This is a genomic window from Streptomyces sp. NPDC021562 (assembly GCF_040640875.1).
Classification (GTDB): domain Bacteria; phylum Actinomycetota; class Actinomycetes; order Streptomycetales; family Streptomycetaceae; genus Streptomyces.
This window is the reverse complement of record NZ_JBFACN010000024.1, coordinates 1-56,181: the sequence shown is the minus strand read 5'-3', so window position 1 is coordinate 56,181 and position 56,181 is coordinate 1. Positions and strand designations below refer to the sequence as shown.

Here is a 56,181-nt window from a genome sequence, read left to right as displayed (position 1 = left end):
GCGGCGGCGCCCTGCGGGCCGATGCGGTTGCAGCCGAGGTAGAGGGTGCGCAGGCCGTGGCCGTCGGTGAGCGCGTCGGCGACCGTGCGGGCTCCCTCGTTCCCGATGGCGTTGGTGCCGAGCAGGACGTGCGCGGCGTGCGGGGAGGCCGCGGCGACGGGCATCAGGCGGGCGGCGCCGATCGCGCCGAGGCCCTGCTTGCAGAGGTCGATCCGCCCGTCCGCGCGGACGGTGCCGAGCGGGAAGGTCTCGTCGGTCTCCAACGGCCGTGCGGAGCGCAGGCGGTCGAGCAGCGGTTCCAGAACGGCGGGGTCGCTGACCGGGATGTCCGGGTGCTCGATCGCGGGGCAGCGTACGGGTGTCGGCTGCGTCATCACCACTCCACCGGTCCGTCGCCGGGGTCCGGACCGCCGGGGGGCGGCATCGCCCTCCGCCCGCCCAGGACGAACCGACGCCAATCGACTTTCCTCCACGACTAGGGCGGCAAGACCGGTCGGATTCGAACCGACGTCCTCCAGCTCGATGCTTGGGCGCGACGACCTCTGCGCTACAGCCTTGCCGCGGTGATCATAGCGGATTTTCGGGCATGTGTTCGGCTTGACGGCGGATCAGGTCCGGGGCGCTCGGCCCTGGTCACTCCACCGGCCAGGTGTGCGCGGCCGCGTTCAGGTGCATGTAGTCCATGTAGGTGGTGGTCATCCGGCGCAGTGCCTCCTGCCGGTCATGGACGCCGGCCCGCTCCAGGTGGTGGACCGTCTCCGCCTGCCAGAGGGCGCCGTTGCGTCCGTCGACGCAGCGCCGTTCGATGATGCCCAGCATGGGTTCGCGCCAGGAGGCGTCCAGGCCGGCCAGTTCCAGCCCCCGGTGCGCCAGTGGCAGCAGGCGTCTGAGCACCAGCTCGGTGACGGGCACTTCGCCCGCCCCCGGCCAGTAGAGCCGCGCGTCGATGCCGTCGCGGGCGGCCGTGTGCAGGTTCTCCTCGGCGACCGCGAAGGACATCCGCGACCACACCGGGCGGTCCTCGTCCACGAGGGCCCGGGTCAGGCCGTAGTAGAGGGCCGCGTTGGCGAGGATGTCGGCCACGGTGGGGCCGGCGGGCAGGACGCGGTTCTCGATGCGCAGGTGCGGGCCGCTGTCGGTGACGGCGTAGACGGGGCGGTTCCAGCGGTAGATCGTGCCGTTGTGCAGGGTGAGTTCGCCCAGCTGCGGCACCCCGCCGGCGTCCAGGGTCCGCTGCGGGTCCTCGTCGTCGCACAGCGGCAGGAGCGCCGGGAAGTAGCGCACGTTCTCCTCGAACAGGTCGAAGACGCTGGTGACCCACCGTTCGCCGAACCACACGCGGGGCCGTACGCCCTGGGCCTTGATCTCCTCGGGGCGGGTGTCCGTGGCCTGTTCGAACAACGGGACACGGGTCTCGCGCCACAGTTCCCTCCCGAAGAGGTAGGGCGAGTTGGCGGCGAGGGCGACCTGCACGCCGGCGACGGCCTGGGCCGCGTTCCAGTAGTCCGCGAAGTCCCTGGGGGCCACCTGGAGGTGGAACTGGGTACTGGTGCAGGCGGCCTCGGGCGTGATCGCGTCGGCGTACATCGCGAGGCGCTCCACACCGTCCACCCTGATCCGCAGGTCCTCGCCGCGGGCCGCGAAGATCTGCTCGTTCAGCAGCCGGTAGCGCGGATCACCGGACAGGGACGTCTCGTCCACGTCCGACTCCCGCAGCGTCGGCAGGATCCCGATCATGATGAGGTGGGCGCCCACCGTCGCGGCGCGCCGCTCGGCGTGGTTGAGCGCGTCCCGGATCGTCTGCTCCCAGGCGCCGGGGCCACCGGAGGTCAGCAGCCGGGGCGGGATGTCGATCTCCAGGTTGAACCGGCCCAGCTCGCTCGACCAGGCCGGGTCGGCGATCGCGCTCAGCACCTCGGTGTTGCGCATCGCCGGCAGCCCGTCGTCGTCCACCAGGTTCAGCTCGATCTCCATGCCGACCTGGGGGCGCTCGCTCTCGAAGCCCGAGCCGCGCAGCATCTGCGCCAGTACGTCGAGGCAGCCGTGCATCTTCTCGCGGTACCGGCGCCGGTCCTCCCGCGTGAACACGCGGGCCGGCACATCACGTCCCATCGGGCCCTCCGCAGTCCCCTCGGCGGACGCTTCCCGTCCCAGCGTCGCACCTCACCGGCGTCCCGGACACTCGTCGGCGCCCCGCCCCGGACCCGCGCGCAGGGTCCGGGGCTACGGCCCCTCGGCCGCCACGCCCAGTTCGGTCGCCGCGCGGACGGCGAACCAGACCTCGGTGAAGGCGGCGGTGGTGGCCAGGTCCCGGCCGGTCACCTCGGCGAAGCGGCGCAGCCGGTAGGAGAGGGTGTTGGGGTGGATGTGCAGGGCCGCGGCGGCGTCCTCGGTGCGGCGGTCGCGTTCCATCCAGGTCCGGACGGAGACCAGCAGCTGCGACCCGTGCGCCGCGTCGTAGCGCAGGGCCTCGCCGAGGACCTGCTCGACCAGCGCGGCCAGCAGCCGGCGGTCCTCCGGGAGCCACCGCCCGGTGGCGTCCTCGCCGTAGTGGACGAGTGGCTTGCCCGCCTCCTCGGCGCGTCCGGCCGCCCACTCCGCCTCCTGCCTGGCGACCCGCAGCGGCTCCCCGACGGCGAAGGGCCTGCTGACTCCGCACACCACGCCGGGCAGCCCGGCCAGCGCCTCGGTGAAGCCGGGCTCGGCGAGGACCAGCCGGTCCTCGCCGCGGCGCAGGGTCAGGTGGGGATGGTCGGAGAGGGCGACGCCCACGTCCTCGTCCGAGGTGGCGGCACCCGGTGGCGCGGCCGGGGTGCGCCGGACCACCGCGAGGACGACCGGCCGGCGCGTGTCCAGCCCGTGGTGGGCCAGCCGGCGCTGGGCGCCGGCCGGGTCGAGGGTGTCCTGGAGCAGTTCGGCCAGGGTCTCCGCCCCCTCCCGGCGGAGCACCTCGCGTTCCTGGCGGACCATCGCGAGCCGCAGGGCGGCGACGGTGGCCAGGTGCTGGACGACGGCCAGTCCGGCGGGGCGGGCGCCGGCCTGTTCCAGGGCGACCAGGTAGCCGGCGGCTCCGCCGGGGCCGAGGACGGGCAGGACGAAGCCGCCGGGCACGGTCGGCGGGGCGTCCGGGTGCGCCGGGAGCACCGAGAGGTCCGCGGGCGCCGCGACCCCGGGCAGCAGGGGCCGTCCCTGGGTGGTGCACAGGAGGATCCGGTAGCCGCTGAGCTGTTCCAGACGGTCGAAGAGCGCGGGGGTGTCCAGGTTCTCCTCGGCCATCCAGCGCAGCGCGCCGAAGACCTGGAGCTGGGCGCCGAGCCGCTCGGCGGACTTCTCGCTGACGGCGGCGGCGACCTCCTGCGCGATCGTCACGAAGGGGACCGCGAGGGGCACCTCCAGGACCGGGAAACCGCGCTCCTCGGCCGCGGTGAGGAAGGCCTGCCGCAGCGGAGGGGTGCGCAGCTGGGTACTGAGCACCAGGGCCGCGACGCCCGCGTCGTCGAGCCGCTCCAGGTAGCGCCGCTGGGCCTCCCCCGCGCGGGGCACGGCGAGCCCGACGGTCATGATCACCTCCGAGCCGTGCAGCCAGGGCGTCGGGTCCTCCAGCTCGCTGACGTGCGCCCAGGAGACCGTACGGCCGAGGCCGCCGCCGCCCGCGAGCAGGCGCATCTGCAGCGCGGGGAAGGAGAGCAGGTCGCCGACGGTGAGGACGGAACGCGACGTGGCTTTGTGTTCGGGCACAAGCCCACCGTACTTCTTGGTGCCGTCAACGATTGACCCGGCGCTCGGGCCGTCCGCAGACTGGGGCATCCCCGGTTCCCGGAACCACTCATTCCGAACCGGGAGCCGCCCATCCGGCGGTGCTCACCCCACCCGACAGGAAGGTTCCCGATGACGACCCAGCCCCGTGGACCCGTGGACTCCTCCCGTGTCCCCCGTTACGCGGGACCGGCGACCTTCGCGCGGTTGCCGCGTCTCGACGAGGTGGAGCGGGCGGACGTCGCCGTCGTCGGAGTCCCCTTCGACACCGGCGTCTCCTACCGGCCTGGCGCCCGTTTCGCCCCGGCGGCGGTGCGCGAGGCGTCCCGGCTGCTGCGCCCGTACCACCCGGCGCTGGACGTGTCGCCGTTCGCGGCGGCGCAGGTCGCCGACGGCGGTGACATCCCGGTGAACCCGTTCGACATCAACGAGGCGATCGAGACCGTCCAGGCCGAGGCCGGCCGGCTCCAGGCCGACGGGACGCGGCTGGTCACCATCGGCGGCGACCACACGATCGCGCTGCCGCTGCTGCGCGCGGTCGCCGAGCGGCACGGTCCGGTCGCGGTGCTGCACTTCGACGCGCACCTCGACACCTGGGACACCTACTTCGGCGCCGAGTACACCCACGGCACCCCGTTCCGGCGCGCCGTCGAGGAGGGCATCGTCGACACCGAGGCGCTCAGCCACGTCGGCACCCGCGGCCCGCTGTACGGCAAGCGGGACCTGGAGGAGGACCGCCGTCTCGGCTTCGGCATCGTCACCTCCTCCGACGTGCTGCGCCGTGGTGTCGACGAGACCGTGGACGCGCTGCGGCAGCGCATCGGCGACCGGCCGCTGTACGTGTCCGTCGACATCGACGTCCTCGACCCGGCGCACGCCCCCGGCACCGGCACCCCGGAGGCCGGCGGCATGACCTCGCGCGAGCTGCTGGAGATCCTGCGCGGCCTGGCCGGGCTGAACCTGGTCGGCGGCGACGTCGTGGAGGTCGCCCCCGCCTACGACCACGCCGACATCACCTCCTTCGCGGCGTCCCACGTCGCCTACGACCTGATCAGCCTGATGACCCTGGACTCCGCCGGCCCCCGCGAGGAGCAGACATGACCACCAGCCCCCAGGCGGAGCAGCACGACGCTCCGGCGCTGACCGAGATCGAGACGTACGGGGTGGAGCGCATCCCGGACGCCGACCGCACCGCCCGGCCGCTGGACCTGTTCCGGGTCGCCTTCGGCGGTGCGAACACCTTCGCCACCTGCGTGCTGGGCGCCTTCCCGATCCTGTTCGGGCTGTCCTTCTGGCAGGGCCTGGCGGCCACCGGACTCGGGCTCGCCGTCGGCGCGCTGATCCTGGCGCCGCTGGCCGTGTTCGGACCGCTGAACGGCACCAACAACTCGGTGTCCTCCTCCGCCCACCTGGGTGTGCACGGCCGGGTCGTCGGCTCCTTCCTCTCCCTGCTGACCGCGGTCGCCTTCTTCTCCATCTCCGTGTGGTCCTCCGGCGACGCCCTGGTCGGCGGCGCGCACCGGATGTTCCACCTGCCGACCGGCGAGGGCGTCTACGCGCTCGCGTACGGACTGTTCGCCGCGCTGGTGCTGACGGTGTGCGTCTACGGCTTCCGGTTCATGCTCTTCGTGAACAAGATCGCGGTCGCCGCCGCCTCGCTGCTCTTCGTCCTCGGCCTGTTCGCGTTCGGGGGCGACTTCGACCCCGGCTACCAGGGCAGCTTCCACTCGCTGAGCACACCCGGCTTCTGGCCCGCGTTCATCGGCTCCGCGCTGATCGTGCTGTCCAACCCGGTCTCGTTCGGGGCCTTCCTCGGCGACTGGGCCCGCTACATCCCCGCCGACACCCCGCGCCGCCGGGTGATGGGCGCGGCCTTCCTCTCCCAGATCGCGACGATCCTGCCGTTCTTCTTCGGCCTGGCGACCGCCTCGATCATCGCCGCGAAGGCGGGGAACTTCCTCGACCCGAGCGCTCCGGACTACGTGGGCGGTCTGCTGGCCGTCTCGCCGTCCTGGTACTTCCTGCCGGTCTGCCTGCTCGCGCTGATCGGCGGCATGTCCACCGGCACCACCTCGCTCTACGGCACCGGCCTCGACTTCGCCAGCGTCTTCCCGAGGTTCAGCCGCGTGCAGGCCACCGTGTTCATCGGCGTCCTGTCGATCTCCTTCATCTTCGTCGGCCGTTTCGCCGCCAACCTGACCCAGTCCATCTCGACTTTCGCGACGCTGATCATCGTGTGCACCGCGCCGTGGATGGTCATCATGACCCTGGGCTTCCTGACCCGCCGTGGCTGGTACGACCCCGAGTCGCTGCAGGTCTTCAACCGCCGTCAGCGCGGCGGACGGTACTGGTTCTCGCACGGCTGGAACTGGCGCGGCATGGCCGCCTGGCTGGCCTCCGCCCTGCTCGCGGTCCAGTTCGTGAACCTGCCCGGTCAGTTCGTGGGCGCCCTGGGCGACCTCGCGGGCGGCGTGGACATCTCCCTGCCGGTCGGTCTCGGCCTGGCCGCGGTCAGCTACCTCGCGCTGCTGTGGCTCTTCCCCGAGCCCCGCGCCGTCTACGGTCCCGAGGGGCCGCGGCTGGTGCGTGCCGTCGACACCCCGGTGCCGCCGATCACCACCGCCGACGGCGCGCCCGTCGGCGAGCCCCAGCCGGCCGAGGTGTGAGCGGGGTGCGGCTGATCGACCTGTCCGTGCCCCTGCGCACCGGCATGCCGGTCTACCCGGGGGACCCGCAGGTGGACATCCGGCCCGCGCTCACCGCGGCCGAGGACCGCGTCAACGTCCTCCACCTGCGGCTGGGTTCGCAGTCCGGCACGCACGTGGACGCCCCCTCCCACATCGAGGACGGCCTGCCCGCGCTGGACCAGCTGCCCCTGGACCGTTTCGACGGTCCCGCCCATGTGGTCGACCTGCGGGGCCTGCCGCCCCGGGCGGCCGTCGGGGCGGACCTGCTCGCCGACGTGCCCGAGGACCGGATCGTGCTCCTCGCCACCTGCTGGTCCGCCCACTGGGGCACCGACGCCTACCACGACCACCCCTACCTGACCCGGGAGGCCGCCGAGTTGCTCGTCGCCCGCGGGGTGCGCACCGTCGGCATCGACGCGCTCAGCGTCGACCCCACGCCCGGCGAGACCCTGCCCGCCCACCGCGTCCTGTGCGGCGCGGGCGCCGTCATCGCCGAGAATTTCACCAACCTGACCGAGGTCCTCGACGCCCAGCGGGCCGGCCACGCCGTCCACGTCAGCCTCTTCCCCCTCCACCTGCCCGGCGCGGACGGCGCACCCGTCCGCGCCGTGGCCCGGATCCCGGAGCAGCAGCCATGAAGAACGACCACGACGCCGCCCTCGCCGCGGCCGACGCGCTGATCGCCGCCTTCGCCGAGGGCCGCACCGACGACTACTTCGACGCCTTCTCGGCCGACGCCAGCTTCGTCTTCCACACCACCGACCGGCGTCTGGACTCCACCGAGGAGTACCGCGTCCTGTGGCGCGAGTGGAGCGAGGAGGACGGCTTCCGCGTCCTCGCCTGCGACTCGAAGGACCGCCGGCTCCAGCTCTTCGGCGACACCGCCGTGTTCACCCACTCGGTGACCACCCGCGTCTCCACCCGGGCCGGGGAGGAGACGCTGCGGGAGCGCGAGACCATCGTCCTGCGCCGCACGCGGGACGGCGGCTGGCACGCCGTGCACGAGCACCTGTCCCCCGCCCCGGCCGCCTGACCGCCGGTGGTCCGGGGGGCACCCGGGGCACCGGCGGCCGCGTGCCCGGTCAGGACCTGAAGCGGTACGAGCCCGCGCGGGCCCGGTAGACCTTGTAGGCGGCGCCGCCCGAGGTGTCGTCGCGGACGAAGCCGGCCGCTGCGGGCGCGCTGACCGGACGGCCCCGGGTGGGCACCCAGATCTCGGCCTCCGTGTTGGGGGGGACGGTCACCGAGAGGTCGATCCCGCCGTCCGGGCGGCGCCGCCAGTCCGAGGCGACCCTGCCGCGCACGGTGTCGATCGCGGCGCTGACGTGGTCCAGGGTCGCCGGTGCCAGGTCGGTGTCGTCGGTGTTCTCCGGCACCCGGCTGTTGACCGCGGCCGCCGGGATGTACGGCCGTACGCGCAGCGTCTCGTAGGCGGTCGAGGTCGGTCTGATCCCGGCCAGGCTCTGGTAGAACCAGGTGGCCACGTTGGAGCGGTAGTGGTGGTCGACCGAGAGCCGGTCGGTCCACTGTTCCCACAGCGAGGTGGCGCCCTCGGCGATCTGGTGGACGTAGCCGGGGACGCCGGTCTGGGTGACGGCCCGCAACGCGACGTCCGTGTAGCCGTACTCGCTGAGGATGTTGAACTCGTAGCGCGAGCCGTACATGTCGTTCTGGATGTGGTGGTCCGCGGCCGTGATGCGGTCGGCGAGGAGCTGCGCGAGGGCCCGCCGGTTCTCCGCGAGCGTCTTCGTGCCGGCGAGGTGACGCGGGTCGTCGGCGGCCAGGTCGGAGCCGGGGACCAGGTCGAAGGCGAGGGCGAGGGTGTTCTCGCTGGAGACGCTGCCCTGGGTGAAGTGCCCCTGGGAGGCGTCCCAGTAGTGGGCGATGAACGCCTTGCGCAGGGTGCCCGCCAGCTTCGCGTAGTGCGCGGCGCGTCCGGTACGGCCGAGCCCGCGGCCGACCTCGTCCATGTAGTCGCAGAAGTGGATGTAGAAGGCGAGGCTGATGACGGCGTTGCTGCCGGGCGGCTCGGCTCCGGAGTAGGCGCCGAGCGACGCCTCGAAGACGTACTCGTTCTCGGCGGTGAACACCGTCTCGTAGGAGGTCAGCAGCGCGTCCTGGTGGTCGTACAGCTCGGCGAACAGGCTGCTGTTGCCGTAGTACCGGTACAGCTCCCGCGGGATGACGAAGTACGCCGAGTCCCAGGCGGGGACGGCCTTCCAGGTGGCGTTCCAGCCGGGGGTGCGGTCGTAGCCGTAGCCGCCCTTGGCGACGGGGACGAACATGGGCAGCTGGCCGGTGGAGATCTGGGCGTCGGGGAAGTGGCGCAGGTAGGTGGTGAGGACGCCGTTGACGTCCCAGGTCAGGGACTCCGACTCGGAGCTGGCCATGGCGTCGCCGGTCCAGCCGTTCTTCTCCCGGGACGGGGTGTCGGTGGGCTTCTGGACGAGGTTGTTCTGCTCGGCCCACTCCAGGTTGCGCTGGATGCGGTTGAGGAGCGCGTTGTCCGTGGCGAAGGTGCCGGTGCGGGCGAAGCCGGAGCGGGCGACGGCCACGGTCAGCAGGCCGGCGTCCCGCCTCAGGTCGGGAGCCCGGCCGAGCACAACCTCCAGGTTCTGCACCTCCAGGTGGCGGAAGCCGAAGTGGCTGAAGTTCTGCTCCCAGCTCTGGGTCCGGCCGCCGCCGACGGTGTAGTAGTGCGTCTGGAGGTCGGCGTCGTGCTGGAAGTTCTCCTCCTCCACGGAGAGCGGGGCGGCGGCCGTGCCGTCGCCGCTCGCGATCCGGTTGCCGCCCCGGATGCGCAGCGTGAGCCCGGCCCGGTCGGGACGGACGCCGGTGAGCCGCAGCCGGACGAAGCCGGTCATGATCTGGCCGTAGTCCAGCACCCAGACGCCGGATCCCGGTGCGGTCTCGGTGAGCGAGACCGGCCGCAGGATCCGGTCGACCAGCACCGGCTCCGCCTCGTGGGCGCGCACCGCGGCCGCCCTGAAGCCGTCGGGGACGGTGGTGGCGGGCAGCGCGCCGTGGTACTTCGGCGCGGGGCCCGAGCAGCTGCCCGGCGGGATCAGCGCGGTGGCCGGACGCCAGTCCCGGCCGGTGCGGTAGCCGGCCGAGCGCCACTCCCCCAGCGCCTCGGCGCGCCGGGCGTCGTACTTCTCCCCGGAGTAGACGGAGTCGAACGTCGTCGGGCCGTCCGCGGTGCGCCAGTCCTCGTCGGTGACGAGCGTGGTGGCCGAGCCGTCGGTGTAGGTGACGACGAGCTTCGCGCGCAGCCGGGGCGGCCCCGCGTAGGGGGCGAGCTGCCAGTACCACTCCTGAGGGGTCGTCACCCCGTACCAGCCCCGGCCCAGTTCGGCGGCCAGCACGTTCTCCCGGCCGGCCCGAAGCCGCGCGGTGACGTCGAAGGTGTCGTAGAGGACCGTACGGTCGTAGGTGCTCTGTTCGGTGAGCAGCCGCGGCACGTTCGTGCCGTCCCGGTCGGCCGGGCCGCCGTCCACGGTGAGCGGGTCGCCGTTGACGGTGAGGGCGACGGTGCCCGCGGCGCTCAGGTGCAGGCGGGCGGCGGCGATGCGGCGGCCGTGCGGCAGGGTGAAGGCGCGGCGCAGGACGGGGGCCGGGTTGGCGATGGGCAGGACGGCGTTCTTGCTGGGGATGTACGGGTTCTTGGGGGCGAAGGTCAGGCCGTCCAGGGTCCCGATGCCGGCCTCGAAGGGGTTGGCGCCGGTGGTGAGGTCGACGGCGAAGTCCGGGGCCCCGGTGCCGGTCACCTCGGCGCTGCGGACGGTGGCGGAGGTGCCGCCGGCGAAGCCGAAGCTGCCGTGGCGGCGGATCTGGTCGCCGGTGAGGGTACGGCTGTCGACCTGGACGCCGTTGACCGTGGTGGTGACGGTGAGACCGTGTGCCGTGACCGTCACGGTGTGGTCGCGGGCGGCCCAGGTGTCCTTGGTCAGTCCGGTCGTGGTGGGGAGGGTGACCGTGCCGACCTGGACGGTGCGGGTGCCCGCGGTGGTGGGGTTGGTCTCGCTCTGCGGGTCGTAGAAGTCGACGCCCCAGTGCGGCTCGGAGGTGCCGTCGTCGACCCAGGTGTTGCCCGCGTAGTGCCGGGTCGTCATGACCAGCTGCATGTCGTCGCCGCTTCGGCGCAGGGTCCAGACCAGTCCCTCGCCCCAGGTCTTGCCGATGGGCTCGGCGCGAAGGAGCAGGGCGAGTCCGCTCGCGGCGTCGGGGCCGCCGCGGAAGACGACGGTCGCCGTCAGGTCCTGCCAGTCGTGGTCCTGCGGTTGCCTGCCCCCGATCCAGCGGGCCCCCGCCCAGTCGCGTTCGCCGTTCAGCAGTCCCGTCTCCCAGCGCGCGGGCTCGCTCCAGGCGCCGGCCGTACCGCGCTCGTCCCAGGCGCGGACCCGCCAGAAGTACGTCTGCTCGGAGCGCAGGGGACCGCCGCGGTAGGCGACCTCGACGCTGTCGGAGCCGGGCACCTTCCCGCTGCGCCAGACGTCCGCACGGCCGGGCCCGGTGCCGACCTCGATCTCGTACGCCGTCTGCCGGGCCACCGGGGGGATCCAGCTGAAGGTCGGCGCCGACTCCGTGCCCAGCGGCTCGAACCGCGAGTTGACCTGGAGGGCCGCGGGTGCGGAGGCACGCCCGCCGTCCGCGGGTCCACCCGCCGCCAGGGCGTCCTGGCCGGCGGCGAGCGGGAGCGACGCCCCCGCCGCCGCTGCGGTCATGACGCCGAGCAGGTGCCGGCGGCTCAGCGCGGCTCTGCGGTGTCCGGCCTGCGTGTCTCTGCTGACCTCGTCCACGGCTCCGGGTCCTTTCGTCCTACGGGGGTCCCTCCCCAAGGGGGCGTTGAATCGTTTCAATTCCACCCAAGTGGTAAGCATACGAATCGGCCGCCCCGGAACACAACGCTTCGGCGCCACGAAGACGGACGACGGCCCGTCGGACGACGTCCACGACGTGCGGGACCGGCCCGGCGATCAGCGCGATAGCCTGGGGACCCGCGTCGTCGAGGAGGGTGAGCGCACGGTGGGCCAGGCAGGAGCACGGGGGCCGTACGCGAGGACGCCGGCCCGCAGGGCCGAGATCGTGCGCGCGGCACGCGACAGCTTCGCCGAACGCGGCTACGCCAACGCCTCCCTGCGCGACATCGCCGAGCGGGCGGGCATCACCCACGCCGGACTCCTGCACCACTTCCGCAACAAGGACGAACTCCTCGCGGAGGTGCTCGCCGACCGCGACCGCGAGGAGTGGCAGCAGGGCTTGGACACGGTCGACAGCCCGGACCGGCTCGGGCCCTACCTCGCCGAGCTCCTGGGCCGCCACCAGCGGGCTCCCGAGCTGATGCGGCTGTGGATCGAGCTCGCTGCGGCGGCCTCCCGGCCGGACCATCCGGCGCACGCGTACTTCGCCGACCGCTACGCCCGCAGCCGCGCCCAGTTCACCGACGGGTTCCCCGACGAGGCGGCCCGCAGCGGACTGCGCGAGGGGGTCTCCCCCGAAAGTGCCGCGATCCTCTTCCAGGCGGTGCTCAACGGGCTCCAGTTGCAGTGGCTCCTCGACCAGGACCTCGACATCGTCGGGCCGGTCACCGACTTCGTACGGCTGCTGTTCGGGCCGGGCGACGGAGGGTCCCGGGCGGACTGAGGCGATTACGATGTGTCACCGGTAATGCGCGATCGGGCACGAGCGCCTACCGTCGGAAGCAACGACCAGCAGGCCCCCGGGCCGCCGGGCGGTCGACGCGAGCTGGATCGATGCGGGCCGTTCGACGCGGAAGAGGCTCACGTAGAGCGCCGGGCCACTCAGGGAGACGCGCATGAGTCGCGCCAGACGCAGAACTCGTCACACCGTCCGCGGACGGGGCACCGCCACGCGCGAGGGCATCGTCCACGCCACCGCCGCCCGGCCGGCCTCCGCGACCGGGCCCTGCGGCGACAGCGACCAGACCGCGTCGCCGGCGACACCGGCCACGGCCTCCTCGGCCGAGCCGGTACCGGCTGGGTCCGGGCGTGCCGAGTCCTCTCCCGTCGGCGCCGCCGGGCTCGTCCCGGAGACGGAGACGGACAGGACGGGCAACCCTGCGCAGCCGGTGGCGACCGGCACGGTTCCGCCTGGCACGGGACGGCGTTGCTCACCCGAGCCGCGGCCGCGTAGCGTGCGGGCGCGCATATCCGCGGTCGGACGCCGGTCCGTCGCGCGGACGGGCGTCCTGGTCGTCGGTGGCCTCGGCGCGGCCACCGCCGTCACCTCGACCGCCGCCTGGGGCATGGCCACGCTCATCGCCCCCGGCGCCCTGCCGCGACCGGGCATCTGGCTGACCGTCTCGGCGACGGTCATCGTGCTCGAAGTCGTCCTGGGCTCCTGTCTGACGGCTCTGGTCGGCTGCCTGTACAACCTGACCGCCCCGTACGACGGCGGTGTCGAGATCTCTCTCACCGACGACCAGAGTCAGAACGGCTGAGGGCGTCGCGCAGGGCCCAGTACGCGGGTTTCGCCTCGTAGGAAGCGTCCCAGGGCAGGGCGTCGCCCGGACTCGGCGGATAGTGACGGATGTCGGCCGTCGAACCGTACCGGTCGGTGAAGCCCCAGGTGGAGAAGGAAGTGCAGTTGGGCTCCTCTCGGCAGACGGCGAGTTTCCCCGCGAACTGGCGGGCCTGGACGTCCTCCTCGCCCACGCCGACGAGAACGTCCATCTCCGAGACCCGGGCCTTCAGGCCGAGCCGGGCCAGCGCCCGTACCTTGCGGCGGAAGACCTCGGGGTCGGTGCGGTCGCCGGGGGCGTACTCGTGGTTCTGGAAACCGACACCGTCGATCGGAACTCCGCGTTCCATGAGCCGGATCAGCAGTGCGTGCAGCGCGTCCCAGCGTGGTCCGTCCTCCTCCACGCCGTACTCGTTGAGGTAGAGGACCGCGTGCGGGTCGGCCTCCCGGGCCGTGCGGAAGGCGATGTCGATGTAGCGCTCGCCCATCGCCTCGAACCAGAGGTGCGGCCGTAGACCGAGGTTGTCGTTGGTGTAGTCCTCGTCCTCGTCGGACATGGGCTCGTTCACCACGTCCCATTCCGCCACCCTGCCCCGGAAGTGGCCCGCGACGGCCCGGATGTGCTCCGTCATCACGCGTCGGCGGTCCGCGTGCGTCATCTCGGCGCGCATCCACGAGGGCAGCGCCTCGAACCAGACGAGTGTGTGCGCGTGCACCTGCATGTCGTTGGCCGCGGCGAAGTCGACCAGGCTGTCGCCCTCCTGGAAGGCGAACACCCCACGTCGCGGCTGGACGAACTGGGGCTTGAAGTCGTTCTCCGGCGTGAGCAGGGAGAACTCCTCGCCCGCCGTCTCGCGGTAGTCGCTGTCGGTCAGCAAGGGGCCCGCGGCCAGGGCGGTCCCGATGCGGATCGGGCGGTCGAGGTCCGCCGCCAGGTCCCGCAACGCGTCGGTGGACCGGGGCACTTCCAGGGCGGGGGCGTCCTGGACGGACATCCGGCCGCGGCCGAGTGGCATCGCGCGGAGTCCGCCGAGTGTCCACCCGTCTCCGTCGCCCTGGGCGTCCGCGCCGAACCAGATCCGGCCACGGCCGAAGACGTCCCGCCCCGGAACGGAGCCCACGGCCTTCCCGTCGGCCTCCAGCACCAGCCTGCTCCCCCGTACCTCCACGGCGAGGCGGACCTCGTCCCCGAAGTCCCGGCCGAAGGCACGGGTCACGGCGGGCCGGTCGGAGTCCCCGTCCCAGCGGTCGAACCGGATCCGGCCGCCGGCCACCCCGATCCGGGCACCGCGCCGTTCCTGACGCCACTCGTCGTACACGACGGGTGTCTCGCCGTAGAGATGCAGGTACGCGTCCGTGCCCGCCGGGCGGGTCAGGAGCGCCTCGATCCGGAGGTCGCCCCGGAACACGAGGTGGGGGCCGCGCAGGTTCACCGGCGGGTTCGGCTGGCCGCCGCTGCCGTCCTGGCGTGTGATGCGCCGGTCCAGGCGGGTGATGCGCACTCCCGCCCGTGTCGGTACCGCGCCCGCGAAGTGGGCCCAGTCCCGGCCTTCGAGCAGATCCGTCGCCGGTCCCCGGGCGGGCACGGAACCACCGGTGCAGGACGTCGAGGCCCCGGCGAGCAGGGCGCCCGCGGCGGCGAGGACGGCGCGCCTGTCCACCCGCACGGCCATCGCCACTCCTCCCTCACGGCCCGCTCCCCGGCAGCGGGCGCGGGCCTGGTGTTGCTACGGCTACGGCTACGGAGCTACGGCTTCGGGCGGGGTCCGACGAGGCCTTCGTAGAGGGCTCGGCGTTCCTTCGAACCGTCCTCGGTCTCGGCGAGGGCCTTGTCCCAGTCCTGTTTGACCTCGTCCAGGTAGGCACGCCAGTCGCCGCCGTGGGCGGCTCCCATCTCCCGCAGGTCGACGAAGCGTTCGTTCTTCCCGAGACCGCCGGATCCCACCTTGTCGCCCTTGTGTCCGTGCAGCACGGACTCCGGGTTCGAGGTGGCCTCGGTGGAACGGAAGTCGTGCTCGTACCCGACCGGGCTGTCGGCGTGCGGTTTGATGGTCTCGATGCCGATCTGGAGCGAGCCGTCCCGGTCCATGGTGGGGCGGTGGTAGACCAGCAGGACGTGTCCGTAGGAGCCGTTCGGCAGGACCATGTCGCCGTTCCAGTCCTTGGAGCCGAGGCCACCGCCGGAGAAGTCCTGCCCCCAGAGCCTGGGGCTGGCGGCGCCGACCGCGAGTTTGTTGGCGGCGGACGCCAGGATGCCGCCCTTCTCCTTGAACGTGCCCGGCTGGTCGCCCTTGTTGGCTCCGATGGAGGTGCGGTGGGTGGCGAAGTCGCGCTTCGAGACGTCCTCGGCGGTCTCGCCCTTGGTGGCGTCCTTGGTGACGCCCAGGAAGTGGGGGAGCCAGTAGGCCGGTTCGTCCTTGGAACTCAGCGCCGGGATACGGACGTTGACACGGCCTCCGTGCGCCAGCGCGCGGATGACGTCCTGCTCGTAGTTCACCTGGTGCTTGCCCTGCGCGGGGTCGTAGAGCTTCAGCCCGTTGCGCAGGATCAGGAGGATCTTCGTGAGCATCTCGCGGGCCCTGCCGTCCTTGCGGACGTAGTCGGGCGCCTTCTCCTTGCCGCCCTTGCCGACCGGGCTGCCCTCCTCCGGGATGGCGCCGCCGTGCCGGCGCTCGGGGGCCATGCCGGCCGGATACAGGGAGTCGACGGCGGTTTCCCGGATCTGCTGGTCGCGCTCGGCCTCCAGGAGCCTGCGTTCGTCGGCCGAGGTGCCCGGTGCCTGGGTCAGCATGAACCGGCCGAGCGTGTAGTCCGGGCTGATCGGCGGCGTGGCCGCCTCGCGGACGGCCGGGTGGTTCGCGCGGACGGCCAGGGTCGCGGTGAGGACGCGTTTGCCCGCGCTCAGTTGCAACCAGTCCTTGAAGCCCCCCTTGAGGTACGCCTCCGCCTCGGCGTAGGTGCCGATGCCCACGGACTTGAGCCACTTCGGGTTGACGTCGGAGAGCTGCCTGATGTCGTCCAGGTCCTGCTCGTTGAACGCCTCGCCGCGCAGCACGCGGCGGTCCAGGGTCTTGCGCAGCCGGGTGGGGCCCTCGACCAGCCACTGTTCGGGCCACCAGGTGCCCGGCGCGAAGACGTTCCGTTTCGACTTCGTCTGGACGGTGTGCAGTTCGATCGAACTGCTCAGCCTGGCGATGATCTCCTTGCCCGACTGGCCGGTGTCCGCGGCCTGTTCGGCTTCCTCGGTGGCGGTCTGTTCGTTCGCGGCCGGGGCTCCCGCGCGTTGGACGGTCGTCGCACCGGGCCGGGTGTGCTCGTGCTCGGCGACGCGCTGCAGGTGCTGTATCCAGGCGCCGCTCAGGTCGGCAGGCGGTGACGCCGCACGCGGGGTTTGCTGCCCTCGTGCACCAGGGTGGTGGTGATCCCGCGCGACCGAGCGCATGGACGGTCCTCCTCGCCGAGCTTCCCGTTGCCGAGCTCTCTGTTCTAGATCAGCGGGGCGGCACCACGGAAGGTACGCAGGGGCAGACCACGGTGCCTATCGGTCCTCCTCCGAGGGCGTCCGGCCTCTCGCCAACATCCTGACGACGGCCGTGTTTCCGGCCGTCCGCTGCAACGAGGCGAGACGCGCGGCGGCGGCGCTGTCGGGCGGGGCCGACACCACCCGGCTCCCGCGCCGCCGCGTCCCGGCTCCGGTTCCGGTTCCGGCAGGGTCGTCGGCCGCACCCGTCCCGGTGTTCACGTGCCGCCCCCGTTCCGTTCTCGTCCCACGGGGCGCCACTCGCACACCCTCCGCGGTTCTCCTGGGGTTCAACCTACCGAGGACGGGCGGTGCGTGAGAATGGGCGGATGGTCGCACAGTCGCCCCAGGGCCCCGTCGAAGTCCCGCCGGCCGTCACCGAACACGCCGCGGGGCGGCCGACACGGGCCGTGTGGCGGAACGAGCGCGGCGGGCTGACGTTCCAGATCGGCGTGGGCGACGGACGGGAGTTCGTGAAGTGGACGCCGGCCGGCAACGGCATCGACCTCGGGGCCGAGGTGGCGCGCCTGCGCTGGGCGGCGCGGTTCACCGTGGTGCCGTCCGTGCTCGACGCGGGCGCCGACGCCACCGGGTCCTGGATCGTCACCCGCGGCCTGCCCGGACGCTCGGCGGTGGACGACCGCTGGAAGCGCGACCCCGGTACGGCGGTCCGCGCGATCGGTGCCGGTCTGCGCGCGCTGCACGACGCGCTGCCCGTCGCGCACTGCCCGTTCACGTGGGCGGCGGAGACGCGCCTGGCGGCAGTACGGTCCCGCGCGGCGGCCGGCCTGCTCGATCCGGCGGACCGGCACCCCGATCTCCGGCACGTCGGCACCGTCGAGCGTGCGCTCGGGATGCTCGCCGACATTCCCCCGGTCGACCGGCTCGTGGTCTGCCACGGCGACGCCTGTGCTCCCAACACGCTGGTCGGCGACGACGGCCTGTGCACCGGCCACGTCGACCTCGGCACGCTCGGTACCGCCGACCGCTGGGCGGATCTCGCCGTCGCCACGTGGAGCACGCGGTGGAACTACGGTCCCGGCTGGGAGGAGCCGCTGCTCGAAGCCTACGGGGTCGAGGCGGACCGGGAACGGACCGCGTACTACCGGCTGTTGTGGGACCTGTCGGAGTGACCGCCGCTTCGTCGCGGGTCACCCGGGCACCCGGTCACAGCTTCCAGCCGCGCAGCCGGTCGGCGACGTCCTGGACGCCGATGCGGGTGTCGCGGACCTTGCGGACCAGGTCGGGCAGCGCGCCGTAGGGCGGATCTATGCCCTCGCCGGCCTGCGCCATGTACTGGGCCGCGATGAACGCGGCGTACAGGCTGTTGCGGTGCGGCAGCGGCTCCAGGCGGACGATCGTGTGCAGGAGCGCCGCGGCTCGCCACGCCGTGTCCGGGTCGGCCGCCGCCAGGGTGGGCAGCCGGGTCCTGTGCCGGGCGACGGCGGCCACCAGCGCCGAGTAGTCGGAGACGCTCAGGTCGTCGTGGCCGAGCGCGCTCTCCTGGACGTCCAGCAGCCAGGAGACGTCGATGTAGAGGGGAGGCATCAGGCGGCGGCAGCCCCGTCGCCGCGCTCGGCGGGTGGCACCTCGTCGGGGAAGGCCTCGTCGAACTCCCCGCGCAGCCGGTCGGCCCATTCGGTCGCCCCGGCGACGAACCGCTTGCGCTGCATCTCGCGGACTCCGAGGTCGTGGAGGTACTGCTTGAGGCTCTTGCCCTCCGCGGCGGCCGCGGCCCGGACACCCTCGAGTTCCTCGTCGGTGAAAGAGACGTTCAGGGAAGGCATGACAGCGATGGTACCTACTAGGTGCCTGACGGGAAAGCGCCCGCGGTGGCCCGGCCGTCAGTACCGGCGCGCTCGCAGGCGGCGCAGCATACGAGGGTCCTCGAAGCCGACCGCGCGGGCGGCGGCGTCGACGGTGGCGCCGTGGCTGATGAGGTGTTCGGCGCGTTCCAGGCGGAGGGTCTGCTGGTAGCGCAGCGGGGTGAGGCCGCCGGTGGCACGGGTGAAGAGACGGGTGAGGGTGCGTTCGCTCACGCCCACCGTCGCGGCCAGCGCGGACAGCGGCAGCGGCCGGTCGAAGCGGGCGTCGAGCAGGTCCTGGACGTGGTGCACGGTGTCGTCGAGGTGGGAACGGTACCTGAGCATGGCGCTGGCCTGTGGTTCATGGCCGTTGCGCCGCGCGTAGACGACCATGTCCCTGGCCACCTGCGCGGCGACGGCGGGGCCGTGCCGGGTGGCGACCAGGTGCAGGGCCAGGTCGATGCCGCTGGCGATGCCGGCCGAGGTGACCACCCGGTCGTCGGCGGTGTACAGCACGTCCCGCACGACCGTCGCCCTCGGGTAGCGGCGTGCCAGTTCGTCCTGCACGTCGTGGTGGGTGGTGCAGCGGCGACCGTCGAGCAGGCCGGCCCGGCCGAGCGCCTCGGCTCCCGCGCACACGCTGGCGACGGTCCCGCCGCCGGCGTGGTGGTCCCTGAGCGCCTTCAGGGAGTCCGCGCCGAGGTCGGGGCTGCCGGCCAGGGTGCGCCCCCGCCAGCCGGGCACCACGATCAGGTCGTCGGGGCCGAGGTCCGGCCAGTCGAGCCCGGCCACCAGGGGCAGCCCCTGGGCGCTGCGCACCTGCGGCTGTCCGGCGACGTAGCCGAGGGTGTAGGGCTGCCCGAAGTCGCAGGCCGTGGAGAAGACCTGCGCGGGGCCCGCCAGGTCCAGCAGATGGACCCCGGGCAGCAGGAGGAAGACGACGTGGCTCACGATCCGGTCATCATGCCCCGGGTTCGGCCGAGGACTCCAGTTGTCCGACGGTGGCGATGGTGGCGAAGCGTCCGGCGAGGGCGTACTCGGTGCGCCTGATGATCTCTTCGGCGCTCAGGGTACGGGGGTCCGCCAGCAGTTCGGCGACGCTCCGGTCGGCGGGGGCGTCGCGGTGGGCGATGGGGTTGGTCGCGGTGGCGTCGACGACGAAGGTGACGGAGTAGCCGAGGTCGCTCGCGACGCGGGTGGTGGTCTCGACGCACTGCTCGGTCCGGATGCCGCAGACCGTGAGGTCCCGGATGCCGCGCTCGGTGAGGAGCTGTTGCAGGTTGGTGGTGGTGAAGGCGTTGTGCGAGGTCTTGTGCAGGAGCGGTTCGGCGTCCAGGCGCCGCAACTCCTCCATCAGCCGGACGTGGCCGAGGGCGGGGTCGAAGACGTCGCCGCTGCCGGGCTCGGAGTGCAGCACCCACACCACCAGGTCGCCCGCCCGGCGGGCCAGCCGGACCAGTCGGTCGACCTGGTGGGCGATCTTCGGGTCGGAGATGGTCTCCCACAGCGGCCGGGCGCGGAAGGATTCCTGGACGTCGATGACGATCAAGGCTCGGGTCATGCCCCCAGCCTGACCGGTGGGGTCACCGGGGCGACAGGCCTCATCGGGTCCCGGTGCGGACCGATCCGGTCACGGGGGCGGCTCCCGGTGCAGCGGGCTGTCCGGTGGCCCTGGCCAGTTGGTGCAGGGTGAGGTCGAGTACGCGCAGCAGAGCCGCCGTCTGCCGGCCGTCACCGGTCCAGCTGTGCGTCTCCTCGGCCCGCTCGTACGCGGCCGGTTCCATTCCCACGGAGCGGGCGACCTTCGCCGCGGTGAGCCGACGCGCGAGACGGTGCTCTCTCAGGGTGCGCGGGTCCTGGATTTCCATCAGGTCCGTGGTCCGGCACCAGAGGACGTCCGCGAGGACGAACAACTCGTCCTCGGTGGGGCGGTACTCGCCGACCTCCCACGCGTGGATCACCGAGATGTCGACGGGAACCCCGCAGGCGTTCATCTGTTCCGTCACCTGCTGGGGCGACAACCCGAGGCTCTGTCTGGCCGACATGGCGACGACGGGTGAGAACGGCGGTCGGTGCACTGGCCGGCCCTTCCTGTTGCTGGTGGCGGGGACCGTGTCCGCTGGCACGATCCCGAGCAGAGTCTCGCCGCGGGCGGGCGCGGCCGCGACGGGATGACCGCACTCCTGCGCGCTCGTCCCTCACACCTGCCTTCGCGGCCGGTTCGAAGGCCCCTCTCCGCGGCCCCGGGGGACACGCGGCTGCAGTTCTCCGGGGCAGCGCGGAAGAACCCGCCGCTCTCCTCCACGCTGACGCCCCGACGCCCCGTCCTGCCGGGCACGGCTACCGGCGGGCGGGGCGCACCGCGGCCTCGGCCTCGGCCTCGGCAACGACCTCGGCAACGACCGGCTAAACCCCTTGATCAGCTGGTGAAGGTGAACCAGTTGATGTTGGTGAAGTCCGAACTGCTCCCCGCGAAGACCAGGTAGACGTCGTGGACGCCGGTGGCGGGGGCGACGATGTTCGCGGGGACCGTCTGCCAGTTCTGCCAGCCGCCGTTGTTGGCGAAGTCGATCTCGGCGATCTTCGTGCCACCGGTGCTGTCGAGGCGCACCTGTACGGCGCCGCTGACACCGGAGGCGGCGCCCGACGCCAGCCGGGCCTTGAACTGGTTCGGCGAGACCGAGCCGAAGTCGACGGAGGGGTACTTGAGCCAGTCGCCGTTCGAGAGGTAGCCCACGTCGCTGCCTCCGCCCGTGTCGGAGCAGCTCTCGGTCGAGGTTCCGCTCTGCGCCGAGTAGGACTCGGCCTGGATGGTGCTGTACGCGCTGACGGTGCCCGAGCCCGGGCTGCCCGGTCCGCCGCCCGCGCCGGCACCGGCGCCCAGGGTGACGGTCCACGAGGTGGGCGCGCCGTCCTGGAGGTGGCCGTCCACCGGGGCGGAGCCGGTGGGGCCGACGTCGTCGTAGGGGAAGGCGTAGCCGATGGTGGCGTACTGGTGGACGAGCCGCGCGTAGTGGTTGGTGATCGCGTCCTGGTAGTACTGGGCGGGAGCCACGCCGTCGGGCTGGTTGTTCCCGCCCGGGACCAGCAGGGAGCTGCGGTTGAGCGCGGCGGCCAGCCGGGCGGCGATCGCCCCGCGGGCGTCCGGCCCCGAGTTGTAGAGGGGACCGGAGGCGCAGCCGAAGATGTCGGCGGCGCTCGGCCTGGTGAACGGCACACCGTGGGTGTCGAGGCCGGCGAAGACGATGGCCCCGCCGGAGACGGTCCCGGTGTAGGAGCCGATCGCGCCCTGGCCGTTGACGGTCAGCGGGGTGGCCGCGTAGTGGCTCCAGACCCGGTTCAGGTAGTCGTCCCAGTAGCCGCCGAAGTCGACCGGTGAGTGCGCGGGTGACAGGACGCGCAGGACGGCGCCGGAGGAGTCGGTGACCACCAGTCGGTCCCAGGGCGCTCCGTCGGAGGCGTGCTGGGCGCGCAGGCCGGAGGCGATGGCGGCGAGGGCGCCCGAGGGCAGGGGGCTGACCGACTGGTTGCCGCCGCTGCCGGTGCTGGCCATCGAGACGGGCAGCGCGACCATGTCGACGTAGGAGATGTTGGCGTAGAGGTTGGCGCTGTTGAAGGTGAACTCGCAGAACGTCCAGTTGGTGGCCCAGTTGGGGTCGGAGCTGACCAGGGCGGGCTGCACCAGGCCGGGTACGGTCCCCGGGTTGACGAAGAACTGGAGTTTCTGCCCGACCGAGAACCACACCCGGCCGCCTATGACGTGGTCGGCCAGGTTGACGGTGGTGGCGGCCGAACCGGAGGCGCCCAGGGGGATGGAGTGGTCGGCGACGGGGGTCACCGTGGACGACGGGTTGGGCAGCCGGATCAGGGCGCCGTTCGCGGCGACGAAGACGGGCCAGCCGGTGCTGTCGGAGCCGGTGATGTAGGCGTAGACGGTGTCGTGACCGGAGTTGTTCGCCAGTTTCACGGGGAGTGGGACGCCCGCTGCCGCCGCGGTGGCGGCGCGGGACGAGAGCGGGGTGAGCACGGCCGCCGCGGCGGCGGTACCGGCGGCGGTCAGGAGGGTACGTCGGGAAACCACAGGTCCTCCCGCGGACATGGGGGGCCGTCAGGAACGTGACGGTTGGAGGGTGGTGCGCCGGGTGGGGTCCGGTGGGGGGACGTTATTGGACTGGACCAATGCGGTCAAGGGTTTCGGCGTCCCGCGGCGGCCGCGGCCCGGCGGATCGGCCGGGCGAGCCTCACCGGTAGCGGAGCAGCAGCATGGCGGCGTCGTCCTGGAGCGGGCCGTTCATGTGCTGGAGGAGGTCCTGGCGGAGGGTTTCCAGGGCGGCCTCGGGGTCCTGCTCCTTGAGCAGGTGGGCGCGTTCGGCCAGCGGGTAGAAGCGTCCGTCCCGGTCCCGCGCCTCGATGATGCCGTCGGTGTAGAGCAGCAGTTGGTCGCCCGGCAGGAAACTCGCCCGGTAGGGCTGTGGTCCTGCGACGCCGGGCGCGCCGAGACCCAGCGGCAGTGCGTGGGTCTCCGGTTCGGGCAGGTCGACCGTGCCGTCGTCGCGGACCAGCATCGGCGCGGGATGGCCGAAGTTGAGGAAGGTCACCTGGTGGGCGCTGACCTCGGCGAGCACGGCGGTGACGAACCGCTCGCCGTCCAGTTGCCGGTCGACGGAGCGGGCCAGCCTGCTGCCGACCTCCTCCAGATCCGCCTCGTCGAGCGCCGCCTCACGGAACGCGCCGAGGACCAGCGCCGCCGTCTCCACCGCCTCAAGCCCCTTGCCCTGGACGTCCCCGACGATCACCCGCACGCCCTGCGGCGCGGCGACGACCTCGTACAGGTCTCCGCCGATCCGGGCCTCGGCCACGGCGGACGTGTAGGAGACGGCCGCCCGCAGCCGCCCGGCGAGCTTGGGCACGGGCTTGAGCAGGACCCGCTGCGCGGCCTCCGCGATCGACCGGACGCTTTCGAGTTCGGCCTCCCGCTTGCGGCGCATGGACACGGCCACCAGTCCGGCGACGGTGACCCCCAGGACGGAGCCGACGGCCATGGCTCCGCGCCGCATGTCGGTCAGGTCGTCGACCCAGCCGAGTGCGACGCACAGCAGCAGGGAGAGTCCGCCGACGCACGCGGTGCGCTTCCAGCCGCCCACGAGGGGGGCGAAGGCGGGTCCCACCGAGACCAGCGGCAGGAAGCCCAGTGACGGGCCGGCCACCACGTCCGCCACGGCGACCGCGCCCATGACCGCGAACGGCAGCACGGACAACACCTGGGACCGACGGCTCTGTTGGCGGCTCTGTGCGGACACGTCTGCGAAACCCTCCCCCGGTGACCGGACCGGCACGGCGCATCATCGCAGACGTACCCGCCGTTCCCCGTGAATAGGCGAGGGACCGGCGGGCGGGCACCACCGCGGTACGAACCGGACGAGTGTGCGGCGCGCCGACCGCCCGGACCGTGCCGGGCCCGGGTCAGCGGCCCTCGCCCCGGGGCCGGCCTCGGGACGGGCGGGGTGCCCGCCGCGGGCGTCGCGCGGGCCGGGGCCCGTCGTCGGACGGCCCGGCGGCGAGCGACGAGAAACCGCCGGGGATCCCCGGCCGCGCGGCGGCGGGCGGCGGCTGCTGCTGCTCGGCGGGCCGCCCGGCGGCGGTACGGCTCGGCCGCTGGGCGCGGGCGAGGACGCTGATGTGCGGAAGGACCCGGGCGCACGCCTCGCAGATCTCCTCCAGCGTCCAGACCCGCCCGACGGCCGGATCGTGCTGGAGGACCAGCGCCACACCGCCCGCGCACTGCGTCCTGGTGTCCGGGTGGGCCTCGCACTGCTGTGCGCCGCAGTGGCAGCGGGCGTTGGGCCGGACGGTGGCCGCCCTCGCGTGCGCGGCGGCGTGCCCGGCGGCGAACGCGCGCAGCGCCGCGAGGTCCTTGGAACGCGGCGGCATCCGGCAGGCCGCGGTGCTGCAGGTCACGGTGGCCGTCCGGTCGGCGTGTCCGGTCAGGCGGACCGTCCAGACCCGCCCGGGGACGCGCTCCGTGGGTGATTCGCTGTACGCAGTCGTCACGTGCGTCCGTTCTGGTTGATCGACGAAGACCCTCCACTATGTGCTACCCGGCCGGGGGAAGGACAGCACGTTTCCGCGGCGATCCGTTCCACGGACGCTGCGCAGGCGCCCGCTCCCGCCCGGGCGCCGCGCCCGACGGGCCGCCCGCCGTTCCCCCTGAAGAGGGACGCGCCGAACGCGGGATCCGGCGCGTAGACGTCGTCGTCCACCGAACGGGCGGGGAGGCGTCGGCCCGCGCCTGCGCGGGCCGACGCGTACGACCGGTGGAGCCGGGCGGGCTCAGGGCACGAGCCGCCACTGTTCGATGTAGCCGACGTCGATCGCGGCCCGGTCCTGGACACGGAGCTTCCAGGTCCCGGACAGGGGTTGCGCGGAGGCGTCGACGGTGAAGGTCTGGTCGACGTCGTCGGCGGACCCGCCGCTCCGGTTGAGCAGGGAGTAGGCGGTTCCGTCGGGGCCGACGAGGTCGACGGTCAGGTCACCGCGGTAGGTGTGGACGATCTTGACGTAGACCTGGGTGGTGGCGGAGGCGTTGCCGGTGCGTCCGGTGACGGTGACCGGGGACTCCACCGCGGGGCCGTTGTCGGGAATGTCGACACGGGTGGCGTTGGCGTAGACGTAGGCGATCCGCCAGGAGAAGCGCCGGGTGGCCGAGGCGCCGGTGGCGTCGGTCACCGTGACGGTGACGTCGCTGGTCCCCAGGGTGGTGGGAGTGCCGGACATCAGGCCCGTGTCGCTGATCGTGATGCCGTCCGGCAGACCGGTCGCGCGGTAGGTCAGCCCGGCGCCGGAGTTGGTCGTGTAGGCGTCCGCCTGGAGGGACACCGTCTGCCCGATGCCGCTGATCTGGTCGGCGATCGGGGTCACGTTGACGCCGAGCGCGATCCGGTTGCCCACGTCGACCGCCGCCCACGCGTCGGCCACGGCGAGGTAGGAGGGGCTGTAGGCGCCGAACAGGTCGGCCGCCGCCTGGAGGGTGGCCGTACGGGCGCCCGCGTAGTCGGTGTTGGACGTCATGTAGGTGGTGAGGGCGCGGTACCAGACGCGCTGGGCGTTCTCGATGCCGATGCCGGTCACCGGCCGGCCGTCGTAGGTGGGGCTGTCGTACGCGACGCCGTTCACGGTCTTCGCGCCGCTGCCCTCGGAGAGCAGGTAGAAGAAGTGGTTGGCCGGGCCCGAGGAGTAGTGGACGTCGAGTCCGCCCAGGGACGGGCTCCAGTTGTCGCTGGACGCGCCGTCCTTGGAGGGCTTGTCCATGTAACGCAGCGGTGTGCCGTCGCCGTTGATGTCGATCTGCTCGCCGACCAGGTAGTCCGGGACGTCGGCGGGCAGGTTCTCGTAGAACTCGACCGCGGCGGCGAAGATGTCCGAGGTCGCCTCGTTCAGGCCGCCCGACTCCCCCGAGTAGGTGAGACCCGCGGTGGCGGCGGTGACGCCGTGGCTCATCTCGTGCGCGGCGACGTCGAGCGCGGTGAGCGGGTGGGTGTTGCCCGCGCCGTCCCCGTAGGTCATGCAGAAGCAGCTGTCCTGCCAGAAGGCGTTGACGTAGTTGTTGCCGTAGTGGGCGCGGCTGTAGGCGGCCACGCCGTCGTTGCGGATGCCGTTGCGGCCGAAGACGTTCTTGTAGAAGTCCCAGGTGGCCGCGGCGCCGAAGGCGACGTCGACGCCGGCGGTCTGCCGGTTGGCCGGGGTGCCGTCGCCCCAGACATCGTTGTCGTCGGTGAAGAGGGTGCCGGTGCCGGAGGTGCCCTGGTTCAGGTCGTAGGTGCGGTGGCCCGCCCGGTCGCCGTCGACCAGTTGGTAGGTGGAGCCGGACAGCGTGGTGCCGAGGGGCACGGTTCCGTTGAACTGGCCGGTGCCGGTGCCGGTTTCGACGCCCTGGTACTGGAAGAGCGGTGTGCCGGAGACCGCGTCGGTGATCACGTGGAGTTCGCTGGGCGTGCCGTCGTCCTGGAAGCCGCCGACCACGGACTCCCAGGCCAGGGCGGGCTTTCCGGAGGCCGCCCAGACCACGAGCCGGGGGCTGCCGTCGAGCGCCCGGTGCCCGGCGCCCGCCTTCGCGGCCGCGCCGAGTGCGCGGGCCCTCGCCGCGGCCGGGGATATCCGCGCCTTGGTGGACGGGACCGAGAGGGCCGCCCGCGAAGCCCGGGAGACGGTCAGGCGGCCGGCGCTGTCGTGGACCACCAGGTCGCCGCCGAGGACGGGCAGGCCGGCGTAGGTGCGTTCGTAACGGGTGTGGGTGGTGCCGTCGGCGTCCCGGGCGACGTCCTTGACGACGAGCCTCTCGTCGGCGCCCAGGCCGAGGGTCCTCGCGGTGTCCGGGGCGTCGGCCGCGGCGCTCCTGAGCAGGGCCGTGCGCCCGGCCGGGGAGAGTGGGGCGGGGGCCGCGCCGGCCCGGGGCGCGGCGTGGACGGCGGCGGGGCCGGGTTCGCCGGCCGCGGCCAGGGCGGTGCCGGTCTGGAGTCCGGCCGCGAGCAGGGTGGTTGCCGCGGTCAGCGCCAGGGTGGCGCGGTGTCTGGTCCGACGGTGGTGACGGTCCTGCCGGAACATGGCGTTCTCCTTCTGTGGGGTGGTCGGGCTCGGTGGAGCCCGGGAGAGCGGGGCGGCTGGGTCGAGCCGTCCGGCGGCGCGCGGGTGAAGGGAGGAACGGGTGGAGCCGGAAGAGGCACGGTGCGACGGGCTGCCGTCTGCGCTGCCGTGCGGTGAGGTGGGGGCAGGGTGTGGGTGTTTCGTGAGGCTTCCGTGGGTTCACGGTGAAGACTCGGAGAGCAGACTGACACCCGGCGTTCGATGTTGTCATGACCGCACCATGACAACGGCTGGAACTGGCGGTTGCGCGCCCGGTCTTCACCCTCCGCGTCGGCCGCCGGGCCGGCCCGCGTCCCGCGCGTGCCCGCTGCGCGACGGGCGTCACGGCGACGGCTGGAGTACGGCGGTTCCGTCCGGGCATCCGGTTGTTCGGGCTCGTCCGGCAGCCCGTGTCCTTCTGTCTTCCGGCCCCTGGGGGAATCGGCGTGATACTCGACGGCATACCGGCACCCCCGGCGCGCGCCGCCGCGCCCGACGTGGCGGCGCGCAAGCAGCGCCTGCGCCGCCGCCTGGAGCGGCTGATCGGTGTCGCCGCCACCGAGGGCAACGACCTGACGCCCCTGCGCAACGGCGACGAGATCTTCCCCGCGATGCTCGGCGCGATCCGCTCGGCCCGGCACACCATCGACCTGATGACGTTCGTGTACTGGCGCGGGCAGATCGCCCACGACTTCGCCGCCGCCCTCGCCGAGCGGGCCCGCGCCGGGGTGCGGGTACGGCTGCTGCTCGACGGTTTCGGCGCCAAGGAGATCGAACAGCGGTTGCTGGACCTCATGGGCGACGCGGGCGTGCAGGTGGCCTGGTTCCGCAAACCCGTGTGGCTGTCGCCCTTCAAACAGAACCACCGCTGCCACCGCAAGGCTCTCGTCGTCGACGAGGAGACCGCTTTCACCGGTGGCGTCGGCATCGCGGAGGAATGGTGCGGCGACGCCCGCAACCCCGCCGAGTGGCGCGACACCCACGTCCGGGTCCGCGGTCCGGCCGTGGACGGCATCGCGGCCGCGTTCGCACAGAACTGGGCGGAGTGCCATGACGACCTCTTCGACGAGCACGACCGCTTCACCGCGCACGCGGGAACCGGCTCGTCGGTCGTGCAGGTCGTCCGCGGTTCCGCGAGCATCGGCTGGCAGGACATGCAGACCCTCATCCGGGTCATGCTCACCTCGGCCGAGGAGCGCTTCCGGCTGGCCACCGCCTACTTCGCGCCCGATCCCTACTTCATCGGCCTGCTGTGCGAGACCGCCCGGCGCGGGGTGCGGGTGGAGATCCTGCTGCCCGGCCCCCACACCGACCAGCGCGCCTGCCAACTGGCGGGTCAGCACCACTACACACGTCTGCTGCGGGCCGGTGTCCACATCCGCCAGTACCAGCCGACCATGATGCACGCCAAGATCATCACCGTGGACTCGGTCGCCTCCCTCATCGGGTCGACCAACTTCAACCGCAGGTCCATGAACCACGACGAAGAGGTCATGCTCGCCGTCCTGGACGAGGAGTTCACCGCCGCGCTCGACCGCGACTACGAGGCGGACCTGAGACACAGTGTGGAGATCGACCTGACCCGATGGAGACGCCGGGCGCTGCTGCAACGCGCCAAAGAGGCCGCGGTCACCCCGGTCCGGCGGTTCCTGTGAGCGGCCCCGCCGCCCGCCGTATCCGCCACGCATCGGCTTGGCAGCGCAAACGACCAGGTGACACGATGGCCCCATGCCCGCGGCCCACGCCATGAACGTCCACGTCAGCCAGCACGACCAGGCTCTGCTCGTCGTCCTGCGCGGAGAGCTGGACCACGACGACACGGAAGCCGTCGAAGGCGCCTGGGAAGCCGCCGACCGCGCGGCACTGGCCACGACGGTGGTGGATCTCGCTCAGGTCACCTTCGCCGACAGCATGCTGCTCAACGCGCTCCTCGAAGGCCGGCGCCGACACCACACGGCCGGCCGCGTGTTCGTCCTGCGCGGCCCGCTCCCCCTGCCGGTGCGCCGGCTGCTGTCCATCAGCGGCACCCTCGGACACTTCACGGTCCTGGACCCGGACCCCTGAGCAGCAGCGGGACACCGGTCAACCCCATCAGCACGGCCACCGCGGGCCGACGAGAACAGCGCACCCCCACCCGCCGACAGGAAGTCGAACGCACCGCACGGGAACTCTATGGTCACCCCCCTTGGAAACCACGCCACGGACGAGCCTGTCCCGGCAGCGCCGTCACAGTACGGCGTCGCCTGGGGCAGCGAAGGCACCTCCATCGCTCACGCGCGGCACGCCGTGCGCACGCTGCTCGTCGGGGCAGGACACCCCGCGGACCGCCAACCGGCCCTGGACGCGCAGCTCGTGGTCAGCGAACTCGTCACCAACGCCCTTCGCCACGCGCCCGGACCCGGCCGGCTCCTGCTGGAACTGCTCCCGGAGCACGGCCTGCTGCGGATCACCGTCCACGACCGCTCACCGCGGCGACCACGCCCGCTCGACCCCGACCCGCACCGCGTCGGAGGACACGGCCTGCACCTGGTCACCCGGATCTGCGAGCGGTTCCAGACGGTGCTCCTCGACGACGGCAAGCAGGTCACGGCCGAACTGCGCCTGCACCGGGAGGAAACCTAGCCGCTCGCGCCCGCGGTGAGGTGGTCCAGGACGTTGGTCAGGCGCAGCACGCGCTCCAGGACCTCCGGCCGGTTGTCCAGGCGGAGCGTGGCGCCGACGGCGCTGCTGCGGCGGTGGACCATCAGCAGGGCGGCCAGGCCCGTGGGGTCGATCCAGGTCAGGCCGTGGAAGTCGACACGCACCTCATGGGGTGGCGCGCCGCCGGCCGTCAGGTGCTCGACGACTATGTCGATCAGGTCGTCGCCCGTGTCGTAGTCGAGTTCGCCGCAGACCCGCACGGACAGCGTGGCGGGTTCGCGGACGACGGTGACGGCGAACTCAGTGGGCCGGGAATCAGTCATGTGCGGGTGCCGAGGTCGGGGACAGAACGGTGGGGCGGCCGCGCAGCGCGGCGCCGCCCGCCTCGATGAGGCCGACGGCGCGGGGAAACTCGCGCAGTTGGCCGACGAGGACGTCGAGGGCCGCCAGCACGGAGCGGGCGGTCACGTGCCGGGCCTCCAGGATGCCGGCGGTCCAGGTGAGGAACGAGGTGAACAGCTCGGGGTCGTCGACGTAGAGGGCGGTGGCCAGGAAGTCGACGATGTGGGTGAGGTCCTCCGCGGTGCGCTCGCGCTGTACGTCGTCGTAGCCGCGCACGGCCGGGAAGCGGGTCTCCAGGCCGGTCAGGGTCTGCCTGACGAGCTCGGAGCGGGACCGGACGACCATCGTGTACTCCTGGTCGGCCAGGTGCGGCAGGTCGTCCGCCACCTGTCGGATCGCCGCCGGACGGGACCTGGGCAGGCCCGACGCGAGCACCTCGGCCGCCCCGCGCGCGTCGGCCGCCCACCGGTCGGCACCGAGCGCCCGCGCGTAGCGGCCGTCCGCGCCGAAGGCGAGGCCACCGACCAGGACGCGGACACCGAGGGCCTGGCAGGCGGTGACGGCGGCGTGCGCGGCCGGCAGGTGGGTGGGGATCGAGCCGGACAGCAGGACGGCGTCGGGGCCGGTGTGGTGCAGGTGGGCCACCAGGTGCGGCGTCGGGGTCTGGGCGCCCAGGTAGTCGACCCGCCAGCCGCGGAGGTGGAGCACCTCGGCGACGAGCCGGGCGGGGAAGGCGTGCCATTCACCGTCGATGCAGCTGACCGTCACCCGGCCCCGGTGCGGCAGTCGCCGCTCGCGGGCCGGCCGACGGTGCGCGAGGGAGGCGATCACCCGTTCGTTGATGGCGGTGGCGGCGTGTTCCTGGGCCACCGTGATGCGGTCGGCGGCCCACTCGGACCCGACTCTCGCCTGGACGGGCGCGATCACGTCGAGCAGCAGCGTCTCCTCGGCCACGCCGTCGGCCACCGCCGCGTGGACGATGTCGGCGGCCCCGTGCTCGTCGCCGTCGACCACCGCCTGCCACAGCCGGTCCGTCAGCTCGGCCGCCGCGGTGGGCTCTCTCACGTACTCCTCCTGCTGTACCGCCTGTCCGTCCGATTGTCCGTCCGCCCGTCGTCGGCCGCAGGCGGGCCGTCCCGGGGAACCCTGATGACGACGGCGGCCATGTCGTCGTGGCGGCCGGCGCCCAGCCACTGGGCGGCCAGCATCTGCACCCGTTCCACGACCGCTTCGGCCGGCAGTCCCGCGCATTCGGCCAGGGCCCGCCGCAGCCGGTGGTCACCGAAGAACTCGTCGCCGAGCGGGCCGCCGCGCGCCTCGGTGATGCCGTCGGTGTAGAGCAGACACGTCTCGCCGGGTTCCAGCACCGTCTGGACCGTGTCCGCCGTGACGGCCGGCAGCGCGCCGACCAGGGTGCCGTGCGTGGCCACTTCCTCCACCGTGCCGTCGGCCCGGACGATCAGCGGCGGCAGGTGCCCGGCGCTGGTCAGCCGGAGCCGGACCCGGTCGCCCTGGCGGCGGACCGAGGCGAGCACCAGCGTGGCGAAACGGGTGTGGTGGGAGGAGAGCAGGGCGCCGTTGAGCAGGTCGAGCACCCGCTGGTGGTCGTCGGTCAGCGGCAGCAGCGCGTGCAGCGTGTTGCGGATCTTGCCGGTGAGCACCGCCGCGTCCAGGCCCTTGCCCGCGACGTCCCCGAGGACGACGAGGGTGTCCTTGGAGGGGTCGGAGCCCGGGTGGACGTCGTAGAAGTCCCCGCCGACCCGCTCGTGGTCCTTGGCCGCGCGGTAGCCGCCGGCGTACTCGACGCCGTGCACGCTGCGGAGCGTCGGCGGCAGCAGCTCGCGCATCAAGGTGGCGGTCACCGCGGCCTGTTCGCCGTAGAGGCGGGCGGCGGACAGGGCCGCGCCGGCCCGGGCGGCGAAGAGGCGGGCGAAGACCTCCTCCCCCTCGGTGAAGGACTGCTCGGTGCTGGACCGCAGCAGGATCAGCGCCCCTGCGGGTACGCCGTGACCGGGGAGCGGGGTGACGATCACCGAGCCGAGCGGGCCGGGGAAGCCGTCCGGGGTGACCCAGTCGGGAATGTCGGCGGGGTCGATCCAGCGGGCCGACACGGGCGGGAAGCCCTGGAGGGCCTCGGCCAGGCCCGGCACCGCGGTCACGTCGACCTGCCGGGTGGCCCGGGTGACGGGACCGCCGCGGTTCGCGAACGTCAGCGCGTGGCGCCGTCCTTGGGGCGGCGCGACGACGACGGCGGCGTCGGCCAGATGCGCGGCGGCCAGGGACGCCGACGCGTCCATGCAGCGTGGCACGTTCAGCGTGGACAGCAGGGTGCTGGAGACCTCGGACAGGATCTCGGTCCGCGTCCTCGTGTCGGTCAGCGCGGCCTCGGCCACTCGCCGGTCCGTGTCGTCCACCAGCCACCACACGACGTCACCGCCGCCGGCCGCGGTCGGATGCCCCTCGAAGTGACGACCGTTGATACGTCCGTTCGGCAGGCCGGCGTCCGTACCGCTCCCCTCCGTCCCCGCGTCGCCCAGGCGTGCGTGGGCACCGGAGAGCCAGGCGGGAACCCGCTCGTCCAACCGGTCGCCCCCGGCCGCACCGGGCAGGAGTATCCGCGCGGCCTCGTTGCAGTCGACGAGAACGCCGTGCTGGTCGACGACCAGGACCGGGTAGGGAGCCTCGGTCCAGGTCGCACCGACCACGTGGCCGGCATCGGGCGGACGGGCGGAGGTGTGGGGGGAAGCAGACACAAGCGGAGGCGCGCGTCCTGCGCGCCTCACCACCTTCCTGCTCTCGATAAATAGATGTCTTACGACAACAGTCCCGCATCCACCCCCGCTATGGCAACCTGCCCGGGCGAGCTGCCCGAGGACAAAGAGGTGAGAGCATCCGTCCCATGGATGAAACCGACGGTCGCGCGGCCCGCTGGTGGGCGGCCCTGCGCCGTACACCGGTGGCGGTCTGGAACGACGACATCACGGACTGGGCAGCCGCGTTGACGTACTACGCGGTCCTCGCCCTGTTCCCGGTGCTGCTGGTGGTCCTGTCGATCGTGGGCCTGTCCATGCCGACGGCCCGGCCCGATGTCATCGACCGCATGTCGGAAGCCGTTCCGCTGGAGTCCCGTGCCCTGCTGCACAGCACCCTCGAGGAGATGGCCCGGCAGTCGTCGGCGGAATGGACGCTGGTCTTCGTCGGCGGGGCAGGTGCCCTCTGGTCGGGTTCCAGCTATCTGAGCGTCTTCCGCCGGGCGTTGCACGCCATGCACGGCGTCAGCGCGCACCGGCCGGTCTGGCGCACCGCTCCGCGCATCGTCATCACGGCGCTGGTCCTGATCACGCTGCTGGCCACGACCACCCTGGCGTTGTTCCTGACCGGCAGTCTGGCCCGGCGGCTCGGCCGGGTGCTGGATCTGGGCACCGGGCCGCAGGCCGTCTGGGACGCGCTGCGGTGGCCGGTGGTGGCCGTGGTGGCCGTCGCCCTGGTGCTCGTCCTCTACCGGTCGGGTCCGGCGTCCTCACGTCCGGTGCGGAAGATGGCGCCCGGCGGGGCGCTGGCGGTGGTGCTCGTACTGGCGGTCTCGTTCGGGTTCGCCGTCTACACCTCGCACGCCGGCACCTATCACCGCCTGTACGGTTCGCTGGCGGGCGTCGTGGTCTTCCTGGTGTGGCTGTGGCTGGCCAATCTGGCCCTGCTGTTCGGTGCGCAGTTCAACGCCGAGCTGTCGGCACGCTCGTGACCACGCCGGCCGCGGAGCACCCGCGGCCATGCCGGTTGTACTGCGCCTCTCCGGGTACAGCGATGGAATACGGGTGTCCCCGCAAACGCCTGGTCTCACTGAAAGCGATGTGTTCGTGACACTTCCCGGCGGAGCCGACGACCGCGCGGTGGGCTCGGTTGACGATCCGAGTGCGGACGCGCAGAAGATCTCCGATGCCGTCGAGCGCCTTGCGGACCTGTGGTCCATGGCCGCTCAGGAGTCGACGGTACGGTTCTCCCTCCATCAACTGCGGGCGCTGCAGACACTGGAGAGAGCGCCGGAGGTCAATGTCACCGGCCTGGCGGAGCGGATGGACATAGGGCTGCCCACCGCCAGCCGGCTGTGCGACCGGCTGGAGGCGGCGGGCATGCTGGAGCGTTCGCTGCATCCGCGCAACCGCCGCGAGGTGCGGTTGCGCCTCACCGGGCAGGGGCGCCGCGTCCTGGGCGAGGTGGCGTGCCGGCGCACCCAGGCCCTGGCCGGCGTGCTGGCCGCGATGGCACCCGCGGACCGTTCGGCGCTGATCCGCGGCATGAAAGGTTTCGCCTCGGCCCAGGGCGAGATGTCCGCGCGGCCTTCGCAGCGGCCCTAGGGACTGTCCTTCCTCGCGGGACCGGGTGTCACTCCGGTGGCCCGTTCGGGGGGGCGCACGGGACGGCACAGCAGGAGGCAGACGTCGTCGTCGCGTTCGGAGTCGTGCACCAGGGACTTGAGCAGCGACTCGGCGCACCCGTCGAGGTCCGCCAGGTCGGAGTCGCCCATCGCGGCCAGGGTCTGGCCGAGCAGTTCCACACCCGGGTCGATGCCCTGGGACCGCCGCTCCACCAGGCCGTCGGTGTACAGGACCAGGGTCGAGTCGGGCGGCAGTTCGACGGTGTGGTCCTCGTACTCGAACGGAAGCGGCACGCCGAGCATCACGCCCGGTCTGGTGTCCAGGACCCGTACGCTTCCGCCGGGCGCGCGCACCACGGCCGGCGGATGCCCGGCCGCCGCCCAGACGACCTGCGGGTCACCGGGCCGGAACCGGGCGATCACGGCGGTCGCGTACAGGTTCGGCTGCTGGTGGCAGAGCATGCGGTGCAGACGGGTGAGGATCCGGGCGGGGCTGTCGTCCTCGATCGCGTAGGCGCGCAGCGCGGTGCGCAGCTGCCCCATGATGACGGCGGCGCGCAGCCCGTGCCCGGTGACGTCCCCCACCACGGTCAGCAGGCTTCCGTCGGGCTGCGGGAAGGCGTCGTACCAGTCACCGCCGATGTTGAGACCTCGGGTGGCGGGAAGGTAGCGGGCCGCCAGATCCAGGCCCTCGGTGGCGGGCAGGTCGGTGAGCTGGGCCCGTTGGAGGGCTTCGGCGGTGTCCCGGTGCTGTTCGTAACGGCGTGCGTTGTCCAGGGCGATGGCGGTCCGGCGGGCCAGTTCGACCAGCATCACGCTGGTGTCCGCGTCGAAGCGGTCGCCTGGGGCGGTCAGGGTGAGCACGCCCGAGGTGTGGCGCACGGTGAGGGGGATGCACAGCAGCGGCCGGTCCGGGGAGAGCGCGGAGGGCGGCAGGTCGTCGACGCCCGGGAGCTCGCCGGGGCGGGGTCCGGCGTGCTGGGGACGGTCGCAGCGGGCGGCGGTGACCGCCGCCGCGGAGTGGGTGGCGGTCGGGGCGTCCGGCTCGTCGAAGAGCCATACGTCGACCTGACTCGCGTACTCGGGGACGAGCAGGTCGGGGAGGCAGCGCAGGATGGCCTCCTGGTCGAGGGAGGCGGTCACGGCGGCGCTGGCGTCGGCGAGGAAGTTCAGCAGGCGCCGAGCCTTCTCCGCCTCGCCGCGTGCGGCCCGTTCGGCTTCGAGCAGTTCCCGCTGGGTCCGCGCGGCGGCGTCGAGTTCGGCATGCAGGGCGAGCACACCCTGGTTGGTCTGGTGCAGTTCCTCGCGGTGCAGGCGCAACTGCTCCTCGGTCTCGTCCAGTTGCCGCAGGACGGCCGCGGTCCCCTCGTCGGCCGCCAGGACCGCCTCCGCGTGCGTGCCCTCGGGCGGCCCCTCGGGCTGGAGCGGGTCGCACGTCGGGGGGCCTGGGCAGGCCAGTGTCAGCTGCCAGGGCGTGCGGCCGGGCTCGGCGGAGACCGGTGCCACGACGGCGCGTACGAGGGTGGTCCCGTCGGCCGCCGACGGGTCGGCGGTGAGGGTGAGTTCGGCCCCGCCCCGGCCGAGGCTCTCGCGCACGCGGGTGGTGAGCGCGGTCAGGAAACGGGCCTGTTCGACCGCGGGCGCCCCGGCCGCGGCCGTGAGGCGCGCGGCGAGGACCCGGGCGCTCAGGGCATCGGCGGCCGAGGTGATTTTCCGGACGTACGGCTGGTTCACGGGCTCCCGGCCTGTCGGTCGGAGGTCAGGACGGCCACACAGGTGTCGTCGCGGCCCGGGCTGGCCGCGCTGCTGGCGTCCCGCAGGACGGTCGCGGCGACCACGGCCGGCTCGCGGGCGAGGAGGCCGGGGTCGTCGGGCGGCACCCACCGGCTGGGCAGCCCGTCGCTGTGCAGGACGAGCAGGCTGCCCGGCGTCCAGGGCAGCCGACGCTCGGGGACGGTCGCCGGGAACTGGGCGCCGACGATGCCCGGATGGGAGACGAGGTGCTGCCAGGAACCGGCGGTGCGCAGCCGGGCACCCACGTTGCCGACTCCGGCGAACGCGAACTCCCCGTCGGCGGTGTCCACCTGGGCCACGGCGACCGCGGCCCCGCGGGTGTCCCGGAGGGCCGGGTGCATGCGGCGCAGGATCTCGGCGGGCGGCAGGTGCGCGACCCGGTGCAGTTCCTCGACGGCGGCGCCGGAGGCGTGGGCGGCCTTGGCTCCGTGGCCGAGACCGTCGGCGAGCATGAAGGTGACCCGGGAGCCCGAGCGGGCACAGCTCCAGGCGTCCCCGGAGTGTTCGGCCTCCGCAAGGGGGATGTTGATCCCTCCGGTCCGGACGGCGGGCCGGTTCTCCTCCGGTCCGCCCCCCTGGTCGACCCGGGCCATGGCGACGGTGCCGCGCGGGGTGCTGTACAGGTCGAACGCGCTGGAGATGCGCCGGCAGGTGCCCAGGCCGGCGCCGAGGGACGCCTCGCTGGTGGTGTAGCCGTCCCGCATGGCCGCGCCGACGTCCCGGATGCCGGGGCCGTGGTCGAGGGTGACGAGCTGCACGGCCCGGCCGCGGCCGGCCGGTCCCGGGCGGTCGACGAGGTCGATCACCAGACGGCCGCCCCCGGCGTGCTTGAGCAGGTTGGTCGCCAGCTCGGTCGCCACCAGGGCCGCCACCGCGGTGCGGTGGGCGTCCAGGCGGGCATGGGCACTGGCGGTCTCGGCCGCCACCCGGGCGTCCCGTACCCGGGTGGAGTCGTGCACGGGGACGACCCAGACGCGCGTCATCCGGACCCCTGCCGGCCGGCGGGCACACCCGTGGCCCAGGCGACGAGGGTGACGACGGTGCCCTCACCGGGCTTGGTGTCGATGGTGAACTCGTCCACCAGGCGCCGGGATCCGCTGAGGCCCAGCCCGAGACCACCGCCGGTGGTGTAGCCGTCGGTCATCGCCAGCTCGACGTCGCGGATGCCGGGGCCCTCGTCCATGAAGGACAGTTTCAGACCACGCCGGGACCCGTTGGTCAGCGGGGTGATCGTCGCCTGCCCTCCCCCGCCGTGGATCAGGGTGTTGCGGGCCAGTTCACTGGCCGCGGTGACGATCTTCGTCTGCTGTACGAGCCCGAACCCCAGGCCGGCCGCGAACTGCCGCACCTGGTGACGCACCCATGCCAGGTCGGCGTCCGAGCCGATCGGCAGGCTCGTCGCCGTGGCGGAGTCGGAGGTCGGTGTCACGCCCACCCCGCACGGGTGCCCGGGGCGGCCGCGGAGGCGCCCTGCCGGAGCAGTTCGAGGGCGCGCTCGACGTCGAGCGCGGTCACCAGGCCGGGCAGTGTCAGACCCAGTTCGACCAGGGTGATCGCGACGGCGGGGCGCATCCCGCACACGACGGTACGGGCGGCCAGCAGGCGGGCGTTGGCGGCGATCTCGGCGATGACCCGGCCGAGGAACGAGTCGACGATCTCGACCCCGGAGACGTCGATGACCACACCGCTCGCCTCGCTGCCGGCGATGCGCTCGGTGATGTCCTGCTGGAGCTGTTCGGCCACGCTGTCGTGCAACTCCCCCTGGAGGGACACCAGCAGGATGTCGCCGAGTGCCAGCACGGGCACCAGGGCCGAGTGTCCGGGAAGGGTGCCGGTCATCGGGGGCTCGCACCGGCCGTGTGGGAGACCTCGATGCCCTGCCGGCCGAGCGCGTGGGCCAGGGCGTCGGCCAGGGAACTGCGGGTGAGCACCGAACTCAGGTCGATGCCGAGGTGCACGATGGTCTGCGCGATGGCCGGACGGATACCGGAGACGATGCACTCGGCCCCCATCAGGCGGGCCGCGGCGACCGTCTTCATGAGGTGCTGGGCCACCAGCGAGTCGACGGTGGGCACGCCCGTGATGTCGAGGATCGCGAACCGGGCCCGCTGCTCCACGATCGCGTTCAGCAGCGACTCCATGACCACCTGGCTGCGGGCGCTGTCCAGGGTGCCGATCAGGGGCACCGCGACGACACCCTCCCACAGGTTGATCACGGGGGTGGCCACTTCGAGCAGCTGCTGCCGCTGCCGGGCGATCAGCTCCTCACCGGCGTCGACCGTGGTCTCCATGATGACCAGGCTGAGCGTGCCCATCAGGACGGTCAGCGCGAGCCGGACCTCCTGCGCCTGGTCGCCGGGCAGGTCACACAGTGCGTCGCGGAGCATCTCGGCGGTCGTGACCCGCAGTCCGGCGGCCTCCTCCGCTATCTGGGCCGGGCTGAACCCGCTGCGGGCACGGGCGGCGGCCATCCGCCGGAGCTGCTCCCGCACGGAGTCGAAGCCCGGGGCCGCGATGCTGTCCAGCAGGCCGGCCGAGGCCACGTCCGCCAGCGCGTCCACGACGGCCTTGCAGGCCTCGACCGCCTCGTCGCGCGAGACGGTGAACACCGTCCTGAACAAGGGCGCGTCCGCCCATCGCTGGGCGATCTGCTCGCGATGGCCTTCCAGGAAGGCCGTCAGCTCCCGCGCCGCCGACTCGGCCGCTGGCTGTTCCGGCACCTGCATCGTCTCCCTCGACCTCATGTCGTTGCGCCAGGACCGGCGCAATCAATGTCGTTCATTGCCGCAGGACAAATATTCCACATGGCAAACACCTCCCCCGTACGGCCACAGCGGCTCAGCGCCCGTGCCAGTCCAGGCAGACCACCAGGGCGTCGTCCTGCGGGACGGACTGCCCGCGGTGCCCGGTCAGCTCCCGCAGGATGGCGCGCGGCACCTCCGCTGCCGGCAGCAGCCGTGTGGACATGATCGCCCTGGCCAGGGCGGCGTCGCCGTACGCCTCCCCCTGCGGCGAGGCCACCGAGTACACCCCGTCGCTGACGAAGACCAGCCGGTCGCCCGGTTCCGCCTGGAAGTCCTGGACCACGTAGTCGGTCTCCTCGAACATCCCCAGCGGAAGCTGCGCCTCGAAGGTGACCTGCTCGACCACTCCGTCGCGCAGCCGCAGCAGCCGCGGGGAACCCGCGTCCACCACCTTCGCCCGGCCCGTCGCCAGCTCGAAGTCGAACATCAGCACCGAGAGGTAGCAGCGCCCCTGGTAGTGGGCGTACACCGCCTGGTCGGCCAGCGCGGCCTGGTCGTCGATGGCGAGGCCGGCCCGCCTGGCGTTGCGGAGCGCGTTGATGGCGAGGTTCGTCAGCAGGGACGCTTCTATGCCCTCGCCCATGCCGTTGGTGACGTAGAGCATGAGGTGGTCCGCGGTGGCGGACCAGTCGAAGTTGTCACCGAAGATCGCGTAGGCGGGCTCCAGCTGCGCACCGAGTTCGTACTCGGGGCGCGCGCAGGAGCGGCCCGGCAGGAGCTGCCACTGCATCTCGGCGGCCAGGGTCAGCCGGTCCTTGCGCCGTGCGCGCAGGTACACGTCCGTGTCACGCTCGGCGACGACGATCTCATGGCCGAGCACCTCGGCGATGTCGGCCAGCTCACCCAGCAGGCCGGGCGCGTCCTCCCCGTCCGGCAGAGTGACGCACAACACGCCCAACCGGTCGCCACGCACGGTGACCGGCAGATGGACGCGTACGGCACCCCCGGGAGCGGGCTCCACGAGGGGTTCCTGGGCCCCGAAGGCACGGCCCACGGGGCCGCTGTGCACCGGCACCGGCTCCGCGGTGCTCGGCAGCGAGGACACCGGCTGCAGCACGGTCAGGCCGTAGTCGGCCAGCAGCAGCTCCACGGACGTCGCGGCGTACTCCTGTGCGAGCACTCTGCGCACGACGTCGAGCAGCTCATGTGGGGCCGCCGTGCGCAGAGCGCGTTCAGCGGTCACAAATCTCTTCACGATTGTAAATACACCCATCCTCCGTCGGACGCACACGAGCCTTGCACACGCGGCAGGGCTTTCCGTGCCGCGTCGTGCCGGGTCGTCCGAACCATCTGTTGCAGCAACCGGCACCTAGTACGCTGAAAGACGTCCCAGGTGCCTGCGAGAGTGTGACGGTGACTGTCTTCCGCCCCCGCCCCGAACCAGTCGAGGTAGCACGCGTGACCTTGACGGCGGTGGAGTTGCTGGAAGTCCTGTGGGGCCGGGCCTCGACCGCGCCGGCTTCGCCCTCCCAGATGCGCGTGCTGCTGATGCTGGAGCACCAGGACGGGATCAATCTGCGCACCCTCGCCGACTCGCTCGCCTCCACGCCCCCGTCCACCAGCCGGCTCTGCGACCGACTGGTGGCCGCCGGCTTCGTCGAGCGCGTGGTCAGCCCTGCGGACCGGCGCGAGGTACGACTCCATCTCAGTGACCGGGGCCGCGTCTTCCTCGACGACCTGCGTGCACGCCGGGAGCAGGAACTCCAGGCGGTGCTGGAGCTGATGCCCGCCGCGAAGCGGACCGCGCTACTGGAGGGGCTGGAGGCGTTCTGCGACACGGCGGCGCTGCAGATACACAGCGACGAGCCGCGTGCCGGGGGCCGGACGGCCTGAACGCCTTCCGAGGCCACCGATCGCGTCGACACGTCGGGGCTCGGGCGGCCAGCACACGGAGCGACCTCCGCCCACCAGAACATCGCAAGTTCCTTCCCGCGCAATGCGACTCGGTTACTTTGTTGCCTCACACCCATAGTTGTCAAATGGCAACAGTCGGGCCCGGGGCCTCCCTTGTCTGGTACCCCCGAATCACCGTCTCTGCCTGTGGCCAACGTCTCGGAGGGGGGAGCCGACCTGGGAAACGCACGAGGCCGGTGCCGCACGTCAGGCGGGCAGCAGGCCTTCGCTCAGGCGCGACACGTGCAGCTGGGAGACGCCGCGACGAGCACCTGTCAACACCGCGATCCCCGGAACATCCGCCTTCTGCCCGGCGGCCGGCACGGTCGTCGTTCCCCTCATGCGTCCCTCCCGGTCGTCCGGCCTCGTCGGCACCGGTTGCTGGTCCCGCTAGGAGGCGCTTACCCCCACCGCCCACGGCCATGCCCCGAACCGACGCGACGGACGGGCGCGGGAGCGGCCACACCGGGTGTTCTTGACATGCGCCGGGGCGGCCGAGTGTGGACTTCTGCCGCACCCGCTCGGCCGTCTGTCCTCTCCGCGCCGCTGACCCCTGCCCGGCCCGCGCCGCGGTCTCCCCGTCTTGCCGCGCGCCTGGCGCCGCGAAGGGCGGGCGAAGGCGGCGTCGCACGGCTGGTCGCCGCGCGAGGCCGTCATCGAGCTCGGCCCGCAGCGCGGCCGGCACCCTCACGGCACCGAACGTCCCTGTGTGGCATTGACGTTCGACAAGTCCGCTCCGTAGCATCTCGATCGGCATTGAGTGTCAGCGTCAAGCCCTGGCTCGCTGACCGGCAACCCTCCCGCGCGGTGGGGTGCTCCAGGTGAAAGCCCGGCGGGGTCACCGACGATCACCGCAAGCGCGTGGCCCCGGTGGCGGGGCCGGAGACGGGGAGGGACCGGTATGCACAGCGATCATGCGGCGGTCGCCTCCTGCGCCGGTGCCATGCCGTTCTCCCGGCTCTCCCGCCGACGCCACATCGACCTCAAGCGCTCGACCAGCTGCCTCTGTCGCACGACACGCTGTCGCTGACGAGCAGGCCCCCGGTCCGCTGACAAGCCGTCGCTGACCAGCCCCCCGACCGGCCACCGCGACGGCCGGGCCCCTCGCGCGGCATCCACAGGTCGGCACCCGGACCGCCGCCAGGCACCGGCCTCCCGGCTCCCGGCTCCCGCGTGGCAGTCCGCTGCCCGTTCTCCCGCCACCGCGCCCGGTGGCGTCCTCCCGACCACCGTCTGATCAGCGCTTTCCCCCGGCCGGCGCCGACCGGCCGGGGCGCACGTCCGTCCCCGCACGACGTGCCGCGCTCCCGACGCCAGGCACCCGGTGCCCGGTGACACGAGTAGGAGAAAACCCTCCGTGACCGCACTTCCGGTATTCAGATCATCCCGTTGGGCGCCGCTGGCCGCCCTGCTGACCACCAGCGTGCTGCTGACCGCCTGTGGTGCGGGCGACGGCGGTTCCGGCGGCGCGAGCAGCCGGCCGAAGTCCGGCGGCACCCTGACCTTCGCGGTGGGATCCGACTCCGGCTGCGTGGATCCGCAGCAGGTCGGCAGCAACGACACCATCTACTCGGTCCGTCAGATCGTGGACTCGCTGACCGACCAGGACCCGAGGACCGGCAAGATCGTGCCCTGGCTGGCCCGGAGCTGGGACATCAACTCCGACGCCACCCGGTTCACGTTCCGTCTGCGCCCGGGCGTCACCTTCAGCGACGGGTCGAAGCTGACGGCGCAGGTGGTCAAGGACAACTTCGACGCGGTGCCGAAGCTCGGCGCCCTGGGCACCCTGGCCCAGGGTTACCTCAGCGGTGTCAAGAGCACCACCGTGGTCGACCCGCTCACCGTGCAGGTGACCTTCGCGCAGCCCAACGCACAGTTCCTGCAGGCGACTTCGACTCACTCACTGGGCATCGAGTCGTCGGCGAGCGTGCACCGCACCCCGCAGCAGAAGTGCAGCGACGGGGTGGTGGGATCGGGGCCGTTCGTGCTGAAGGGCTACGTGCAGAACCAGTCGATCACCCTGGCCAGGCGGACCGGGTACGCCTGGGGATCCGGTCTGTGGGCCAAGAAGGGCGAGGCCTACCTGGACAAACTGGTCTTCAAGGTGGTACCGGAGGCGGGCGTACGCGCCGGCAGCCTCCAGTCCGGTCAGGTCGACGCGATCAGCAGCGTCGGCAGGGCCAACGAGGCCGCGCTCAAGGGCGGCCGGGTCACGCTCGCCCGCCGGGCCAACCCCGGGGTGGTGTTCGGTCTGGGTCTCAACAACGCCAGTCCCCTGCTGAAGGACGCCAGGGTGCGGCAGGCACTCCAGGTCGCGGTCGACCGCAAGCAGATCGCCGACACCGTCTTCCCGACCGGCACCCGGCCGGCCGGCAGCGTCCTGGCGCACACCACCCCTGACTACACCGACCTGTCCGCGGACCTGACCACGGACCCGGCCAAGGCGAAGTCCCTGCTGGACCAGGCCGGTTGGAAGACGGGAGGTGACGGCTTCCGTACCAAGGGCGGCAGGAGGCTGAGCCTGACCATCACCTGGTTCCCCAACGCGGCCACCAACCAGCCCGCGCTGGAACTGGTCCAGCAGCAGCTGAAGGCCGTAGGGATCGACGTGGTGCTGAAGCAGCTCCCGGTCACCCAGTTCGCGACGACCCTGCAGGCCGGTGACTTCGACGTCGTGTGGGGCAACGTGACCCGGTCGGACCCGGACATCCTGCGCACCTCGTTCTCCACACAGCTGGCCAACTTCTACCATCTGACCGCCAGTTCGCTGGACACCGTGCTGTCCCAGCAGGCCGCGACGACCGATGCCGCCAAGCGCGCGAAGCTGGTCGCCGAGGCGCAGCGGCTGATCGTCCAGAACGCGTACGACGTGCCGGTGGTGGAGTTGCAGACCCAACTGGGCGTGTCCACGAAGGTGCACGACCTGGACTTCGACTCGGGCAGCCGGATCCAGCTGCACGACACCTGGATCGGCTAGCCCGTGCGCCGCTATGTGATCAAACGGCTCGCGCAGGCGGTCGGGGTGCTGTGGGCGGCCTACACGGTGTCGTTCCTGGTGCTGGACTTCCTGCCCGGTGACCCGGTCTCCGCGATGGCCGGCGCCGGGATGGACTCGGGACAGGTCGACCCGGCCCAGCTCGCGGCGCTGCGGCACGAGTACGGCTTCGACAAGCCGGTCCTCGTGCAGTACGCCGAGTACCTCGGGCGGGCGGTGCGCGGGGATTTCGGCGACGCCGTCTCCAGCGGCCGCCCGGTCACCTCCGTCATCGGCGCCGCGCTCCCGGGGACGCTCCAGCTCACGGGGGCCGCGCTGCTGCTCGCGGTGGTGTTCGGCGGCGGACTCGCGGTGGTGGCGACGTACGCCTCGCAGCGGTGGTTGCGGCAGCTGTTGCTGTCGCTGCCTCCGCTGGGGGTGTCGGTACCCACCTTCTGGGTGGGGCTGCTGCTGGTCGAGGCGTTCTCGTTCCGGCTGCACTGGTTCCCCGCGTTCGGCAACGACGGGCTGCGGGGCCTGGTGCTGCCGGCGCTGACGCTGGCCGTGCCGACCGGGGCGCTGGTCGCCCAGGTGCTGGCCAAGAGTCTGCTCACGGCGCTGGACCAGGCCTATGTGGAGACCGCACGGGCCAAGGGCGCCGGGCGCCCGCGGGTGCATCTGCGGCATGCGCTGCGCAACGCGTCACTGCCCGCGCTCACGGTCGTCGGGCTGCTGGTCGGGCAGCTGGTCGCCGGCTCGGTGGTCGTGGAGACGGTGTTCTCGCGGGACGGCCTCGGCCGGGTGACCGCGGCGGCCGTGACCGCCCAGGACATTCCGCTGGTGCAGGGGGTGGTGGTGTTCGGCGCGCTGATCTTCGTGGCGACGAACCTGGTCGTCGACCTCGTCTACCCGCTGCTGGATCCCCGGATCGTGGTGGCCCCGGACAGGAGGGCGGGCTTCGCATGAGTCAGAGCGTTGTCGACGACGCGGCGGACGCCGCCCTCGGCCTCACCCGGCCCGTCGAGGCCGGTCCCCCGCGGGCACCGGGCCGCCCCGGCGGGCCGCGGCGGGTGCTGCGGTTCCTGGTGCGCCGCCCCGGACTGCTGCTGTCCGTCGCGGTCCTGGTGCTGGTGGTGCCGGCGGCCTTCTGGCCGGAGCTGTTCACCTCCCAGGACCCGTTGCGGGGGGTGCCGGCCGACAACTTCCGCGGTCCGGGCGGCAGTCACTGGTTCGGTACCGACGAACTCGGCCGTGACGTGTTCTCCCGGGTGGTGTACGGCGCCCAGCTCTCCCTGAAGGCGACGCTGATCGCGGTCCTGGTGGCGTTCGTGGTCGGCGGACTGCTGGGCACGGCCGCCGGGTTCGTGGGCCGGTGGGTGGACGACGTGCTGATGCGGTTCGTCGACGTGCTCCTGTCCATCCCGGCGCTGTTCCTGTCCCTGGCCCTCGTCACCGCGCTCGGCTACGGGACGGTGAAGGTCGCGGTCGCGGTCGGCATCGCGAGTGTCGCCTCGTTCGCCCGGGTGGCCCGTGCCGAGGTGCTGAGGGTGCGGCAGGCGGTGTTCGTGGAGGCGTCCCGCTCCTGCGGGTCCCGCTGGTACTCGGTCCTCGGCCGGCACGTGCTGCCCAACGCGGCCGGTCCGGTGATCGTGCTGGCCACCCTGGACTTCGGCTCCTCGATCCTGGCCGTGTCGGCGCTCAGCTTCCTCGGCTACGGCGCGCCGCCGCCGGCCCCGGAGTGGGGCACGTTGATCTCCGACGGCCGCAACTACCTGGCCAACGCCTGGTGGCTGACCGCGCTGCCCGGTCTGGCCGTCGCCGCGACCGTGCTGGCCACCAACCGGATCGCGCGGGCGCTGGACGGCGCATGGGACCGGCAGCGATGAGCGGCGCACACGAGAACGGCGAGGACGTGACCACACCACTGCTCAGCATCCGCGGCCTGTCCGTGTCCTACCGCACCCGGGGCGGCACGGTGCCGGCGGTGCGAGGTGTCGACCTGGACGTCTGGCCCGGTCAGGTGACCGCCGTGGTCGGCGAGTCGGGTTCCGGCAAGAGCACCACGGCACACGCCGTCATCCGGCTGCTGGCCGCGAACGGCACCATCGACGCGGGCACGATCGGCTTCGGCCGGCATGATCTCGCCACCCTGTCGGAGGCGGAGCTGCGGACCGTGCGCGGCGCCCGGATCGGGCTGGTCCCGCAGGATCCGACGGTCTCGCTCAACCCGGTCAAGCGGGTCGGTGAGCAGGTCGCCGAGGTGCTGCGGATCCACGGCCGGGCGACCCGGCGGTCGGCGGCGGCCGAGGCGGTCGCGGTGCTGGACCGGGCCGGGCTGGCGGACGCGGCGGTCCGGGCCCGGCAGTACCCGCACGAGCTGTCCGGCGGTATGCGGCAACGGGTGCTGATCGCCATCGCCATCGCCGCGGGGCCGGAACTGATCATCGCCGACGAGCCGACCAGCGCGCTCGACGTGACCGTGCAGCGCGTCATCCTCGACCACCTCCAGCGGCTGGCCGAGGAGTCGGGCACCGCGGTCCTGCTGGTCACCCACGACCTCGGGGTGGCCGCCGACCGGTCCCAGCGGCTGGTGGTCATGGAGCGGGGCAGGGTCGTGGAGGCGGGCAAGACCCGCTCCGTGCTGGCCGACCCGCAGCACGAGTACACCCGGCGGCTGCTGGCGAGCGCGCCCAGCGCGACCACGGCCGCGCCCCGCAACCCGGTGGCGGCCCGCACCCCGGTGGCGGTCGGCGCCGCGGACCCGGCCACCGTCCCGCTGGTGGAAGTCCGCGACCTGGTCAAGGAGTTCCGGCTGCCCCGCGCCGGCGGCGAGGCCCGCACCCTGCGCGCGGTCGACGGCGTCAGCCTCACGCTGCCCCGCGGCCGGACCCTCGCCCTGGTCGGGGAGTCGGGCTCGGGCAAGTCCACCACCGCCCGTCTCGTGCTCAGGCTGGCCGACCCCACCTCGGGACAGGTCCTCTTCGACGGCGCCGACGTCACCACCGCAGGGGCCGGTCGGGTCAGGGAGCTGCGCCGCCGGGCCCAGTTGGTCTACCAGAACCCGTACGCCTCCCTGAACCCGCGGTTCTCGATCGGCGACGTCGTCACCGAGCCGCTGCGCGCCTTCAAGGTCGGCGACCGCGCCTCCCGGCTCGACCGGGCCCGCGAGCTCCTGGACCGGGTCGCCCTGCCCGCCGCGACGCTGGAGCGCCGCCCGGCGGAGCTGTCGGGCGGACAGCGCCAGCGGGTGGCGATCGCGCGGGCCCTCGCGCTCTCCCCCGACCTGGTGGTGTGCGACGAACCGGTCTCCGCGCTGGACGTCTCCGTCCAGGCCCAGGTGCTGGAGCTCCTGGCGGAGTTGCAGGACCGGACGGGGGTGGCCTACCTGTTCATCTCGCACGACCTGGCCGTCGTGCGGCAGATCGCGCACGAGGTGGCCGTGATGCGGGCCGGGCGGGTGGTCGAGACGGGACCGCCCGAGGCCCTGTTCACCACGCCGCGCCACGCGTACACCCGCGAGCTGCTCGCGGCGATCCCCGGCGGCCGGGTCCCCTCCCCCGCCGCCGAACCCGCCACGGGCTGAGGACCGGCGTCACGCGAGCACGCCCGCCGTCCCGGGCCGGCGTCCCGCCGCCGGTGCGGCGGGCACCACCGGGGCCGCGCGGGCGTACGGTGAGCCGTGCTCCGCGGCCGTCCGTGCGCCCCCGGGTGCACAGCCGTGAGCCGTCGGCCCGGAGGCGTCCGAGGGCCACCTCAGCGGGGGGCCGTGGTCTGCCGGCGGGCGGACGACGTCGGTGTCCGGTGGTCGTCCGGGCCGAGCGCCCGCAGGATGTCCTCGACGCTCTGCCTGGCGTCGCCGAAGAGCATGCTGCTGTTGTCGCGGAAGAACAGCGGGTTCTGGACGCCCGCGTAACCGGCGGCCATGGAGCGTTTGAAGACGACGACGTGCTCCGCCTCCCAGACCCGCAGCACCGGCATGCCGGCGATGGGGCTCGCCGGGTCGTCCGTCGCGGCCGGGTTGACGGTGTCGTTGGCGCCGATGACCAGCACGACCGAGGTACTGGCGAAGTCGTCGTTGATCTCGTCCATCTCCAGGACGATGTCGTACGGGACCTTCGCCTCGGCCAGCAGCACGTTCATGTGCCCCGGCAGGCGTCCGGCGACCGGGTGGATGCCGAACCGGACCTCGACGCCCCGCTCCCGCAGTCTGCGGGTCAGCTCGGCCACCGGGTGCTGGGCCTGGGCGACGGCCATGCCGTAGCCGGGGGCGATGACCACCGACCGGGCCCGCGCGAGCGCCTCGGCCGCTTCCGCGGCCCGGATCTCGCGGTGCTCCCCCTGCGCGTCCTCGCCTCCCGAGGGCGCCTCGATGCCGAAGCCGCCCGCGATGACGGAGAGGAAGGACCGGTTCATCGCCTTGCACATGACGTACGACAGGTAGGCACCGGAGGAGCCCACCAGCGCCCCCGTGACGATGAGCAGGTTGTTGTCGAGCAGGAAGCCGGCCGCGGCCGCCGCCCAGCCCGAGTAGCTGTTCAGCATCGACACGACGACGGGCATGTCCCCGCCGCCGATCGAGGCGACCAGGTGCCAGCCCAGTACCAGCGCCAGCACGGTCACCGCGCTCATCAGTGGCAGGTTCGGACTGACCGTGAACCAGACGGTCAGGGCCACGAAGGCGGCGAGCGCACCGAGGTTCAGCGCGTTCTTGCCCGGCAGCGTGAGGGGACGGGACCTGATGCGCGCGGAGAGCTTCAGGAACGCGACGACCGAGCCGGTGAAGGTGACCGCGCCGATGAAGACGCCGATGACCACCTCCGCGTGGTGGATGCCCAGCAGGTCGGCGCCGACCCGGGTCCCCGCGTCGCCGTGCGACTCCACCTCCAGGAAGCTGTTCCAGCCCACCAGCACCGCGGCCAGGCCGACGAAGCTGTGCAGTACCGCGATCAGTTCGGGCATCTGCGTCATCTCGACGCGCCGGGCCCGCCACAGCCCGAGCCCCGCGCCCAGCACCATCGCCAGCACGATCAGGGTCACCGCGCCGGCGGTGATGCTCCGAGCGGCCACCACGACGGTGGCGACCAGGGCGAGGGCCATGCCGGCGATGCCGTAGCCGACGCCCGCGCGGGAGGTGCGGTGCTGGGAGAGCCCGGCGAGGCTGAGGACGAACAGCAGGGCGGCGACCAGGTCCGCAGCGTGCGATGCCGTCGAGGAGGTCATCTCGGCTCAGCCTTTCGAGAACATCGACAGCATGCGGCGGGTGACGGCGAAACCTCCGAAGATGTTCACGCTCGTCAGCAGGATCGCCACGAAGGACAGCGCGGTGACGATCCGGCTCTCGTGCCCGATCTGCAGCAGGGCACCGATCACGACGATCCCGGAGATCGCGTTGGTCACCGACATCAGGGGCGTGTGCAGCGCGTGGTGCACCTTGCCGATGACGTAGTAGCCGATCACCACGGCCAGCGCGAACACCGTGAAGTTCCCGGCCAGTCGGGCGGGTGCGAAGGCGACCACGAGGAACAGCGCGAGCATGCCGAGGCCGGTCAGTGCGAGGCGTCGCGCCGGCGTGAGCCGCGGCTGCCTCGGCCGGGGCGCGGGGGACGGGGGCCCGGTCGGCGCGGCGGGCGCGGCCGAGACCGCCACGGGCGGCGGCGGCCAGGTGACCTCGCCGTGCCGTACGACGGTCACGGCACGCTGCACCGGGTCGTCGAAGTCGATGACCGCCCGTCCGTCCCTGCCGGGCGTGAGCAGCTTCAGCAGGTTCGCCAGGTTGGTCCCGAACAGTTGCGAGGCCTGTGCGGGCAGCCGGGAGGCCAGGTCGGTGTAGCCGATGAGGGTGACGCCGTTGTCGGTGACGACCGCACGTCCCGGCACGGTGCCCTCGACGTTGCCGCCCTGGCCGGCGGCCATGTCGACGACCACGCTGCCCGGTTTCATGGCGGCCACGTCCTCGGCGGTCAGCAGGCGCGGCGCCGGGCGGCCGGGGACCAGCGCGGTGGTGATCACGATGTCCACGTCCCGGGCCTGGTCGTGGTAGAGCTCGGCGGCGGCGCGGTCGTAGTCGGCGGAGGTCGCCCGGGCGTAACCGTCGGTGCCCGCCTCCTGGGCGACGTCCACCGGCAGGTACTCGCCGCCCAGCGACCTCACCTGGTCGGCCACCTCGGGACGCGGATCGGTGGCCCGGACCACCGCGCCGAGGCTGCAAGCGGCGCCGATCGCCGCGAGACCGGCCACCCCGGCGCCGGCGACCAGCACCTTCGCCGGGGGCACCTTCCCGGCGGCGGTGACCTGACCGGTGAAGAAGCGGCCGAAGACGTGCGCGGCCTCGATGACCGCCCGGTACCCGGCGATGTTCGCCATCGAGGACAGCACGTCCATCGACTGGGCGCGCGAGATACGGGGTACCGCGTCCAGGGCGAGCGCGGTCACCCCGGCCCGCGCGAGTGCCGTGAGCAGTTCCGGTGACTGGGCGGGGGCCAGCAGGGCGACCACCGTGGCGCCCCGCCGCAGCCGGGCGATCTCGGTGTCGGAGGGCGGGTTCACTTTCAGGACCAGGTCGGCGTCCCAGGCGACGCCGGCCTCGGCGCCCGCGTCGAGATAGGCCTGGTCGCCGAAGCCGGAGGCCGCTCCGGCCCCGGACTCCACCACGACCTGGTAGCCGAGGCCCAGCAACTGGCGCACGGTCGCGGGTGTGGCCGCGACGCGGGTCTCGCCGGGGGCGGACTCGGCCACGACGCCGATGCGCTGGGGTGAGTGGTGCGCGGATTCGTGTGCAGACATGTCTTCTGTTGTCACCTCAGGAGGCGGGTTCGACGGGTCCGCGGTCGAAGGGCGGCCACGGGACAGGTGCCCGTGACGAGGACCGTAGGAACCTACCCGCCGGAGTCACCCCGTCAGACAGCACGACCGAGGTGCGTCGGCCGCCCATGGTTGGTTTTGAGGCGTGTGAGTATCCACACGTCTCCTGTGATTGCGCCGGCCGGGCAAGCGCGCAAGAGTATGCCAACCGTGTCACCCAGCAAGCGAGATGTTTTCGACGGTCACCCCGCCCGGGTGTCCGGGCGCAGGGGAGGAAAGCGCGTGAGCCGTTTGTCGGTCCGGGGACTCGCGGTCGTCTCGGCCACCGCGGTCACCGCTGTCGGAAGCGTCGCCGGGGCGGCCTCGGCCAGCAGCACCCACGACGGCGGCACGCCGGCGCCGGCGGCCGACGCCTCCCTCCTCCAGGACATTCCCGTGGGCCGCCAGGCCCAGGTGCAGTCGGCGACCGTGACGCGGCAGGCCGAGGCGATGGCCGTCCAGGCGGACGCGAGCGCCCGGAAGACCGCGGAGCAGACCGCCCGGGCCGCGGCGGCCAGAGCAGCGGAGGCCAAGCAGGCCGAGGCCAAGAAGCGCGCGGCGGCGAAGGCCGCGGCCGGTGATCCCTCGGCGAGCTTCCCGGTCCAGAGCTCCTACACCGTGGCGCAGCTCAAGGCGATCGCCGCGCAGATCGTGGGCAGCGGCCAGTTCCAGTGCTTCAGCAACATCGTGGACCACGAGTCCACCTGGAACTATCTGGCGGTCAACTCCTCGTCCGGCGCCTACGGTCTCGTCCAGGCGCTGCCCGGCTCCAAGATGGCCTCCGTGGCCGCCGACTGGCGGACCAACCCGGCCACCCAGATCAAGTGGGGCCTGAACTACATGAACACCACCTACGGCAGCCCCTGCCAGGCCTGGGCGTTCTGGCAGGTCCACCACGCCTACTGACCGGCGTCACCGGGCGGGGTCCGGGCGGGGGTCTCCCACCGCACGTGCAGGGTGGGCGGCTTGCGGAACACCAGGCCGTGCGGCGTGGCGGGCCGTCGCGGGTCGAGCCGGAGGCCGGGCAGGCGTTCGAGGAGGCGCTGGAGGGCGATACGGGTCTCCAGGCGGGCCAGGTGCGCGGCGAGGCAGTGGTGCGGGCCGTGGGCGAAGGCCAGTTGGAGACGGGCCTCGGCGCGGCGGACGTCGAAACGGTCCGGGTCGGAGAAGACGGCCGGGTCGCGGTTGGCGCCCGTCAGGGAGACGCTGACCAGGTCGCCGCGGCGGACGGCGGCGGGTCCTACGACGGTGTCGCGGGTGGCGTAGCGGTCCACCACCGCCGCGCCGGGCTCAAGGCGCAGCGACTCCTCGACGGCTCCGTCCAGCAGTCCGTAGTCGGCTTGCACCAGGGCGAGTTGGCCGGGGTTCCGGAGCAGGTGGAGCAGGGCGTTGGTGATCATCGCCTCGGTCGTCTCGATGCCGCCGAACATCAGGACGGCGGCGTTGGAGGCCACTTCGGGCAGGTCCAGCCGTTCGGCGGCGGCGACCAGGAGCGAGGAGGCGCGCCGGTCGGCGACCGTGGCCTCGACGGCGGCCCGCAGCTGTCCGTACGCGGCCGGGCCGGCCGGGCCCGCCTCCAGTCCCGCGGTGATGTCCGAGACCGACCGCACGATGGCGTCGTACCAGGACAGGACCGTGCCGGTGGTCGTCCCGACCAGTCCGAGCGCCTCGGTGACGACGGCCACGGCGAGCGGGCCGGCGAAGTCGCGGCGCAGTTCGGCGGTGCCCGCCGCTTCCAGTCCGGTGAGGAGACGGTCGGTCTCCCGTTCTATGAAGCCGGCGAACCCGTCGTGCACCCTGCGGGGCCGGAACGGGGCCGCGAACGGGTCCCGGTGACGGGCGTGCGCCGCTCCGTCCAGGGACAGCATGCTCGGCCCGACGACCTGGGCGGTGGTGAAACGGGGGTCGTCGACGGTGAAGGTGTCGGAGTCCCGCATCACGTGGAGCGCGAGGTCGCGGCGGGTGACCAGCCAGCCGTTCAGCTCGGGCAGCCACGACACCGGCTCGTGGGCGCGCAGCAGGGCCAGGCGCGGGTGCGGGTCCCGGGCGAGTTCGGCGAGCGTGGTCGAGGCGCCGAGGGGGAACGCGGCACGGGTGGCCGGCGCGCCGTCCGGCCCGGACGAGGGAGAACCGTTCACGCGCCATCGTAACCACGGTCCGGCGGCCCGGCGGTGGCGGGCCGGGTGGTCGGCGGCGTGCGCCGCCCGTGCTCAGAGGTCCCTCGGCGGGTCGTCCTCGATCGACACGGTCACCGGCGTCCCGGACTCGATGGTGCGGCTGACGGTGCACAGGCGGTCGTGGGAGACGGCGATCGCGCGGGGCGCGATGGCGCGGGCCCGGTCGCCCGCCGCGCCCTCGGGGAAGGTGATGTGGAAACCGACGGCGAGGTCGGTCATGCGGTTGCCGTTCTCGTCGGCGACCTTGTGGCCGCTGACGGTGACCGTGAAGGCGGTCGGTTCCGTGTGGCGGCTGGTGGAGACGTCGACGTCGGCCGCCGTGCAGCCGCCGAGCGCGGCGAGCAGCAGTTCCACCGGGGTGAACTCGGTGCCGTCGCCGGTGCCGAAGGCGATCGTGCCGCCGCGCGCGTTCGTCGCGGTGTAGCGGCCGGTGGCGGTGCGCTCGACCGTCACGCGCCGCAGGGATTCTTCGCTCATGCGAGAAACCTAGATCAGCGCCGCGGTCAGCGCAGGATGTTGACGGCCCGTGCCACCACCAGGACCACCGTCACCAGGGAGACCGAGGACTGGAGCATCATCAGCATCTTGGCCCAGCGCGACAACGGCATCACGTCGGTCGGGCTGAAGGCCGTGGAATTGGTGAAGGACAGGTACAGGTAGTCCAGGAAAGCCGGTTCCCAGTCCGCGGGCGCGGTCTCGGGGCTCTGCATCTGCACGAAAAGGAAGTCCGCGTACTGCTGTCGGCCGCACACCCGTGCCATCGGTCCGCCCCGGTCCCATTCCCAGTACCAGAGGGCGAACACGATCACGTTCGTCAGCCAGATTCCGCCGCCGGTCAGCAGCAGGGGTCCGGCGTCCTCGCCCTCGGTGCCGTTCACGAGGCCCACGACCAGGCGGACGGCAGACCAGCCGTTGGCGAGGCTGATCAGGCCCATCAGGGCCAGTCCCACCAGGCGCAGCCATCGGGTACGGGGCTCCACCCGTCGCGGGTTCCCGGCGATCAGGCCGGCCAGCAGCACGAACTCCAGGACCGGCATGAGCCAGTACGGCTGGAGGGCGAGCCGGTGCGGCAGCATCAGCTGGAGGGCCACGGCCACCAGGATCACGGCGGTCACGGCCCACCGGGGCTCGCCCTGGGTCGCCCTGCGCCACGCGGGCACCACGTCGCGCTCGCCGGTCCCCAGCCGCCGCTCGATCCTGGCCAGCCGGTTCTCGGCGTCGCTCATACGGTCGTTCATGCCGGTCATTGTCCCAAAGCGGGCCGTCGGCGGGCCTGTTGTGTTTTCGGTAAGGGAATTTCATCGGACGCTCAACCTGCCTCCTGAATGGCGGAACCGCGACCGCCGTATTCCTGTGTGAACCGCGCTCGACCGAATGAGACAAGGAGAAGAAGCCATGTCCTTCGCGAAGATCACACTGGCCAAGAAGGCCAAGAAGAAGGAAGTGGGGTGTGCCGCCAAGGAGGCGCATCACAAGCACCACCACAAGAAGCACCACCGCAAGCACAAGAAGCACGCCAAGTAACGCGACCGCCGGACGGCGCCGGGGCCGGACCGCCTTCCCCCGGGGAGGCGGAGCGGTCCCGGCGCCGTCCACGGAGTCAGGGAGTACCGGCCGGTCATGGCTGACGCCGCACCGTTCGACCTGTCCGCCCCCGCCCGCCCCGCCGCGGCCGCTCCGGTGCGGACGCGCCACGCCCGGCTCTCGCCGTGGGCCGCGTTCCGTGCGTTCTGGCCCCTGGTCAGCGGCAACCGCGCCGCCGTCCTGGTGTCGGCGCTGCTCCTGATCGTGTCGGCCGGGTGCGACGCGGCCGCGATCGGCATCGCCGGGCAGCTCACCGACGACGTGCTCACGCCCGGCGACCTGGGCGCCTTCTGGGATCCCGCGCTCCTGTGGCTGGCCCTCGCCGGGGCGGGGGCCGTCGCCTCCGCGGCCGGCGGCTGTCTGGCGGGGTGGACCAGCGAGCACTTCCTCCTCGGCCTGCGGGACCGGGTCTTCGGGCATCTCCAGCAGTTGCCGCCCGACACCCTGGCCCGCTACGGCACCGGCGACCTCGTCTCCCGGCTGACCGGCGACGTCGAGGCGGTCGAGACGCTGGTGGCGTCCGCGCCCGTGGAACTGCTCACCTCCGCGGTCAGCGCCCTCGTCTTCGCCGCCGCCGCCCTGCGCACGAGCTGGCGGCTGGCCCTGATCACGTTCGCCGCCGCGCCGCTGATCTGGCTCGGCGCCCGGGTGTTCGGCACCCTGATGCGCACCGCGACCCGCGCGGAACGCGACAGCAACGGACGGCTGGCCTCGCTGCTGGAGGAGAGCCTCGCCAACATGCCCCTCGTCCAGGCCTACAGCCGCCAGCAGGCCGAGCACGCCAAGGTGCACCGCGAGGGGCGGAACTGGATGCGGGCCGGGCTGCGGCAGATCCGGCTGTCCTCGGTGTACGGCCCGCTCGGTGAACTGCTGGAGACGGTGAGCGTGCTGACCGTCATCGGCGCCGGCGCCTGGCAGATCTCCGCACACCACCTGAGCACCGGCGGGCTCCTCGCCTTCGCCGCCTACCTCGGCTATCTCCACCCACGCCTGCAGGAACTCGGTGAACTGGTCGTCGGCGCGTCCTCGGCCACCGCCGCCTGCGAACGCCTCGTCGAGGTCCTGCACACCGGCCCACCGGGCCACCCGACGTCCACGACCGCTCCCGCCGTCCCGCCGGCGCCCGTCCGCGGAGCGGTCACCTTCGAGGACGTCGGGTTCGCCTATCCCGGCGGGCGGCGTCCCGTGCTCGACCGGGTCCACCTGGAGGTGCCGCCCGGTCTGCTGGTCGCGGTGACGGGGCCGAGCGGCGCGGGCAAGTCCACCCTGGCCGCCCTGCTGCTGCGCTTCCTCGAACCCACCCGCGGCCGCATCCTGCTCGACGGCCAGGACATCGCCGCGCTCCCGGTCGACGAAGTACGCGGTCACATCACCCTGTTGCCCCAGGAGAGCATGCTCTTCGACGGGACGGTCCGCGAGAACATCCGCTACGGCAGGCCGGACGCCACCGACGCGCAGGTACGCGCCGCCGCCGTGGCCGCCGACGCCCATGACTTCGTGACAGCGCTTCCCGACGGCTACGACTCCCCCGTCGGCAGACGCGGCAACGCCCTCTCCGGCGGCCAGCGGCGGCGCGTCGCCCTGGCCCGCGCCATGCTGCGGGACACCCCCGTGCTGGTGCTGGACGAACCCACCACAGGCCTCGACGACTCCGCGACGGCCCGCATCATGGGTCCGCTGCGTCGGCTCACCGCGGGCCGCACCACCGTCCTCATCACCCACGACCTTCGACTGATCATGCAGGCCGACCTCGTCCTGCACCTCGACGACGGAACCGCGACTCTTCGAACGGGGCGCTAGGTGTGCTGTTCGGACAGGTTGGTGACGCGGCTGGCTGGGGGTTGGCCTCCGATGCCGGTGTGGGGTCGGTGGTAGTTGTACCAGTGAAGCC

Annotated in this window: 50 protein-coding genes, 1 tRNA gene and 1 riboswitch (1 of these 52 only partly in view); of the genes, 20 read left to right on the top strand and 31 right to left on the bottom strand. The window is 72.7% G+C overall.

Annotation, left to right across the window (positions count from 1 at the left end):
- The 4 genes from AB0G52_RS31150 to AB0G52_RS31135 form a co-directional block, all read right to left on the bottom strand.
- Positions 1–374: the 5' portion of a gala protein gene (locus AB0G52_RS31150; RefSeq protein ID WP_361340836.1), read on the bottom strand. Its footprint begins 760 nt before the window's first position; 374 of the gene's 1,134 nt are visible here — the first part of the coding sequence; its start codon is at positions 372–374; its stop codon lies off the left edge, out of view.
- A gap of 110 nt (positions 375–484) precedes the next feature.
- Positions 485–557: transfer RNA gene (locus tag AB0G52_RS31145), tRNA-Arg, on the bottom strand.
- Positions 558–633: 76 nt separating this feature from the next.
- Positions 634–2,112 (bottom strand): glutamate--cysteine ligase, encoded by a 1,479-nt coding sequence (locus tag AB0G52_RS31140; RefSeq protein ID WP_132890855.1) that lies wholly within the window; start codon positions 2,110–2,112, stop codon positions 634–636.
- Between the two features lie 111 nt (positions 2,113–2,223).
- Positions 2,224–3,738, bottom strand: coding sequence for a PucR family transcriptional regulator ligand-binding domain-containing protein (locus tag AB0G52_RS31135; RefSeq protein WP_361340833.1), 1,515 nt, complete (start codon positions 3,736–3,738; stop codon positions 2,224–2,226).
- Between the two features lie 150 nt (positions 3,739–3,888).
- Here AB0G52_RS31135 and speB point away from each other — a divergent pair, with 150 nt between their 5' ends.
- From speB to AB0G52_RS31115, 4 genes are read left to right on the top strand one after another with little or no spacing between them, the layout of a single operon-like run.
- A complete protein-coding gene (speB, locus tag AB0G52_RS31130; RefSeq protein WP_132890853.1) occupies positions 3,889–4,857 on the top strand; it encodes an agmatinase in 969 nt (322 codons plus the stop codon).
- The gene (locus tag AB0G52_RS31125) at positions 4,854–6,422 is read left to right on the top strand and encodes a cytosine permease (RefSeq protein ID WP_132890852.1); all 1,569 of its coding nucleotides are present in this window, start codon (positions 4,854–4,856) and stop codon (positions 6,420–6,422) included. Before speB ends, AB0G52_RS31125 begins: the two co-directional genes overlap by 4 nt.
- A 5-nt stretch (positions 6,423–6,427) precedes the next feature.
- Positions 6,428–7,081, top strand: a complete 654-nt coding sequence (locus AB0G52_RS31120; protein WP_361340830.1) for a cyclase family protein — start codon at positions 6,428–6,430, stop codon at positions 7,079–7,081.
- On the top strand, positions 7,078–7,476 hold the full coding sequence (locus tag AB0G52_RS31115; RefSeq protein WP_132890850.1) for a nuclear transport factor 2 family protein: 399 nt from the start codon (positions 7,078–7,080) through the stop codon (positions 7,474–7,476). The genes AB0G52_RS31120 and AB0G52_RS31115 overlap by 4 nt, the downstream gene beginning before the upstream one ends.
- Before the next feature lie 49 nt (positions 7,477–7,525).
- Here the strand turns inward: AB0G52_RS31115 and AB0G52_RS31110 are convergent, their stop codons facing one another.
- A complete protein-coding gene (locus AB0G52_RS31110; RefSeq protein WP_361340827.1) occupies positions 7,526–11,242 on the bottom strand; it encodes a family 78 glycoside hydrolase catalytic domain in 3,717 nt (1,238 codons plus the stop codon).
- 70 nt (positions 11,243–11,312) lie between these two features.
- On the opposite strand from AB0G52_RS31110, the gene AB0G52_RS31105 reads away from it, so the two are divergent.
- Positions 11,313–12,086, top strand: a complete 774-nt coding sequence (locus AB0G52_RS31105; protein WP_361340824.1) for a TetR/AcrR family transcriptional regulator — start codon at positions 11,313–11,315, stop codon at positions 12,084–12,086.
- A gap of 172 nt (positions 12,087–12,258) precedes the next feature.
- Positions 12,259–12,903: a hypothetical protein gene (locus tag AB0G52_RS31100; protein ID WP_361340821.1), complete on the top strand. Its 645-nt coding sequence runs from the start codon at positions 12,259–12,261 to the stop codon at positions 12,901–12,903.
- Here the strand turns inward: AB0G52_RS31100 and AB0G52_RS31095 are convergent.
- Positions 12,875–14,596 (bottom strand): endo-1,4-beta-xylanase, encoded by a 1,722-nt coding sequence (locus tag AB0G52_RS31095; RefSeq protein ID WP_361340818.1) that lies wholly within the window; start codon positions 14,594–14,596, stop codon positions 12,875–12,877. The genes AB0G52_RS31100 and AB0G52_RS31095 overlap by 29 nt on opposite strands.
- 74 nt (positions 14,597–14,670) lie before the next feature.
- Positions 14,671–16,365, bottom strand: coding sequence for a PE-PGRS family protein (locus AB0G52_RS31090; protein ID WP_361340816.1), 1,695 nt, complete (start codon positions 16,363–16,365; stop codon positions 14,671–14,673).
- A 407-nt stretch (positions 16,366–16,772) separates the two neighbouring features.
- Between AB0G52_RS31090 and AB0G52_RS31085 the strand changes: the two genes are divergently transcribed.
- On the top strand, positions 16,773–17,576 hold the full coding sequence (locus tag AB0G52_RS31085; protein WP_361340813.1) for an aminoglycoside 3'-phosphotransferase: 804 nt from the start codon (positions 16,773–16,775) through the stop codon (positions 17,574–17,576).
- A gap of 34 nt (positions 17,577–17,610) precedes the next feature.
- On the opposite strand, the gene AB0G52_RS31080 is transcribed toward AB0G52_RS31085, so the two are convergent.
- From AB0G52_RS31080 to AB0G52_RS31040, 9 genes are all read right to left on the bottom strand, one after another.
- On the bottom strand, positions 17,611–17,991 hold the full coding sequence (locus AB0G52_RS31080) for a toxin Doc (protein WP_132890845.1): 381 nt from the start codon (positions 17,989–17,991) through the stop codon (positions 17,611–17,613).
- Positions 17,991–18,230 (bottom strand): hypothetical protein, encoded by a 240-nt coding sequence (locus tag AB0G52_RS31075; RefSeq protein ID WP_046727032.1) that lies wholly within the window; start codon positions 18,228–18,230, stop codon positions 17,991–17,993. The genes AB0G52_RS31080 and AB0G52_RS31075 overlap by 1 nt, the downstream gene beginning before the upstream one ends.
- Positions 18,231–18,287: 57 nt before the next feature.
- The gene (locus AB0G52_RS31070) at positions 18,288–19,199 is read right to left on the bottom strand and encodes a DJ-1/PfpI family protein (protein WP_361340809.1); all 912 of its coding nucleotides are present in this window, start codon (positions 19,197–19,199) and stop codon (positions 18,288–18,290) included.
- A gap of 10 nt (positions 19,200–19,209) precedes the next feature.
- On the bottom strand, positions 19,210–19,809 hold the full coding sequence (locus AB0G52_RS31065; protein WP_132890843.1) for an isochorismatase family protein: 600 nt from the start codon (positions 19,807–19,809) through the stop codon (positions 19,210–19,212).
- A 40-nt stretch (positions 19,810–19,849) separates the two neighbouring features.
- Complete coding sequence (locus AB0G52_RS31060) at positions 19,850–20,293, bottom strand: helix-turn-helix transcriptional regulator (RefSeq protein ID WP_132890842.1); 444 nt, start codon at positions 20,291–20,293, stop codon at positions 19,850–19,852.
- Between the two features lie 374 nt (positions 20,294–20,667).
- Positions 20,668–22,329 carry a beta-1,3-glucanase family protein gene (locus AB0G52_RS31055; RefSeq protein ID WP_361340805.1) on the bottom strand — a complete coding sequence of 554 codons (1,662 nt, stop codon included), beginning with the start codon at positions 22,327–22,329 and terminating at the stop codon, positions 20,668–20,670.
- Positions 22,330–22,489: 160 nt separating this feature from the next.
- Positions 22,490–23,482, bottom strand: coding sequence for a PP2C family protein-serine/threonine phosphatase (locus AB0G52_RS31050; RefSeq protein ID WP_132890921.1), 993 nt, complete (start codon positions 23,480–23,482; stop codon positions 22,490–22,492).
- A gap of 229 nt (positions 23,483–23,711) precedes the next feature.
- Positions 23,712–24,299, bottom strand: a complete 588-nt coding sequence (locus AB0G52_RS31045; RefSeq protein WP_132890840.1) for a hypothetical protein — start codon at positions 24,297–24,299, stop codon at positions 23,712–23,714.
- Positions 24,300–24,578: 279 nt separating this feature from the next.
- Entirely contained in the window at positions 24,579–26,849 is a 2,271-nt protein-coding gene (locus tag AB0G52_RS31040) for a M4 family metallopeptidase (protein WP_361340802.1), read from the bottom strand.
- Between the two features lie 464 nt (positions 26,850–27,313).
- Between AB0G52_RS31040 and AB0G52_RS31035 the strand changes: the two genes are divergently transcribed.
- From AB0G52_RS31035 to AB0G52_RS31025, 3 genes are all read left to right on the top strand, one after another.
- A complete protein-coding gene (locus AB0G52_RS31035) occupies positions 27,314–28,522 on the top strand; it encodes a phospholipase D-like domain-containing protein (RefSeq protein ID WP_165939446.1) in 1,209 nt (402 codons plus the stop codon).
- Between the two features lie 73 nt (positions 28,523–28,595).
- Complete coding sequence (locus AB0G52_RS31030; protein ID WP_132890838.1) at positions 28,596–28,931, top strand: STAS domain-containing protein; 336 nt, start codon at positions 28,596–28,598, stop codon at positions 28,929–28,931.
- A 108-nt stretch (positions 28,932–29,039) separates the two neighbouring features.
- On the top strand, positions 29,040–29,489 hold the full coding sequence (locus AB0G52_RS31025; RefSeq protein WP_132890837.1) for an ATP-binding protein: 450 nt from the start codon (positions 29,040–29,042) through the stop codon (positions 29,487–29,489).
- Here the strand turns inward: AB0G52_RS31025 and AB0G52_RS31020 are convergent.
- The 3 genes from AB0G52_RS31020 to AB0G52_RS31010 are packed head-to-tail and all read right to left on the bottom strand — an operon-like array spanning position 29,486 to position 32,554.
- A complete protein-coding gene (locus tag AB0G52_RS31020) occupies positions 29,486–29,830 on the bottom strand; it encodes an STAS domain-containing protein (RefSeq protein ID WP_361340797.1) in 345 nt (114 codons plus the stop codon). The genes AB0G52_RS31025 and AB0G52_RS31020 overlap by 4 nt on opposite strands.
- Positions 29,823–30,914 (bottom strand): B12-binding domain-containing protein, encoded by a 1,092-nt coding sequence (locus AB0G52_RS31015; protein ID WP_361340794.1) that lies wholly within the window; start codon positions 30,912–30,914, stop codon positions 29,823–29,825. The genes AB0G52_RS31020 and AB0G52_RS31015 overlap by 8 nt, the downstream gene beginning before the upstream one ends.
- Positions 30,911–32,554, bottom strand: coding sequence for a PP2C family protein-serine/threonine phosphatase (locus AB0G52_RS31010; RefSeq protein ID WP_132890919.1), 1,644 nt, complete (start codon positions 32,552–32,554; stop codon positions 30,911–30,913). The genes AB0G52_RS31015 and AB0G52_RS31010 overlap by 4 nt, the downstream gene beginning before the upstream one ends.
- A gap of 194 nt (positions 32,555–32,748) precedes the next feature.
- On the opposite strand from AB0G52_RS31010, the gene AB0G52_RS31005 reads away from it, so the two are divergent.
- Positions 32,749–33,591: a YihY/virulence factor BrkB family protein gene (locus tag AB0G52_RS31005; protein WP_132890834.1), complete on the top strand. Its 843-nt coding sequence runs from the start codon at positions 32,749–32,751 to the stop codon at positions 33,589–33,591.
- A gap of 115 nt (positions 33,592–33,706) precedes the next feature.
- A complete protein-coding gene (locus AB0G52_RS31000; protein WP_361340791.1) occupies positions 33,707–34,204 on the top strand; it encodes a MarR family transcriptional regulator in 498 nt (165 codons plus the stop codon).
- Here AB0G52_RS31000 and AB0G52_RS30995 read toward each other — a convergent pair.
- The 6 genes from AB0G52_RS30995 to AB0G52_RS30970 all read right to left on the bottom strand — a co-directional run bounded on the left by AB0G52_RS30995 (position 34,201) and on the right by AB0G52_RS30970 (position 40,035).
- Entirely contained in the window at positions 34,201–35,958 is a 1,758-nt protein-coding gene (locus tag AB0G52_RS30995; RefSeq protein ID WP_361340788.1) for a SpoIIE family protein phosphatase, read from the bottom strand. The two genes, AB0G52_RS31000 and AB0G52_RS30995, sit on opposite strands and share 4 nt — an antisense overlap.
- Complete coding sequence (locus AB0G52_RS30990) at positions 35,955–37,001, bottom strand: SpoIIE family protein phosphatase (protein ID WP_361340785.1); 1,047 nt, start codon at positions 36,999–37,001, stop codon at positions 35,955–35,957. Before AB0G52_RS30990 ends, AB0G52_RS30995 begins: the two co-directional genes overlap by 4 nt.
- A complete protein-coding gene (locus AB0G52_RS30985; RefSeq protein WP_132890831.1) occupies positions 36,998–37,447 on the bottom strand; it encodes an ATP-binding protein in 450 nt (149 codons plus the stop codon). The genes AB0G52_RS30990 and AB0G52_RS30985 overlap by 4 nt, the downstream gene beginning before the upstream one ends.
- Positions 37,444–37,857, bottom strand: coding sequence for an STAS domain-containing protein (locus tag AB0G52_RS30980; protein ID WP_361340782.1), 414 nt, complete (start codon positions 37,855–37,857; stop codon positions 37,444–37,446). Before AB0G52_RS30980 ends, AB0G52_RS30985 begins: the two co-directional genes overlap by 4 nt.
- Complete coding sequence (locus AB0G52_RS30975; RefSeq protein WP_361340779.1) at positions 37,854–38,744, bottom strand: STAS domain-containing protein; 891 nt, start codon at positions 38,742–38,744, stop codon at positions 37,854–37,856. Before AB0G52_RS30975 ends, AB0G52_RS30980 begins: the two co-directional genes overlap by 4 nt.
- A 112-nt stretch (positions 38,745–38,856) precedes the next feature.
- A complete protein-coding gene (locus tag AB0G52_RS30970) occupies positions 38,857–40,035 on the bottom strand; it encodes a PP2C family protein-serine/threonine phosphatase (RefSeq protein WP_165939443.1) in 1,179 nt (392 codons plus the stop codon).
- A gap of 185 nt (positions 40,036–40,220) precedes the next feature.
- Here AB0G52_RS30970 and AB0G52_RS30965 point away from each other — a divergent pair, with 185 nt between their 5' ends.
- Positions 40,221–40,655: a MarR family transcriptional regulator gene (locus AB0G52_RS30965; protein ID WP_132890827.1), complete on the top strand. Its 435-nt coding sequence runs from the start codon at positions 40,221–40,223 to the stop codon at positions 40,653–40,655.
- A gap of 267 nt (positions 40,656–40,922) precedes the next feature.
- Here AB0G52_RS30965 and AB0G52_RS30960 read toward each other — a convergent pair whose 3' ends face one another.
- Positions 40,923–41,057, bottom strand: coding sequence for a hypothetical protein (locus AB0G52_RS30960; RefSeq protein WP_361340775.1), 135 nt, complete (start codon positions 41,055–41,057; stop codon positions 40,923–40,925).
- 410 nt (positions 41,058–41,467) lie between these two features.
- Positions 41,468–41,581, top strand: a riboswitch (SAM riboswitch).
- 491 nt (positions 41,582–42,072) lie between these two features.
- On the opposite strand from AB0G52_RS30960, the gene AB0G52_RS30955 reads away from it, so the two are divergent.
- From AB0G52_RS30955 to AB0G52_RS30940, 4 genes are read left to right on the top strand one after another with little or no spacing between them, the layout of a single operon-like run.
- Entirely contained in the window at positions 42,073–43,692 is a 1,620-nt protein-coding gene (locus AB0G52_RS30955) for an ABC transporter substrate-binding protein (protein WP_361340772.1), read from the top strand.
- Between the two features lie 3 nt (positions 43,693–43,695).
- Entirely contained in the window at positions 43,696–44,655 is a 960-nt protein-coding gene (locus AB0G52_RS30950; protein WP_361340769.1) for an ABC transporter permease, read from the top strand.
- Complete coding sequence (locus tag AB0G52_RS30945) at positions 44,652–45,575, top strand: ABC transporter permease (RefSeq protein ID WP_361340766.1); 924 nt, start codon at positions 44,652–44,654, stop codon at positions 45,573–45,575. The genes AB0G52_RS30950 and AB0G52_RS30945 overlap by 4 nt, the downstream gene beginning before the upstream one ends.
- Positions 45,572–47,272, top strand: a complete 1,701-nt coding sequence (locus tag AB0G52_RS30940; RefSeq protein WP_361340763.1) for an ABC transporter ATP-binding protein — start codon at positions 45,572–45,574, stop codon at positions 47,270–47,272. The genes AB0G52_RS30945 and AB0G52_RS30940 overlap by 4 nt, the downstream gene beginning before the upstream one ends.
- Positions 47,273–47,442: 170 nt before the next feature.
- Here the strand turns inward: AB0G52_RS30940 and pntB are convergent, their stop codons facing one another.
- Together pntB and AB0G52_RS30930 are read right to left on the bottom strand one after the other, a co-directional pair.
- Positions 47,443–48,909: a Re/Si-specific NAD(P)(+) transhydrogenase subunit beta gene (gene pntB / locus AB0G52_RS30935; RefSeq protein WP_361340760.1), complete on the bottom strand. Its 1,467-nt coding sequence runs from the start codon at positions 48,907–48,909 to the stop codon at positions 47,443–47,445.
- Positions 48,910–48,915: 6 nt separating this feature from the next.
- Entirely contained in the window at positions 48,916–50,472 is a 1,557-nt protein-coding gene (locus AB0G52_RS30930) for a Re/Si-specific NAD(P)(+) transhydrogenase subunit alpha (protein ID WP_361340757.1), read from the bottom strand.
- A 300-nt stretch (positions 50,473–50,772) separates the two neighbouring features.
- Between AB0G52_RS30930 and AB0G52_RS30925 the strand changes: the two genes are divergently transcribed.
- Positions 50,773–51,435, top strand: coding sequence for a transglycosylase SLT domain-containing protein (locus tag AB0G52_RS30925; RefSeq protein ID WP_132890821.1), 663 nt, complete (start codon positions 50,773–50,775; stop codon positions 51,433–51,435).
- Here AB0G52_RS30925 and AB0G52_RS30920 read toward each other — a convergent pair.
- The 3 genes from AB0G52_RS30920 to AB0G52_RS30910 form a co-directional block, all read right to left on the bottom strand.
- Positions 51,429–52,667 (bottom strand): cytochrome P450, encoded by a 1,239-nt coding sequence (locus AB0G52_RS30920; RefSeq protein ID WP_361340754.1) that lies wholly within the window; start codon positions 52,665–52,667, stop codon positions 51,429–51,431. The genes AB0G52_RS30925 and AB0G52_RS30920 overlap by 7 nt on opposite strands.
- Positions 52,668–52,739: 72 nt before the next feature.
- Positions 52,740–53,183, bottom strand: coding sequence for an OsmC family protein (locus AB0G52_RS30915; protein WP_132890819.1), 444 nt, complete (start codon positions 53,181–53,183; stop codon positions 52,740–52,742).
- Positions 53,184–53,209: 26 nt separating this feature from the next.
- A complete protein-coding gene (locus tag AB0G52_RS30910; RefSeq protein ID WP_132890818.1) occupies positions 53,210–53,944 on the bottom strand; it encodes a hypothetical protein in 735 nt (244 codons plus the stop codon).
- 157 nt (positions 53,945–54,101) lie between these two features.
- Between AB0G52_RS30910 and AB0G52_RS30905 the strand changes: the two genes are divergently transcribed.
- Positions 54,102–54,230, top strand: coding sequence for a hypothetical protein (locus AB0G52_RS30905; RefSeq protein WP_276207598.1), 129 nt, complete (start codon positions 54,102–54,104; stop codon positions 54,228–54,230).
- A 96-nt stretch (positions 54,231–54,326) separates the two neighbouring features.
- Positions 54,327–56,090: an ABC transporter ATP-binding protein gene (locus AB0G52_RS30900; RefSeq protein WP_361340749.1), complete on the top strand. Its 1,764-nt coding sequence runs from the start codon at positions 54,327–54,329 to the stop codon at positions 56,088–56,090.
- Positions 56,091–56,181 lie beyond the last annotated feature (91 nt).

Coding starts and splice junctions, on each gene's coding strand:
- AB0G52_RS31140 (WP_132890855.1), bottom strand. CDS start 2,112: ATGGGACGTGATGTGCCGGCCCGCGTGTTCACGCGGGAGGACCGGCGC.
- speB (WP_132890853.1), top strand. CDS start 3,889: ATGACGACCCAGCCCCGTGGACCCGTGGACTCCTCCCGTGTCCCCCGT.
- AB0G52_RS31125 (WP_132890852.1), top strand. CDS start 4,854: ATGACCACCAGCCCCCAGGCGGAGCAGCACGACGCTCCGGCGCTGACC.
- AB0G52_RS31115 (WP_132890850.1), top strand. CDS start 7,078: ATGAAGAACGACCACGACGCCGCCCTCGCCGCGGCCGACGCGCTGATC.
- AB0G52_RS31100 (WP_361340821.1), top strand. CDS start 12,259: ATGAGTCGCGCCAGACGCAGAACTCGTCACACCGTCCGCGGACGGGGC.
- AB0G52_RS31095 (WP_361340818.1), bottom strand. CDS start 14,596: ATGGCCGTGCGGGTGGACAGGCGCGCCGTCCTCGCCGCCGCGGGCGCC.
- AB0G52_RS31090 (WP_361340816.1), bottom strand. CDS start 16,365: ATGCGCTCGGTCGCGCGGGATCACCACCACCCTGGTGCACGAGGGCAG.
- AB0G52_RS31085 (WP_361340813.1), top strand. CDS start 16,773: ATGGTCGCACAGTCGCCCCAGGGCCCCGTCGAAGTCCCGCCGGCCGTC.
- AB0G52_RS31080 (WP_132890845.1), bottom strand. CDS start 17,991: ATGCCTCCCCTCTACATCGACGTCTCCTGGCTGCTGGACGTCCAGGAG.
- AB0G52_RS31075 (WP_046727032.1), bottom strand. CDS start 18,230: ATGCCTTCCCTGAACGTCTCTTTCACCGACGAGGAACTCGAGGGTGTC.
- AB0G52_RS31065 (WP_132890843.1), bottom strand. CDS start 19,809: ATGACCCGAGCCTTGATCGTCATCGACGTCCAGGAATCCTTCCGCGCC.
- AB0G52_RS31060 (WP_132890842.1), bottom strand. CDS start 20,293: ATGTCGGCCAGACAGAGCCTCGGGTTGTCGCCCCAGCAGGTGACGGAA.
- AB0G52_RS31050 (WP_132890921.1), bottom strand. CDS start 23,482: ATGGGCGCGGTCGCCGTGGCGGACGTGGTGGCCGGCCCGTCACTGGGC.
- AB0G52_RS31040 (WP_361340802.1), bottom strand. CDS start 26,849: ATGTTCCGGCAGGACCGTCACCACCGTCGGACCAGACACCGCGCCACC.
- AB0G52_RS31030 (WP_132890838.1), top strand. CDS start 28,596: ATGCCCGCGGCCCACGCCATGAACGTCCACGTCAGCCAGCACGACCAG.
- AB0G52_RS31025 (WP_132890837.1), top strand. CDS start 29,040: ATGGTCACCCCCCTTGGAAACCACGCCACGGACGAGCCTGTCCCGGCA.
- AB0G52_RS31020 (WP_361340797.1), bottom strand. CDS start 29,830: ATGACTGATTCCCGGCCCACTGAGTTCGCCGTCACCGTCGTCCGCGAA.
- AB0G52_RS31005 (WP_132890834.1), top strand. CDS start 32,749: ATGGATGAAACCGACGGTCGCGCGGCCCGCTGGTGGGCGGCCCTGCGC.
- AB0G52_RS30990 (WP_361340785.1), bottom strand. CDS start 37,001: ATGACGCGCGTCTGGGTCGTCCCCGTGCACGACTCCACCCGGGTACGG.
- AB0G52_RS30980 (WP_361340782.1), bottom strand. CDS start 37,857: ATGACCGGCACCCTTCCCGGACACTCGGCCCTGGTGCCCGTGCTGGCA.
- AB0G52_RS30975 (WP_361340779.1), bottom strand. CDS start 38,744: ATGCAGGTGCCGGAACAGCCAGCGGCCGAGTCGGCGGCGCGGGAGCTG.
- AB0G52_RS30970 (WP_165939443.1), bottom strand. CDS start 40,035: ATGGGTGTATTTACAATCGTGAAGAGATTTGTGACCGCTGAACGCGCT.
- AB0G52_RS30960 (WP_361340775.1), bottom strand. CDS start 41,057: ATGAGGGGAACGACGACCGTGCCGGCCGCCGGGCAGAAGGCGGATGTT.
- AB0G52_RS30945 (WP_361340766.1), top strand. CDS start 44,652: ATGAGTCAGAGCGTTGTCGACGACGCGGCGGACGCCGCCCTCGGCCTC.
- AB0G52_RS30940 (WP_361340763.1), top strand. CDS start 45,572: ATGAGCGGCGCACACGAGAACGGCGAGGACGTGACCACACCACTGCTC.
- pntB (WP_361340760.1), bottom strand. CDS start 48,909: ATGACCTCCTCGACGGCATCGCACGCTGCGGACCTGGTCGCCGCCCTG.
- AB0G52_RS30930 (WP_361340757.1), bottom strand. CDS start 50,472: ATGTCTGCACACGAATCCGCGCACCACTCACCCCAGCGCATCGGCGTC.
- AB0G52_RS30915 (WP_132890819.1), bottom strand. CDS start 53,183: ATGAGCGAAGAATCCCTGCGGCGCGTGACGGTCGAGCGCACCGCCACC.
- AB0G52_RS30910 (WP_132890818.1), bottom strand. CDS start 53,944: ATGAACGACCGTATGAGCGACGCCGAGAACCGGCTGGCCAGGATCGAG.
- AB0G52_RS30905 (WP_276207598.1), top strand. CDS start 54,102: ATGTCCTTCGCGAAGATCACACTGGCCAAGAAGGCCAAGAAGAAGGAA.
- AB0G52_RS30900 (WP_361340749.1), top strand. CDS start 54,327: ATGGCTGACGCCGCACCGTTCGACCTGTCCGCCCCCGCCCGCCCCGCC.